The sequence below is a fragment of the Nocardioides allogilvus genome, from assembly GCF_003047285.1.
Taxonomy (GTDB): domain Bacteria; phylum Actinomycetota; class Actinomycetes; order Propionibacteriales; family Nocardioidaceae; genus Nocardioides; species Nocardioides allogilvus.
Window position 1 is genome coordinate 56,260 of the sequence record NZ_PZYX01000012.1, and the last position, 55,810, is coordinate 112,069.

Here is a 55,810-nt window from a genome sequence, read left to right on the forward strand (position 1 = left end):
GCCCGGTGAGTTCGGCGGCGACGTCTCCCACCTCAACCTGCACAAGACCTTCTGCATCCCGCACGGCGGCGGCGGCCCCGGTGTCGGGCCGGTCGCGGTGCGGGCCCACCTGGCGCCGTACCTCCCCTCGCACCCGATGCACCCCGAGCCCGAGAAGCGCGAAGGCATCGGCCCGATCAGCGCCGCGCCCTACGGCTCGGCCGGCATCCTGCCGATCTCGTGGGCCTACATCCGGCTCATGGGCGGCCCCGGCCTGACCCGGGCGACCGCGGTCGCGGTGCTGTCGGCCAACTACATCGCCCACCGGCTGCAGCAGCACTTCCCGGTGCTCTACCGCGGCCACGGCGGGCTGGTCGCGCACGAGTGCATCCTCGACGTGCGCGGGCTGACCAAGGACTCCGGCGTGAGCGTCGACGACGTGGCCAAGCGGCTCGTCGACTACGGCTTCCACGCCCCGACGATGTCCTTCCCGGTCGCCGGCACGCTGATGGTCGAGCCGACCGAGTCCGAGGACCTCGGTGAGATCGACCGCTTCTGCGACGCGATGATCGCGATCAAGGGCGAGATCGACCGCGTGCAGGCGGGGGAGTGGACCCCGGAGGACTCCCCGCTACGGCACGCTCCGCACACCGCTCGGGCTCTCGTGGGCGAGTGGGACCGCTCCTACTCGCGCGAGGTCGGTGTCTTCCCGACCGGCATCGATCCTGACAAGTACTGGCCACCGGTCGCCCGCATCGACCAGGCGTACGGCGACCGCAACCTGGTCTGCGCCTGCCCGCCGCCCGAGGCCTTCGCGGAGTGAGCGCGCCCGTCACCGACCTCACCGCCCACCGCCTGCGCTGGCGCCTCGCCACGGCCCAGGCGGACGGGCAGGTGCCGTCGATCGTCGCCGGCATCGTGCGCGACGGCGCCCTGGTGTGGTCCGACGGCGTCGGCGACGTCCCGGGGTCTATCACCGACACGCAGTACAAGGTCGGCTCGATCACCAAGACCCTCACCGCCGTGCTCGTGCTCCAGCTGGTCGAGGAGGGGCTGCTGTCGCTGGACGCACCGGCAGCCTCGGTGCTCGGCGACGTGGGCTATGCCGACCGCACCATCCGGCAGCTGCTGGCCCACTCCGGCGGGTTGCAGGCCGAGCCGGCCGGGGACTGGTGGGAGCGCTCGCAAGGCGGATCGTTCGACGACCTCGCCGCCGCCAACGACGGGACGGCTGCGGCGTTCGTCCCCGACCGGCAGTTCCACTACTCCAACCTCGGCTACGGCCTGCTGGGCGAGGTCGTGGCCCGGCTGCGCGAGCAGACGTGGTGGGAGGCGGTGCGGGAGCGCATCCTCGATCCGCTCGCGATGAAGCGCACCTCCTACCAGGCCTCCGGCGTGCACGCCGAGGGCTGGTCGGTGCACCCCTATGCCCAGACCCTGATCCCCGAGCCGCTGCCCGACACCGCCGCCATGGCGCCGGCCGGCCAGGTGTGGAGCACCATCACTGACCTCGCGACCTACTGCCGGTTCCTGCTCGAGGGGCACGACGACGTGCTCGGTGCGGCGGCCCTGGCGCGGGCGTTCACGCCGCAGGCGGGGGAGGAGCACGCCGGCCTGGCCTACGCCCACGGCCTCGGCTTCCAGATCTTCCGCGGCGGGTCGGGCACGCTCGTGGGCCACAGCGGGTCGATGCCGGGGTTCCACGCGATCTGCCTCGTCGACCGCGATCGCCGTACGGGCGTCGTGGCCCTGGTCAACGGGACCGCGGGCGTGCCGGTCGCGGGCTTCGGCGCCGCCCTGCTCGAGGAGCTCGAGGCGTGGGAGCCGGCGCTGCCGCGGCCCTGGGTCCCCAACGAGACGGTGCCGGCCGAGCTCGCAGACGCCCTCGGTGTCTGGCACTGGGGCGCCACACCCTTCGTGTTCGCCTGCGAGGGCGGTGACCTCGTCGCTCGGCGCGGCCAGGTGGAGAAGTGGCGGTTCGTCGCGCAGGAGGGCCGGATCGTCGGCAGCCGCGGCTACCACGCGGGCGAGGAGCTGAGGGTCGTACGCCGCAGCGACGGCGTGGTCTCCCACCTCGACGTCGGCACGTTCATCCTCACCCGTGAGCCCTACGAGGCCGGCGCCCCGATCCCCGGCGGTCGGCCTTCCTGACCGCCGGGGACCGGGGTCGTCGCTACTGCAGGACGACCTTGGGCTCACCGCTGGCGGTCAGCCCCGAGGCGCCCTGCACGCAGGTGCCGCTGCGGACGGCGCCGCCGTTCCAGGCAGCCCGGACGCAGCCGCGCAGGGCGAGCTGGCCCCAGTAGTTCGGGTGGAACGACTCCTGGATGTAGTAGGGGCTGTTGGCGCAGCACGTGGTGCCGACGCGGGTGGTGTTGACCCACTCGGTCTGGTCGACGGCGCCCGGGCTCCGCCAGGTGTCGAGCCCCTTCTCCTCCAGCAGGCCGACGCCGGTCTCGCACAGCCGGTTGCCGTTGAACAGGGTCGCGACGTTGAGGGTGCGGGTGTTGGTCAGCCCGCTCTGCACGCGCGCCTGGTCGATGGTGCTGTTGATGGTCGACAAGTAGACGTCGTTGGCCCAGTCGGCGTCCTTGTTCCAGATCCCGCAGCCGCCGAGGTCGTAGCGGGTGTAGCCGGTCTCGGCGTAGCGGATGCCGGCTCCGCGGGGGAGCGGGGACATGTAGTTGCGGACCAGCAGGGTCCAGCTGGAGTCGCCGTACCCCGCGTTGCGCATGGCCGCGCGGACGTTGGCGAACGCCTGGGCGATCTCGTTGCGGCGCGTGGTGACGCTCGAGGAGGACACACGCGCCTGCACAGCTGCGTCGTCGTAGCAGTAGTTCTTCCACCAGGACGGCGACGTGGCCCAGTTGCTCATGCACGCAACGATCGTGTCGCCGAAACCGAAGTCGTTGCCGCCGATGGAGACCTCGACCATCGTCACGTTGTGCGTCTTCGCGAAGTTCTGGAGGTCGAGGGCCTGGCCGCGCACGCTGCCGTTGTCGAAGAAGTCGATGCCGGGTTTCAGGTAGCCGTCGTCCGAGGTGTACGTCGTCGTCTTCGCGCCCGAGCAGGCGAGGTTCTTGCTGAGCACCCCGCCGATGTGGATGTCGGCGGAGCGGCTGCGGTGGCAGCGCTGGTAGGTCTCACCGGTGCCGGCCTCGTTGTCGAAGTAGGCCGTGGAGCCCAGCGCATCGTGCTTGTAGGAGCCCTGGTTGGTGTTGCCGGCCCAGCGGCCCGCCTCGCCGGAGATGTAGGACTCTCCGACGGAGACGACGTAGGGCGTCCCGACGCCCGGGCCGTCGGCGTGCGCCGGGGCCGGAACGACAGCGAGCGCGGAGAGTGAGACGGCGAGTGAGCCGAGCACCGCCAGGGCGCGCCTGGAGATTCGAGAAGTGGACAAGACGTGATCCTGTTCGTGAAGTGGCCCCCCGAGCGTGTGACAACGTAGTGGCGTATGTCACACCTTGGGAAGTACCAACACGAGCAAGATCGCGCGGCGGGTCTACAGGGCCTGCGAGACGCTCGACATGTTGAAGTCGGGGATGCGCAGGGCGGGGGTGGCCGTGCGGGAGAAGTAGTCGTCGCCCCACTCCCGGCTGAAGCTCGGCACCGTCGCGCTGGCGTGCGAGAAGCGGTTGAGCAGGTCGATCGGGCTCTCGTTCCAGCGGAAGTTGTTGACCGCGCCGACGATCTCGCCGCCCTCGACGAGGTAGACCCCGTCGCGGGTCAGGCCAGTCAGCAGCATGCTCTGCGGGTCGACCTCGCGGATGTACCACAGGCACGTCACGAGCAGGCCCCGATCCATCCCGGCCACCAGGTCCTGCTCGGTGCCCCCGCCGCCGTCGACCTCGAGAGCGAGGTTGTCGATCATCGGGGTGACCGGCTGACCGGTCATGGCGGCGGAGTGCCGGGTCTGGAGCAGGGCGGCCAGCGTGCCGTCGGCGATCCAGTCGGTGCGCGCCAGCGCCAGCCCGTTGTCGAAGACCGACTCGGTGTTGTCGGAGGCCCCGGCGACGTTGAAGGGAGCACTCTCGAGCCCGACCAGAGCGGGGTCGGAGAAGAGGTGCACGCCCTGCTTGACGATCCGCTCCCCGATGCGGGTGCCACCGCCCTGACGGCTGTAGACGGACTCGCCCTCGTGCGCGACGCGTGCCCCGGCACCCCAGTAGGCGTCGATCATCAGGTCGGCCACCGACGACGGGGGCAGGATGGTGTCGTAGCGACCGGCCGGCAGCTCGATCTGCCGCTCCGCCCAACCGAGACGTCGCTTCACCTGCTCGGCCATCGCCGCGGCGTCCACGTCACGGAAGTCGCGGGTGGCCCCGCCGACCCAGGCGCTGCGACTCAGGCCGAGGTCCTTGGCCGTGCATGCGTAGTGACCGGTGGGCTGCACGTGCCGCAGCCTCAGCCCGCGTGAGGAGCCGAGATAGGTGGTCACCATCTCGTGGTTGACGAAGCCGTAGAGCAGGCGGTCCTCCGCGCTCGCAGCGCGGAACGCCTCACCGAGGGCCGGCGCGAACGCGTCGTAGACGGCGATCCCGGTGCGCTCGGGAGCCTCGTCCCAGTCGGGGCTCGTGCGATCGGCGACGAGCTCCGCAGCGTCCTCGGCCGCGGTGGCCGAACGGGCCGCGGCGTCGGCCGCCTCGACCAGCGTCGTCACCTGCTCGAGCGTGCTCGCGCTGCCGGAGACCGAGCCGGTGGCGGTGCCGCCGGCGGTCGCCACGAACGAGATGACCGTCACCTCGACCGCGACCATCACTCCGTTGGTCGTCAGGGTGTTGTTGGCCCAGCGCAGGTTGGCGCTGCTGCTGTCGGAGGCGATCGCGATGCAGTCGTCGGCCGTCGACGTGGCGAGGGCGTGCTCGACCAGCTGCTGCGGAGTGGTGGCGCTCATCAGTGGCCTGCCTCGTCGGTCGTGTTGAGGATGCGGACGCCGCGGAACAACGCGGTGGGGGCGCCGTGGCTGACGGCAGCGACCTGGCCCGGCTGGGCCTTGCCGCAGTTGAAGGCACCGCCGAGCACCCAGGTCTCGGGACCGCCCACGGCCTCCATCGAGCTCCAGAAATCGGTCGTGGTCGCCTGGTAGGCGACGTCGCGGAGCTGTCCGTCGAGCCGGCCGTCGGTGATCTTGAAGAAGCGCTGCCCGGTGAACTGGAAGTTGAACCGCTGCATGTCGATCGACCACGACTTGTCGCCGACGATGTAGATCCCGCGCTCGACGCGGCTGATCAGCTCCTCGGTGCTGGGCCCGTCGGGGGCTGCCTGCAGCGACACGTTGGCCATCCGCTGGATCGGGATGTGGCCCGGCGAGTCGGCGTACGCACAACCGTTGGAGCGCCCCTCGTGGAGCTCCGGCTTCATGTGCCCCATGGAGCGGTCGAGCTGGTAGCCGACGAGCACGCCGTCCTTGACGATGTCCCACTCACGGGTCTGCACGCCCTCGTCGTCGTAGCCGACCGTCGAGAGCCCGTGCGGCTGGGTCCGGTCGCCGGTGACGTTCATGATCGGCGAGCCGTACTGCAGGGTGCCGAGCTTGTCGTAGGTGGCGAAGGACGTGCCGGCGTAGTTGGCCTCGTAGCCCAGCGCCCGGTCGAGCTCGGTGGCGTGCCCGATCGACTCGTGGATGGTCAGCCACAGGTTGGAGGGGTGGATGACGAGGTCGTAGCTGCCGGCCTCGACGCTGGGAGCCGCCAGCTTCTCGGCGAGCAGGTCTGGCACCTCGGCCAGCTCGGCGTCCCAGTCGTAGCGCCCGTCGGTGAGGTATTCCCAGCCGCGCGCGACCGGGGGAGCGATCGAGGTCATCGAGTCGAACACCCCGGACGCCTCGTCGGATCCCATCGCCTCGAAGCCGGGCTGCAACCGCACCCGCTGCTGGGTGGTGCGGGTGCCGGCGAGGTCGGCGTAGTACTTGTTCTCCTGGACCTGCTGCAGGTCGGCGGTCGCGTGCGAGACGCTCGGGTGCTTGCGCAGTCGGGTCGTCCACTCCGTCAGGACGGCCGCCTTCTCCGCGGTCGGCACGTCGAGCGGGTTGAGGTCGTAGGCCGAGACCCAGGTGACGTCGTCGTGCACGGGCTCCGGCGCGAGCTGGACCGGCGTCGTCGTCATGGCGGCCGCCACGTCGGCGACGGCGATGGCGGTCTCCGCGACCCGTCGGGCCTCCGCCTCGGTGAGCACGACCCCGGAGGCGAAGCCCCACGCGCCGCGATGGATGACGCGTACGGCGAAGCCGACGTCCTCCGTGTCGCTGGCTGTCTGCAGCACCCCGTCGCGGGCACCGAGGTACTGGTAGCGGACCCGCTCGAAGCGGAAGTCGGCATGGGAGGCGCCGAGCTCTGCGGCTCGGGCCAGGGCGACCTCACCGAGACTCCGGTGGGGCAGCGCGGCGAAGGTCGGATCGATCATGGGTGGAACCTAACCATGGCGTTAGGGTGACGCGCATGACGACACCGGCGTGGCTGGGGATCGGCGCTCAGCGGTCCGGGACGACGTGGTTCACCGACCTGCTGACGCAGCACCCACAGGTCGGACTGGGCCTGAACGGCAAGAAGGAACAACACCTCCTGCACAAGGTCGGCGACGGCGTCGAGCCCGCATCGGCGTACCTCGACCTGTTCCCCGACGACGGGATCCGACGGGGCGACTGGACGCCGCAGTACCTGCGCCACGCGTCCGCGCCGGCGACCGCGGCCCGCCTGCTCGGGCCGGAGGTGCCGGTGCTGGTGCTGCTGCGTGACCCCGTCGAGCGGTTCCTCTCCGCAATGCGGCTGGCCGCGACGCGGGCGAAGTCGCCGTGGCCCTACCCGGTGCCGATGACGGTGCAGACCTTCAGCGGCTTCTATGCCGACCAGCTGGAGATGTGGGCCCACCACGTCGGCCGCGAGCGGATGCAGGTGATGGTCTTCGAGTCGGTCCGCACCGATCCGCAGGCCGCGGTGGACGCGGTCTGGTCGCGGCTCGGCGTTGCCTCCGTGCCGCTGCGAGACGTCGACCGGCCGTCCGGTTCCAGCAGCAAGGCGTCCTGGACACCGCCGGAGGGGCTCGTCGCCTCCCTCGAGGTGCTCTACCGGCCGCAGGTGCGCCGGCTGGTCGACGACTGGGACCTCGACGTGTCGACCTGGTCGACGCAGCCCTGAGGTCGCTCAGCTGATCGAGACGCTGACCCGGGAGCCGTCACGTCCCTTGGTCACGCGCAGCTGGCTCGGGATCCGGGTCTGCATCTCGGCGACGTGGCTCACGACCCCGACGACTCGGCCGCCGTCACGCAGGCCGTCGAGGGTGTCCATCACGTCGTCGAGGGTGTCGGCGTCGAGGGAGCCGAAACCCTCGTCGACGAACAGGGTGTCGAGGTCGGCCCCGCCCGCTTCCTGGGTGATGACGTCGGCGAGGCCGAGGGCCAGCGCCAGCGACACGACGAACGTCTCGCCGCCCGACAACGTGGCCGGATCGCGGGCTTCCCCGGACCAGTCGTCACGCACGAGCAGGCTGAGCCCACCCCGGGACTCGCCTGCGCCGCGCTTGCCGGTGTGCTCGAGGGAGTATCGCTGGTCGCTCATCCGCGCCAGTCGCTCGTTGGCGGCTGCGACGACCTGGGTGAGCCGGTGGGCCAGGACATAGGCCGAGAGCCTCATCTGCAGGGCGTTGTCGGGGGACTTGCCCTCGACGAAGTGGGCCAGTCGGGCGGTGAGCGCCAGCTCGTTACGCACCGGAGCCCAGGCGGCCAGCGAGACGCTGACCTCGTCGGCGAGGGTCGTCAGGCGTTCGTGGCGACGCACCGCCTCGTCGTGGCGGGCGTGCGCCGCGCGTGCGCTGGACTCGGCGTCGGCGTGGTCGCGGGTCAGCACGTCGACGTCGGGGCGGGGGAGGGCGGCTGCCTCGCGGTGGTCCGCATCCTCGGTGACGGCGCGGGCTGCGCGCAGGTCTTCGTCGATCCGGGCGATCTCCTCGACCAGCGCCGCGCGTGCGCGGTCGTCCGCCCGGGCCGCACGCGCGTCGTCGACCGAGGCGAACCCGGCACCTGCCGCGGCGTCGACCAGCGCCCGCTCGGCACGGGCGAGGTCCCGCTCGGCCAGGGCGAGCTGTTCGTGGGCGGCGCAGGCCTGCTGCAACGCGTCCAGCTGACGGGCGCGCAGTGTGCGCAGCGCGGTGACCGTCTCGCAGCCGGTGTTGGAGAGCACCTCGTCGATGCGCGCGCGCAGGCGGTCGTGCTCGGCGCGGTGCAGCGCGAGCTGCGACTCGAGGTCGTTCTGGCGCTGTCTCGCCAGGTCGCGGGCAGTGCGCAGCGCGTCGCCGGCTGCTCGTCGCCGCGTCACGTCCTCGAGCAGGGCGGCGCTCGTCGCGGCGAGCGAGGCAGTCTCGGCGTGGGCACGCTCCGCGTCGGTGAGGGCGCGGGCAGTCTCCTCGGCCGACTGGCCGTCCGCCAGGGTCTGCAAGCGCGTGTGCAGCGCCTCGGCCTGGCGCAACCGGTCATCGAGGACGACCAGCAGGCCCTCCGCGTCGTCGACGTCCTTGCGCGCAGCGCGCTCGGAAGCGGCATCGGGGCTGCCGGGCGCAGCGACCGCGGGCCGTGGGTGCTCGTGGGAGCCGCAGACGGGACAGTCGGCACCGACGACGAGGGCACCGGCGATCTCGGCGGCCATGCCGTTGAGGCGGGCCTCGCGGATGTCCAGCCAGGTCTCCTTGAGCCGAGCCGCGTGTCCGCGGGCCTCCTCGCGCTCGCGTCGTGCGGCCGTCACCGCGGGTGTGACCGTCACCAGCTCGGCAGCCGCGTCGGCGCGCTCGCGCACCGTGCGCAGGGCGGCCGCCAGCGTGGGCAGGCGGTCCTGCGCCGCTCGCGCCAGGGCGAGCGCTTCCTCCGCCTCGCGGAGCAGGACCGGCGCTGCCTCGAGCTCGGTGGACAACCGGGCGACGTCGGCCACGGCGCCGGTGAGCGCGTCGGTCAGGTCGTCACCGAGGCGGGTGACCTCACGCAGCCGCTCGGCGTCGGGTTGGGCGGCCTCGGCGTCGTCGAGCGCGCGCCGCGCAGCGGTCAGCGCCTCGGGCAGCCGGGCGGCATCCACATCGCCCTGGCCGGCGTCCGCGATCCGGAGCCACGCGGTGGTCAGGGTCGAGGCCTCGCGCCGCCGGCTCCCGACCAGCGCGTCGTCGTCGCGTGCGGCGGTCTCCAGCTCGGCCAGGGGCTCGGCCCGCTCGGCGCGCCGAAGTCGTTCGCGCAGGTCCGTCAGGGAGTCATGGTCGTGGTCGGCCAGCCGATCGGCCGCCTGCGCATGCGCTGCCTGCCGGTCGGCGAGGCGGCGGCCGGCCTCGAGGCCCGCCAGCGAGGTGTGCACCAGCCGGTCGGCGTCGATACGCGCCGCCTCCGAGACATGGACGTCTGCCGTCGCTGCCGCGAGGTGCTCGCGGACCCATCGGGTGACGGCGCCCTCGGACGCTTCCAGCGAGAGGTCGGACATGTCCCACGCCGTCGGCAGCGGCTGGCGCGCCGTCTCGCTCACGCGGCCGGCCAGGTGGGCGACCGTGCGGCCGTGGCCAGCGGAGCTCCGCTGCAGGTCCAGTCGCCGGTCGCGCAGCCACTGCTCGATCCGGTCGAAGCGTCCGGTGCGGAACACCTGCCGCAGGAGTGCGTGCCGCTCGTCGGACCGGGCCCGCAGGAAAGCCTGGAAGCGCCCCTGCGGCAACATCGCCACCTGGCAGAACTGCGTCAGCGTGAGCCCGACGAGCCCGGTCACGAGGTGGCCGGTCTCGTCCAGGCGGGTGGAGAGCGGTTGCCAGCCGTCGGGGCGGTGCTCGCTGAGCACGACCGAGGCCTGCTCGGTGGTCATGCCGGTGCCACGCTTCTTGGGGCGCTCCCACTTCGGCGAGCGTTCGATCCGGAAGCGGCGACCGGACAGCGTCACCTCCAGCCGGACCCGGGGTGCGACGCCGTCGCCCGCCTGGTCGCACCGGAGCCGAGCGGCGGTGCTGCGATCACCGGGGACGTCGCCGTACAACGCGAAGCAGACGGCGTCGAGCACGCTCGACTTGCCCGCGCCCGTGGGACCGCTGAGCAGGAACAGCCCGGAGTCGGACAACGAGTCGAAGTCGACCTCGACGGTGTCGGCGAACGGTCCGAAGGCGGTGATCGACAGGGAGTGCAGGCGCATCAGCCGTCACCCACGAGGACGTCGAGATCGGTGTCGTCGCAGCATGCGTCGCACGCGTCGAGCAGGAGCGCCGACTCGGCGGGGGTCGCGGGCACGCCGCGCAGCTCGGCCACGAAGTCGAGCGCGATGTCATGGTCGCGTCGGCCCGCGACGCTGGCGACGGGAAGAGCGGCCGGAGCCACACCGGTCGGCGCGAACGACAGCACCAAGGTGTGCTCGAAGCGACGACGCAACCGCTCCATGGCCTGCGCGGGCCGGAGCTGGTCGGTCAGCATCACCTGCACCCAGTCGTGCTCGTGGGAGTGCAGGTCGGGGTCGGCGAGCAGCGTCTCGAGGTCACCGCTGAGACGGGCGAGGCGTCGTGGCACCGGCGCCTCGATGAAGTGGGCAGCGCTCACGCCCTGCGGGCCGAGGTCGACCAGCCAGCTGCCCTTGACCTGGTCGGCCTCGCCGAAGGAGTAGGCAAGCGGGGAGCCGCTGTAGCGGATGTGGTGCTCGAGGGTGTGGCGGCCGTGGAGGTGGCCGAGCGCGACGTAGTCGATGTCGTCGAAGACGCCCGTCAGCACCCGGCTCACGCCGCCGACGCTGATGTCTCGCTCGGACTCCGACGGCTGTGCACCGGCGACGAAGGCGTGCGCGAGCACGACGGAGCGGGCTCCCGGACGCGTGTCGAGGTCGGCGCGGACGCGGCGCATCGCCTCGCGCAGCACGATCTCGTGCGAACGCCCCGGCAGGCCCCACGGCTCGATCAACGCGGTCGGGTCGAGGTAGGGAAGGCCGTGGAAGGCGACCGGGCCGTGCTCGTCGCCGAGCAGGACGGGGGTGCCGACGGACGCGGCGTCGGTGCGGATGAACACGCCGGCCGCGTCGATCAGGCGGCTGCCGAAGCCGAGCCGCTGGGCGGAGTCGTGGTTGCCGCTGGTGACGACCACGGCGGCCCGAGATGCGGCCAGCCGGGCGAAGGTCTCGTCGGCGAGGCGCACGGCGTCGACGGCCGGCAGCGCCCGGTCATAGATGTCGCCCGCGACGACGACGACATCGACGCGCTCGGTCTCGATGACGTCGAGGAGGTGGTCCATGAACACGCCCTGGTGGCCGAGGAGCCCCTCACGGTGGAAGGACCTCCCCAGGTGCCAGTCGGAGGTGTGCAGGATGCGCATGGGACGAACCTAGATTCGAGCACCGACATCGCCCGGGAGCCCACGCCGCAGGCGGCTCCTCAGGCGTATTGCACACACCTGCGGGGGCTGGTGAAGCCGAACAGCGCCAAGCCCGACTCGGTGGCCAGCCGGACCGAGAGGCTCGTCGGTGCGCCCACCGCGACCAGGCTGCCGATGCCGCTCGTCACGGCCTTCTGGACCAGCTCGAACCCGGCCCGGCCGCTGACCACGAGACAGGCCGCGCTGTGGGGTTCGCCGGCGAGCACCTGCGCGCCGATCACCTTGTCGACAGCGTTGTGCCGCCCGACGTCCTCGCGGACCACCAGCAGCCGCCCGTCCGCGTCGGCCAGGGCCGCGGCGTGCACACCGCCCGTCCGGTCGAAGAGCTTCTGCCGCTCGCGCATCGCGGCAGGCAGCCCGCGGATGACGTGGGGAGCGGGGATGGCGCCCGGCCACGCCGGGGCGGAGCGGACGTCCAGCACCGCGGCCACGCTGTCCTTGCCGCAGACACCGCACGCGGACGAGCCTGCCGACTGGGCGGTGTGCCGGTGTGCGATGTCGGTGGGTCCTGTCACGGTGATCGTCACGACGTTGAACTCCTGCTCCCGATCCAGCTCGGTGTCGGTGCAGTAGGCCACCCGCGCGATCTCGGAAGGAGCAGCCAGTGACTCGTTCACCGCGAAGCCCGCCGCCAGCTCGAAGTCGTGACCCGGCGTCCGCATCGTGACCCAGACCCGCTCGGCCGGAGCGCCCCCAGCGGCGAGCCGGATCTCCAGCGGCTCCTCGCTGGCGAGCCGGTCCTCGTGGGCGCGCGGTCCCGCATCAGTGTGCTGGGTGACGCGCGTCCGCACCGAAGGCCCGGGTCGGCGCGCAAGCGTGCTCATGCCTCAGAGCGTACGGCGATGCGCCGGCGGACCTCGTCGGCCATGATCACCAGCTGCCTGCGCAGGGAGGAATCCAGGCTCTCCGAGCGCGCCAGCTCCTCGGCCCGTGCCACGGTCTCCCCGGTGAGCGAGGTGAGCGGGAAGAACCAGCAGGCGGCCGAAGCCAGCAGCCAGCCGCTGCGCACGGACGCAGTGTGCGGCAGCTCGTCGAAGAACCGGTCGACGTACGACTCCGTGAGGACCTCCTGGCCAGGTCGCCACATGCCCTGGCCGCAGGCCTGGAGCTCGTAGCTCGGCGCGTCCACGGCCCCGACGAACCGGTCCCAGGCCCACTGCTTGGACTCCGGTGTCGGCAGGCTCGCCACGGCGCGCGCGTGCTCGACCTTCGAGACCGCAGTGGTCTCCTCGGCCAGGTGCTGGTCGAGGGACGACCGGTCGACGGCCCCCAGGCACGCGAGGCGGAGCAGCAGGTGCCAGCGCAGGGAGAGGTCCGTCGAGATCCCGGCCGGCAGGTCGCCGGCGAGCCAGAGCTCGAGGTCCTCCGTGGACGACGAGGTCTCGACTGCTGCTCGGAAGGCTGCGTGCTGGACGGTGCTGCCGGGTCCGGCCGTCTCCAGCCGGGTGCAGTAGGCCGCGTGCAGCGCGTCGACCGCGGCGACCGGATCGGCGCTCAGCGGCGCGACCTTGGTGATCAGCCACTCGGTCAGGAGCAGCTTGCTGGAGTCGATGGCGCGCGCGTTAAGCGAGAGCGGCTCGTCGTTGGTCTCGCCGGGGATCGACGCGACGGCGACGGCCAGGACGTCCTCGGGGGAGATGACTGCGGTCTCGAACGAGCTGCGGACGTTGTTCCACACCGAGGCTCGCAACGCGTCGTCGGTCAGCAGCGGCATCACGGCTGCCAGCCGCTCCATGCTCGCGGGATCGACCTGGGCCACCAGCCACGACGTCTCGCCGGCGTCGAGGACCACGACCTCCTCGGGGGCGACCTCGACGGCCGAGGCTGCGTCGTCGAGCACCACGCCTTCGCGCCGCCAGCTGCCGTCCGCGGCGATGGCGGCGATGTCGAAGGCGTGCCGTCGGGGGAGTGCGGCCTCAGTGGACGAGGTCGGGGGAGTGCGCCGGAGCATCCCGCTGTGGCGGTCGAGCGTGACGCGGTCGACCCCGCTGGTCCGCAGCCAGCCCTGCGTCACGTCGCCGAGGTCGCCGGCCCCCGCGCGTTCCCAGCTGTTGAACAGGTCGTGCATGGTCGCGTTGGCGAACCGGTGGCGCGCGAAGTGGTCGTTGACGCCGGCGAGGAAGACGTCGTCGCCGAGGCGCGCGTTGAGCTGCTTCAGGATGCTCGAGCCCTTGGTGTAGGAGATGCCGTCGAAGTCCTGGAGGGCGGTGACGGCGTCGGACGCCCCGGTGCCGGCGACCGGGTGGGTGGTCGGGCCGGAGTCGGCGAGCAGCCCCCACTGCCGGCGCTGGTAGGCGTTGCGGACCCAGGCGTCGTCGAACTCGGTGACGTCGGCGGTCACCCGGTTGCCCATGTACTCGGCGAACGACTCGTTGAGCCACAGGTCGTCCCACCACGTCGGGGTCGTCAGGTTGCCGAACCACTGGTGCGCGAGCTCGTGGGCGATCGTGGTGGCGCGCAGGCACTGCGCGCCGCGGGTGACCTTGGAGGTGAAGAGGTAGGGATCGCGCAGGGTGACGCAGCCGGGGTTCTCCATGGCGCCGGCGTTGAAGTCGGGCACGAACGCCTGGTGGTAGTCACCGAAGGGATAGCGGTCGTCGAAGAGCCGGTGGAACTCGTCGAAGCACTGCCGGGTCACCGTCAGGATCTCCTCGGCGTCGCGCTCGAGCGCGCCCGCGATGCTCCGGCGGGCAGTCAGCCCGAGCCGGATCCCGTCGTGCTCCGTGGTGATCGCGTGCCAGGGTCCGGCGACCAGGGTGACGAAGTAGGTCGACAGCGGCTGGCTCTGCTCGAGCTCCCAGACGCCGGGCTCGACCTGCGTGCCCGGGGCGTTGCCGATCACCGTCCACTCGACCGGCGCGCGCACGTGGAAGGTGTAGGGCGCCTTGAGGTCGGGCTGGTCGAAGCAGGCGAAGATGCTCGGGGCGGCGTCCAGGAAGGACATGCCGTAGACGTAGTGGCGTCCGTCGGCGGGGTCGACGCTGCGGTGCAGGCCCTCGCCGTCGCTGCGAAAGCCCATCACGGCATCGACGACGAGCTCGTTGGCTCCTGCCTGCGGGTGGAGCGTGAGGCGTCCGCGGTCCCAGCTCTCCGGATCCAGCCGGACACCGTTGAGGCGGACCTCTGTGAGCCGCACCGGCTTCACGTCGACGAACGTCGCGGCACCGGTCGACTCGAAGACGATGGTGGTGCGCGACCCGAAGGTCGCGTCGTCGACGTCCAGGTCGAGCGCGACGTCGTAGGACACCACCGTCACGGACGCACACCGCTCGATCGCTTCGCGGTGCTGGAGGCTCAGGTGGGGGGATCGGGACACGCGTGCACCCTAGCCACGAGAAGTCTTGCCGGGTGTGGGAGATCACCCCGGAAATGGTCCGGCGCGGCACGGCGACTCCCATAGAGCGTAAGAGTCGCAGGGACGCCCTGCACATTACATCTCGCACCCGGCCCGCGCGGCCGAGAAGGACCAGGAACACCATGAGCACGCAGCTGCACGTCGCCTTCGGAATCGTCGAAGGACGTGTCCACTCCGTCGAGGACCAGGCCCTGCTGCGCTCGGTCCAGCTCGCTCGTCGCGAGCAGCGCCGAGCCGATCGCTCCGCGCGCCGCAACGCTCGCTGAGCCTGCACGGGCGCCTATGCTCGGCGCCATGAGTGATGACACCCTCCGCAGCGTCGCGCTGACCAAGATCGGTGACGCCCGCTTCAAGGCAACGAACGCCCGTGGTGGCGAGACCTTCATGGGCACCGGGGGAGAGGACCCCGACTTCACGCCGGTCGAGATGCTGCTCGCCGCGATCGCCGGGTGCAGCGCCATCGACGTCGACCTCATCACCGCCAAGCGGGCCGTCAGCACGAGCTTCGACATCACCGCCGAGGGCCACAAGGTCCGCGACGAGTCCGGCAACCACATGACCGGCCTGCGACTCTCCTTCGACATCACCTTCCCCGACGGGCCCGAGGGCGACGCCGCGCGCGAGTTCCTCCCGAAGGCGATCGAGATGTCCCGCGACCGGCTGTGCACCGTCAGCCGCACGGTCCAGCTGGGTGCCGACGTCACCTACGACCAGACCTGACGGTGCTGGGTCGTACGCCGACCCGTGGCTGGACCACGGAGCGGATGCCGCGCCAGGACGGGCGGACCTTCGTCGTCACCGGCGCCTCCGGCGGGCTCGGCCTCGCGACCGCCACGGCGCTGGCCGGCGCCGGTGCGAGGGTCGTGGTCGCCGTACGCAACGTGGACAAGGGGCGCGCGGTCATCGAGGGCGTGCCGGGTGACTTCGTCGTACGTCGCCTCGACGTCGCCGACCTGTCGTCGGTGAGCGCCTTCGCCGACGAGACGGAGCGGGTCGACGTCCTGGTCAACAACGCGGGGGTGATGTCACTGCCGCGGTCGCGGACCGTCGACGGCTTCGAGACGCAGCTCGCGACCAACCACCTCGGTCACTTCGCCCTGACCAACCTGCTCCTGCCCAGGCTGACGGACCGGGTCGTCACCATCGGGTCGGACGCCCATCGCAGCGGCGTGCTCGACGTGGCGGACCTCTTCTTCGACCGGCGCCCCTACCGGCCCTATGCCGCCTACGCGGCGTCGAAGCTGGCCAACGTCAGCTTTCTGGGCGAGCTGCAACGCCGTCTCACCGCGGCCGGCTCGACCCTGCGCTCCGTGGGCGCGCACCCCGGCTACACGTCGACCGGCATCCAGGTCAGCACCGGCAGCCCCGCCTTCAACCGCATCGGCGCCCTGGGGAACCGAGTGGTCGGCATGCCGGTCGCGCGCGGCGTCCAGCCGGCCCTGTTCGCGGCGACCATGGACGTCCCGGGCAACTCCTACTTCGGGCCGCACGGCCCGATGGAGCTGTGGGGCTCGCCGGTGCCCGTCGGACGCTCCGAAATGGCCAGCGACCCCGACCTCGCCAAGGAGCTGTGGGCGAGGTCGGAGTCGCTGACGGGGATCAGCTGGCCGCTGTAGCGATCAGCCGATGGTGACACCGGTGATGTCGATCGGGCCGGCGTTCGGGACGCCGCCGCCGGCCGGGTGCGAGCCGTCGTCGCCCTTCTTGGCAGCCTTGGTGAGCAGCTTGAGGCCGGCCGGGTCGACGGAGCCGAAGACGTTGTAGTCGGGCGTCAGGCCGGGGGAGTCGTTGAACACGAAGAAGAACTGCGAGCCGTTGGTGTCGGGGCCGGCGTTGGCCATGGCGAGCGTGCCCGCCTCATAGGTCTCCTCGCCGGTCAGCTCGTCGGCGTAGCTGTAGCCGGGACCGCCCGAGCCGCTGCCGGACGGGTCACCGCACTGCAGGATGCCGAAGGAGGGGGCCGTCGCCATGCGCGGGCACGGCGAGTCGTCGAAGAATCCCTGCTCGGCGAGCGAGACGAACGAGTTGACCGTGCAGGGGGTGGCGTCGGCGTCGAGCGTCGCCGGGATGTCGCCGAGCGTGGTCTGGAAGACGACCTTCACCTCGCCGGACACGGTGGGCTCGCTCGGCGGGAGCTCGACCTCCTTGATGGCGGGGGAGCCGCCCTCGACGTACTCACAGGAACCGGCGGCGGACTCGGTCTCGGCCGGCGTCTCACTCGTGGTCTCGCTGGTGGTCTCCTCGGTGGACGGGTCGGTCGCGCTCTCGCCCCCTTCGTTGCCGCACGCTGCGAGGGAAAGACAGGCCAGGGTCGCCGAGATGGCTACGAGTCGCTTCAACATGCCGACGATCGTAGGGGAGAAGGTGTGGGGACCTAGGATCACGTTCGTGAATCAACGCGTGCCGACCCAGGGCGACCGACTGCCGCTGCTCATCACGATCGGCGTCTTCGTCGTGATGCTGGCGTGCCTGCCGCTGGTCTGGATGCTCGACGCGGACATCGACGAGGACCGTCCGATGTACCAGGACATGCTGCGCATGCAGAACCTCCAGGCCTTGAACGTCGTCAACGAGGGCCGGCCCGAGGACGTGACCGCCACGGACGACGAGGTCGTGAAGGTCGGCGGCAGCGAGTTCACCGCGTCGCCGGGAGTGACGGTCGTCGTCCGCGCGGTCGACGAGAACTCGTTCTGCGTCAGTGCCAGCAACGACCTGGGCGAGAAGGCCGAGCGCTGCAGCGAGTGACCGGCACGGTCACGACGTCGTCGAGATCGTGACCGGCACCCGGGTCAATCCGGCTGTGGAGGAACAGGCCATGGCTTGGTTGATGGATTCCTCACTGGGTGCCACGGCAGCGAGCCCCGTCGTGGTGGCGCCCGTCGCGTCGCGGAGCCGGATCACGGCGAGAACGCCGACACGCGTCTCGGAGAGCGTGAACCTCACGGTCTGCCCGGCGATGCGCAGCCGACTCACGCCGCGGGTGGTGCCCGCCGCGCACGACTGCTCCCCGGAGGCGCGTCCTCGATAGGTCGCGGACTCGTCATTGAGCGTGACCGTCTCGCCGTTGCTCTTGGTGAGTACGCCGCTGCACTCACCGGAAGCGCGTGCGATCGCCGTCGTGGTCGCCATGGCGGCGCCCAGGCCCGGCTCGAACCTCAGCACGCCGGTCAGGGAGCAGGATCCGTCGAAGGATGCCGGCCCCGGCGCGCCGGCCGCCGCTGCTGGGACCATCGCGAGCGAGCCCACGAGGCTCAGGACTGCCGCGAACTTCTCCACCTGGCACCTCCGGAGGTTACTGCCACAGTGGCAGTAGTAGGCTTCCAAGAGTGCCGCCCACACCCTCGCGCGTCAACAACCCGACCACTCACACACGACGACGGCGTCGCCCCGAGGAGGCAGAGGCCGAGATCCTCGACGCGACGCGCGACCTGCTGACGCGACTGCCGGGGGAGCAGGTGACGGTGAGTGCCGTGATGGCAGCCACGACGCTGAGCAGGAAGTCCTTCTACGTCTACTTCGCCGATCGCAACGAGCTGTTGCGACGACTGCTCGACCCGCTGGCAGCGCGGCGGGACTCCATCATCGAGCCGGTCTACGCGGCTGACAGCCTGGTGCTGGCCGGCCAGGAGGCGCTGCACGGACTGGCTCGCTTCTATCTCGAGCACGGCCGTTTGTTGCGCGCACTGGCTCATGCGGCGGCGCATGACGACGACACGCGACGAGCGTGGCGCGGGTTCATGGAACCGGTGGTCGACGCGCACGTCCGGTTGGTCGAGCTGGAGATCGCTGCCGGTCGGATCTCGGGCATCGACCCCGAACCGACAGTGCGAGCGTTGCTCGCGATGAACCTGCAGTACTTCTTCGACGAGCTGGTCGACAACCCGGCTCCCGACGTCGACGCCGTGGCGAGCACGCTGACGACGGTGTGGGGACGCGTTCTCTACGGGACGGCCAGGTAGGCCGTCTTCGCGTCGGGAGAGAAGCCGCAGCTGCGGTAGAAGGCATGGGTCCCGGGCGCCTTCGAGCCGGTGAGCAGCATGGCCTTGTAGCAGCCTGCGTCCCAGGCGGCCTGGAGCGTCGCCGCCATGATCTGCTTCCCGAGCCCGGACCCACGGTGGCTCTCGTCGACGACGACGTTCTCGATGACGGCGTACGGCGACGCGCCCCGCGTCATGTTCGCGATGACGTTGAGATAGGTGGTCGCGACCACCGCGCCATCCACCTCGAGCAGCAACAGGGACAGCCCTGGCGTCCTCAGGATCGCGTCGAAGGCGGTCCGGTCGGAACCATCGTCCAGGACCGGGTCCGCCGGGTGCAGCTGATGGTAGAGCCGCGCAATGGCCTGGAAGTCTTCTGCAACTGCCTCACGGATCACCGGCGAACCGTACAGCTTTCGAACAGTGGCGATTCGTCTCCAGGTGGACGGGTGGGGAGGGTGAACACCGGTCCCGACCCACACATATTGACATAATGTCAGTTATCGGCGCTTTGCCTGGGGAACCAGATCGGGGTCAGATCAGGCGCACATCCCGATTTCGTTCCCCACCCGACGTGCAGGTCTACTGCGTCGGGTTCTCGCAGTAGAACGCGTCGCGTCCGCCGCCGGAGTGGTACTCGTAGCGACGGCCACCGGCTGACAGGACGATCCGCTGGCCGTCGACCAGCGCCTGGGTGTACATCTTCCCGGACTGGGCGCACCCGAGGCTGCCGTCGCGCCAGGTGACCTCCTCGAGCTCGACGAGCGTTATGTCGCCCTCGTCCACTCCCAGCGTGCCTGCCAGGTCAGAGACCGCCTGCTGCGCGACTGGTGATGGCGATGGTGTCGGTTCGCCGGGTGATGTGCTCACGGTGTCCTCCGTGCTCGGGTCCTGGGGTTCGGACGTCGACGCGCACCCGCTCAGGACGAGCGCCACAGCGGACGCCACCACGCAGTGTCGAACGATTCCCATGACGGCTCCTTGCCCGATGATGCCCGCACGATGGCGGGACGCAGATGGCCGTCGCTGACGCACTGTCCCTCAGTTCCAACTTATAGCGCAGTGGGGGGCTTGCGGCAAGGCCCCCGGCATGGTCCAGACTCGCCCGTCCAGGCCGGTTCTGCGCACCTCGCGGGACGCCCACACGCATCGGAGCAGATGTTCAGTGACGACTGGCACCACCAGTGCTTTCGACCTTCCCGACCAACGATCCGCCAAGTCAGACCCCGCGCTGATCACCGACGACGAGCACCACTTCCGGGCCATCGGCGAGAGCCTCGAGAGCTCGATCGCTGACTTGTCCGCGCGGCTCAACGAGCAGCTCAGGGCTCCGGGCGGCACCGGCCAGGCCGCGATGGACCGCGACGAGGAGATCCACCGACTCAGCGGCCGCCTGCGCACCCTGCGCCGCTACACCCTCGACCTGTGCCTCGGCCGCGTCGTGAGTACGGCGGGCGAGACCCTCTACATCGGGCGCCTCGGCCTGACCGACCGTGACGGCCGGCGCCTCCTCGTCGACTGGCGCTCCCCCGCGGCCGAGCCGTTCTTCGGCGCGACCCACGCCAACCCGATGGGGCTGGCGAGCCGCCGACGCTACCGCTGGACCCGCGGTCGCATCAGCGACTACTGGGACGAGGTGTTCACCTCCGAGGGCCTCGAGGGCCACGCCGCCCTGGACGACCAGTCCGCCTTCATCGCCACCCTGGGCAGCAGCCGATCGCCGCAGATGCGCGACGTGCTCGGCACCATCCAGGCCGACCAGGACGCCATCATCCGCTCGGGCTCGCGCGGAACCCATGTCGTCGACGGCGGTCCGGGCACGGGCAAGACCGTGGTGGCGCTGCACCGCACGGCCTACCTCCTCTACTCCGACCCCCGGCTGGGCGATCGCCGCGGCGGCGTGCTCTTCGTGGGTCCGCACGCGCCGTACCTCGCGTATGTCGCCGACGTCCTGCCCAGCCTCGGCGAGGAGGGAGTCAAGACGTGCACGTTGCTCGACCTGCAGCCCGAGGGTGTGGCCCTCCAGGTCGAGGCGGACCCCGAGGTGGCCCGCCTGAAGTCGTCCGTCGACATGGTCCGGGCGATCGAGCCGGCCGTCAGGCTGTACGAGGAGCCCCCCACCGAGGGCATGGAGGTCGAGACCCACTGGGCCGACGTCTGGCTCAGCGCCACGGACTGGGCGGAGGCCTTCGCCGCACCGGCTCCGGGCACTCCCCACAACGAGGCACGCGACCAGATCTGGGAGGAGCTGCTCACGATCCTCATCGACAAGCACGAGGCCGATGACGAGGTCTCTCCCGAGCTCGTGCGCCGATCGCTGGCCCAGAACACCGACCTGGTCACTGCCTTCAACAAGGCCTGGCCGGTCATCGAGGCGGCCGACCTGGTCGGAGACCTGTGGGAGGTTCCGGCCTACCTGCGGATGTGCGCTCCCTGGCTGAGCCCCGACGAGGTGCGCACCCTGCGACGCGCCGACGCCCGCGCCTGGACCGTTTCCGACCTGCCCCTGCTCGACGCTGCGCGGCAGCGTCTCGGCGACCCGGAGGCATCCCGTCGCCGTCGTCGCCACGAGGCGGCCGTCGCGGCCGAGCGCGCACGCATGGACAGGGTGATCGACGAGATCCTCCAGCAGGAGGACGACGACGGGATGATGGCCCAGCTCAACCAGGGCGGCCTCCGCGACGCCCTGGTCGACGAGGGTGCGCTCCCGGAGACGACCTCAGATCCCCTGGCCGGGCCGTTCGCGCACATCGTGGTCGACGAGGCCCAGGAGCTGACCGACGCGGAGTGGCAGATGCTGCTGCAGCGCTGCCCGTCGCGCAGCTTCACCATCGTCGGCGACCGCGCGCAGGCGCGCCACGGCTTCACCGAGTCGTGGGAGGAGCGCCTCGAGCGAGTCGGTCTCGACCAGGTGCACCTGGCGTCGCTGAGCATCAACTACCGCACGCCCGAGGAAGTCATGACCGCGGCCGAGCCGGTCATCCGCGCCGTACTCCCCGACGCCAACGTGCCGACCTCCATCCGCCGCAGCGGGATCCCCGTCCAGCATGGCTCGACGGCCGAGTTGCAGCAGGTCCTCGACTCATGGCTGGCCGAGCACGCCGAAGGCATCGCGTGCGTCATCGGCGACCCCGCCTTCGAGGGCACCGCGCGCGTCCGCTCCCTCTCCCCCGAGCACGTCAAGGGCCTCGAGTTCGACCTCGTCGTGCTGATCGACCCCGAGACCTTCGGCACGGGCATCGAGGGCGCCGTGGACCGGTACGTCGCCATGACCCGGGCGACGGAGAGGCTGGTCATCCTCACGACTGAGTGAGGTGCACCTCGAGGACGTCATGGGAGGTGGTTGTTAGAACGACCACGTCCCATGACGTCCGATCGGGGCTACTGACCGACGTACGCCGCCAGGTGCTCGCCGGTGAGCGTCGTCGCCTTCGAGGACACCAGCTCGGCCGGCGTGCCCTCGAAGACGATCGTCCCGCCGTCGTGGCCGGCACCGGGGCCGATGTCGATCAGCCAGTCGGCGTGCGCCATCACGGCCTGGTGGTGCTCGATCACGATCACCGACTTGCCGGACTCGACGAGCCGGTCGAGCAGCCCGAGCAGGTTGGCGACGTCGGCGAGGTGCAGGCCGGTGGTCGGCTCGTCGAGGATGTAGATGTCGCCCTTGTCGGCCATCTGGGTGGCCAGCTTGAGTCGCTGGCGCTCTCCGCCGGAGAGGGTGGTCAGCGGCTGGCCCAGGCTGAGGTAGCCGAGTCCGACGTCCTCGAGCCGGTCCAGGATCTTGTAGGCGGCCGGGGTCTTGGCCTCCCCCTCGCCGAAGAACGCCTCGGCCTCGGTCACCGACATCGCCAGCACCTCGGCGATGTTCTTGCCGCCGAACGTGTATTCCAGCACCGCCGCCTGGAAGCGCTTGCCCTCGCACTCCTCGCACGGCGACTCGACCGTGGCCATCACGCCCAGCTCGGTGAAGATCACGCCGGCGCCGTTGCAGGTCGGGCACGCGCCCTCGGAGTTCGAGCTGAACAGGGCCGGCTTGACGCCGTTGGCCTTGGCGAAGGCCTTGCGGATCGGTTCGAGCAGTCCGGTGTACGTCGCCGGGTTGCTGCGCCGCGACCCCTTGATCGCTCCCTGGTCGATCGTGATCACGCCGTCGCGGCCCGCCAGCGAGCCGTGGATCAGGGAGCTCTTGCCGGAGCCCGCGACCCCGGTGATGACGCAGAGCACGCCGAGCGGCACGTCGACGTCGACGTCCTTCAGGTTGTGCGTCGAGGCGTCCTTGATCGAGAGCTGGCCGGACGGGGTCCGGACCGCCTCCTTGAGCGCGGCGCGGTCGTCGAGGTGGCGACCGGTGGTGGTGTCGCTCCCCCGCAGCCCTGCGACGGTGCCCTCGAAGCAGATCTCACCACCCGCCGTACCGGCTGCCGGGCCGAGGTCGACGACGTGGTCGGCGATCGCGATCGTCTCCGGCTTGTGCTCGACCACGAGCACCGTGTTGCCCTTGTCGCGCAGCTGCAGCAGGAGCTGGTTCATCCGCTCGATGTCGTGCGGGTGCAGGCCGATCGTGGGCTCGTCGAAGACGTAGGTGACGTCGGTGAGGGACGAGCCGAGGTGGCGGATCATCTTGGTCCGCTGGGCCTCTCCCCCGGACAACGTGCCCGCCGGGCGGTCGAGGGAGAGATAGCCGAGGCCGATGTCGGCGAAGGAGTCGAGGAGGTGCTGCAGGCCCTTGAGCAGCGGGGCGACCGACGGCTCGTCGAGCTCGCGCACCCAGTCGGCCAGGTCGTTGATCTGCATCTGGCAGAGCTCGGCGATGTTCTTGCCGGCCACCTTCGACGACAGCGCCTCCTTCGTGAGCCGGGTGCCGTCGCAGTCGGGGCAGGTCTGGAAGGTGACCGCCCGCTCGACGAAGCGACGCACGTGCGGCTGCATCGCCTCGGGGTCCTTGGACAGCATCGACTTCTGGATCTTGGGGATGATCCCGTCGAAGGTGAGGTTGATGCCCTCGACCTTGATCTTGGTCGGCTCCGAGTAGAGCATCGTCTCGAGCTGCTTCTTGGTGAACTTCGCGATCGGCTTGTCCATGGGCAGCCCGACGCCCTCGAACAGCCGGCCGTACCACCCGTCCATCGAGTAGCCCGGGATCGTCAGGGCGCCCTCGCTGAGCGACTTCGTCTCGTCGTAGAGCGCGGTCAGGTCGATGTCGTTGACCGTGCCCATGCCCTCGCAGCGCGGGCACATGCCGCCGAGGTAGACGGCGTCCTTGACCACCTTCTTCTCGGTGTGGCCGGCCTTCTCCGTGCTCATCACACCACCGGCGCGACGGGTGGGGACGTTGAAGGAGTAGGCCGTGGGAGGTCCGATGTGCGGGGACCCGAGCCGGCTGAAGAGGATGCGCAGCATCGCATTGGCATCGGTCGCGGTGCCGACCGTGGAGCGCGGGTTGGCCCCCATCCGCTCCTGGTCGACGATGATCGCTGTCGTCAGCCCCTCGAGGTAGTCGACCTCCGGGCGCGCCAGCGACGGCATGAAGCCCTGCAGGAAGGCGCTGTAGGTCTCGTTGATCATCCGCTGCGACTCGGCAGCGATCGTCGCGAAGACCAGCGAGCTCTTGCCCGACCCCGAGACTCCCGTGAAGACCGTCAGCCTGCGCTTGGGGATCTCCACGCTGACGTTCTTCAGGTTGTTCTCCCGCGCCCCCTGCACCCGGATCAGGTCGTGGCTGTCGGCGACGTGCGTGCTCATCGTGCTCCCTCGTTCGGTCGGACCGGCGTCCGCGATCCTCTCGCGTCCTGCACTCCCGGGGCCAACGATCACCGGCTGTGTCGCGTTCCTAGACTGCGCGGGTGGTGGAACGGGCAGAAGCTGGAGCGCAGGCTGCGTTCCGTCGCGGCCTGAGGATCGGCGTCCCCTTCGGCGTGGTCGGCTTCCTGCTCAGTCTCTCCTTCGCGGTGCTGGCGCGGCAGGCAGGCTTCAGCGTCGCCCAGGCCGTGGTCACGTCCGCGATCGTCTTCGCCGGGTCTGCCCAGTTCGCCATGTTGTCGGTCGTCATCGCGGGTGGCGGCATCCCCGCTGCCCTCACCGCGGCCAGCCTGATGAACTCACGCTTCCTCGCCATGGGCGTCGCCCTCGCGCCGTCGCTGCCGGGAGGGCCGCTCAAGCGCGCCGTCCAGGGCCAGACGGTCGTGGACTCGTCGTGGGCGATCGCCAACCGGGGCGACGGCACCTTCGACCGGTGGCTGCTCTTCGGCACCACGGTTCCGCAGTACGTCGCCTGGGTGCTCGGCTCGGTGGCCGGCGCCTTCTTCGGGGACGCGTTCGGCGACACCCACCGGCTGGGGCTCGACGCGATCTATCCGACGTTCTTCCTGGCCCTGCTCATCGCCGAGGTCAGGGACCCATCAGCACGCTGGGCGGCCCTGGGCGGTGGCGCGCTCGCCCTGGCGCTCGTGCCGATCAGTCCCCCGGGCGTCCCGATCCTCGCGGCGAGCGCGGTCGCGCTGCTCGGCCTCGTGCGGAGGTCGCGATGACGTTGTCGCCCACCCAGGTCTGGGTGCTGATCCTCGGCTGGCCACCGGCCGCACGTGGTCGGTGGGCGCCCACACCGTCGGGGTGGCCGTGGCCGGGGTGCTGCTGTGGCGCCGCCACTCGCTGGTGCTCGCAGTCGTGGTCGCCGTGGCGGTCACGGCCGGGCTCCGCGCGCTCTGAGCTCAGCGCCAGCCGAGCTCGGGCGCCACCAGGGTCAGCACGTTGTCGATGAGCTGGGCGTTGTAGTCGACTCCGAGCTGGTTGGGCACCGTCAGCAGCAACGTGTCGGCAGCGGCGACGGCCTCGTCCTCGGCGAGCTGCTTGACGAGGACGTCCGGCTCAGCGGCGTACGTCTTGCCGAACCGTGCCTTGCCGCCCTCGAGCATGCCGACCTGGTCGGTGCTGCGCCGCTCGGTGCCGAAGTAGGCGTGGTCGAGCTCGGAGACGAGCGGCATGATGCTGCGGCTGACCGAGACGCGCGGCGTGCGTGTGTGTCCGGCGGCCTGCCACGCGTCGCGGAAGCGCTGGATCTGCTCGGCCTGCAGCTGGTGGAACGGCACGCCGGTGTCCTCGGTGAGCAGCGTCGAGCTCATCAGGTTCATGCCCTGCTCGGCGGTCCACTCAGCGGTGGCGCGGGTCGCGGCGCCCCACCAGATGCGGTCGCGCAGTCCCTCGGAGTGCGGCTCGACGCGCAGCAGCCCGGGCGGGTTGGGGAACATCGGTCGAGGGTTGGGCTCGGCGAACCCCTCCCCCTCGAGCATCCTGAGGAACACCGCCGTGTGCTCGCGCGCCATCGTCGCGTGGTCGCCGTCCAACGGATCGAAGCCGAAGTGGCGGTAGCCTTCGATGACCTGCTCCGGTGATCCGCGGCTGATGCCGAGCTGGAGCCGGCCGTCGGCGATCAGGTCGGACGCGCCGGCGTCCTCGGCCATGTAGAGCGGGTTCTCGTAGCGCATGTCGATCACGCCGGTGCCGATCTCGATCCTGCTCGTGCGCGCGCCGACAGCAGCCAGCAGCGGGAACGGCGACGCGAGCTGTCGCGCGAAGTGGTGCACGCGGTAGTAGGCACCGTCCGCGCCGAGCTCCTCGGCCGCCACGGCCAGGTCGATCGCCTGGTGCAGCGCGTCGGCCGCGGTGCGGGTCTGCGAGTGCGGCGATGGGGTCCAGTGGCCGAAGGAGAGGAAGCCGATGTTCTTCATGCAGGATTCAACAACCTTCCACCGTCGCTATTCCGGGCGGCGGGAGGGCGGACCGGCTGCTTGGATGTCCGCATGAGCGACACACACCAGCTGGAGACCGCCGAGGAGTTCCACGCCCGGGTGGCCGCCGCCACCGACGACGAGGGACGCCTGCCGGTGGCCATCGAGGCGATGCCGGGCTGGGACATCTTCCCCTTCGAGCTCGAGGGGCTGCTGATCAAGCCGCTCGAGCCGCTGCTCGACGCCGAGCCGCCACGTGAGGGCGAGGACCCTGCTGACTGCTCCTGCCAGTCGCCGATGCCGGCCGAGCGCGCAGCCCGGGTCGCGTGGAGCAACGAGCGCTGGGCGCTGGTCGCGCTCGACATGAAGCTGCCGGTCTCCTTCATCCTGCGTCCCGTCGAGCACTTCGACATCGCCGACCTGCCCGACGACCTGGCAGCCGAGCTGGGGGTGCTGATGGTGCGCATCGCCGCTGCCGTGGAAGAGCTGCCGAGCGTCGGGCGCTGCCACATCGGTCGCTACGGCGACGGCGGGGCACACGCGCACCCGTTCTTCTTCGGCCGACCGGCCCGGATGCCGCAGCTGCGCGGCTCCTGCCTGCTCGACTGGGAGGAGAACCTCCCGCCCGTCCCGCCCGAGGTGCTGCGGGCCAACGCGGCGTACGTCGCCGGGCGCCTCGTCGAGCGGGTGGGCGGCTCCGGCCCCGCGTGGGGCTGAGGCCGGAGCCGACCGGTCAGACGCAGCAGGTCGCCTCTGCGGCAGGAGCGTCCACGACCGGCGCGTCGTCGAGCACCGTGTAGATCTCCCAGCGCTCGGCGTCCGGGGTGTCCTGCACCCAGAACTTGTCCTGGCGGGCGTAGCAGCAGGTGGTGTCCTTCTCCTCGATCACCGCATGGCCGAGAGCGGCGAGCCGCTCCTGCTCCGCCTCGACGGTGGCCGTGTCGGCCACCTCCACACCGAGGTGGTTGACCGATCCCCCGCTGCCGGGGTTCTCGATCAGCACGAGCTTCAGCGGCGGCGTGGTGATCGCGAAGTTGGCGTAGCCCGGCCGGGTCTTGGCCGGCTCGGTGCCGAACAGGTGGCTGTAGAACGCGATGGAGGCGTCGAGGTCGTTGACGTTGAGGGCGAGTTGCAGACGAGACATGTGGAGCTCCTTAAATATTGATGGTTGTCGATGTCTGAGAGTGACAAGGATATCGACATCTGTCAATATTGATCCATGTCGAAGTCTGAACTGACGCTCACGGCCGCCGAGTCGGTGGCGTGCTGCTCCCCCGTGCTCAAGCAGCCGATGGATGCCCAGGTGGCAGAGCGCATCGCGCCGATGCTCAAGGCGATCGCCGATCCGGTCCGGTTGCGGCTCCTCAGCCTGGTGGCCGCGCACGAGGGCGGCGAGGCGTGCGTCTGCGACCTCAACGACGCCTTCGACCTCAGCCAGCCCACCATCAGCCACCACCTCAAGGTCCTGCACGAGGCCGGCCTGCTCGACCGGAGCAAGCGCGGGGTGTGGGTCTACTACCGCGTGCACACCGAGGCACTCACCGACCTGGGCACCCTGCTGGGCGGGGTGGCCCGGTGACCCTCCTGCGCAGCGGTCTGTCCGAGCTGGTCGGGACGGCCTTCCTCGTCGCGGCCGTGGTCGGGTCCGGCATCATGGCGACCCGGCTGACCGACGACGTCGGGCTGCAGCTCCTGATCAACTCCACCGCCACCGGCGCAGTGCTCGTGGCGCTGATCTTGTCCCTGCAGCCGGTCTCGGCCGCCTTCAACCCGGTGGTGACGCTGGTGGAGCTCGGCCTGGGGCTGATCGCCCCACTGGCCGCCGCTTGTCACGTCGCCGCCCAGGTCGTCGGCGGGATCCTCGGCGCCGTACTCGCCAACCTGATGTTCGACCTGGACGCGGTCTCCGTCGCGGGCACCCAGCGCGACGGGAGCCACCTCCTCATCGCCGAGGTGGTCGCGACCCTCGGCCTCGTCGTCATCGTCTTCGGCAGCGTCCGCTCCGGTCGCACCGAGAGCATCGCCTTCGCCGTCGGTGGCTACATCGCCGCGGCCTACTGGTTCACCAGCTCGACCAGCTTCGCCAACCCTGCGGTCACAGTGGCCCGCATGTTCTCCGACACGTTCGCCGGGATCGCCCCGGGCTCCGTCGCGCCATTCCTGCTCATGCAGGTCATCGGCGGGGCCCTCGCCCTCGGACTCGTGCGCGTCCTCTATCCCACCCCTGAGGAGTCCCAGTGAAGCCCACCGTCCTGTTCGTGTGCGTCCACAACGCCGGCCGTTCGCAGATGGCCGCCGGCTGGTTGCAGCACCTCGCCGGCGATCGCGTCGAGGTGCTGAGCGCCGGGTCCGCGCCGGCCGAGACGATCAACCCCACCGCGGTCGAGGCGATGGCCGAGGTCGGCATCGACATCACCGCGGCCAGCCCGAAGATCCTGACCGACGGTGCCGTCCAGGCTTCCGACGTGGTGATCACCATGGGCTGCGGTGACGCCTGCCCGTTCTACGCCGGCAAGCGCTACGAGGACTGGAAGCTCGAGGACCCGGCCGGTCAGGGCATCGAGGCCGTCCGTCCGATCCGCGACGAGATCCGCGCGCGCGTCGAGGCGCTGGTCGCGGAGATCGTGCCCGCCTAGGACACCGGTCGTCCGCGCCGCCTAGTCATCCTGGGTGGTTGTGATGGCCCGATGGCACCTGTTCCCGCGCGTTCGGCTGCGAGCGCCGCCCGGTCGTGTCACCGTCGAGACATGTGGGACACCGTCACCAGCACCACCGAGCACCTCTCGCACGATCGCCCGTGCGTCGAGTGCGGGCACGGCCAGCACACCTACCTCCCGTGCTCCGACTCCTGCGAGTGCGCGCGCGGCCGGGCCCTGCAGGGCAGCTCTCGCTGACCCAACGGGCTCACGGCTGGAGCAGCACCTTGATCGCGCGGCGCTCGTCCATCGCGCGGTAGCCCTCGGGCGACTCGTCCAGCGGCAGCGTCAGGTCGAAGACCAGGCCCGGGTTGATCGCCCCCGAGAGCGTCCGCTCCAGCAGTTCGGGGAGGTACTTGCGCACCGGCGCCATCCCGCCGGCCAGCCCGATGTTCTGCTGGAACATCTTGCGCACCGGCAGCTCCACGTCGTGGGGTACGCCGACGAAGCCGACCGTCGCCCCGGGGCGGGCCACGGCGAAGGCCGTCTTGATCGCCTGGTCGGTCCCGACGCACTCGAGGACGGCGTCGGCGCCGATGCCGTCGGTGATCTCCGCGATCCGGGCGGCGCCCTCCTTGCCGCGCTCGGCCACGATGTGGGTGGCGCCGAACTGGCGGGCGATGTCCTGGCGGGACTCGTGGCGCGACATGGCGATCACGCGCTCGGCGCCCATCTGCGCGGCAGCCAGCACGCCGCACAGGCCGACGGCGCCGTCACCGACGACGACCGCCGTGCTGCCGGGCTTCACACCCGCCGACACGGCTGCGTGCCATCCGGTGGCCATCACGTCGGAGAGGGCGAGCAGCGACGGGACCAGGCCGGCGTCGGGCATCGCGTCGGTCTTGACCATGGAGCCGTTGGCCTGGGTGACCAGGGCGTACTCGGCCTGGCCGCTCATCGTGAAGCCGAGGTTGACGCACCCGGCCTGCATGCCGTTGCGGCAGTGGGCGCAGGTGTTGTCGCAGTGGTCGAACGGCACGATGACGAAGTCGCCGGGCTTGAAGTCGGTGACCTCGGCACCCACCTCCTCGACGATGCCGACGCACTCGTGGCCGATCGTGTCGCCGGGCGTGATGTCGTTGAAGCCGCGGTAGGGCCACAGGTCCGAGCCGCAGATGCAGCCCGCGGTCACCTTGATGATGGCGTCGGTCGGCTTGGTGATCGTCGGGTCGGGGACCTCTTCGACGCGGATGTCACCGGGGGCGTGGATGGTCGTTGCGCGCATGACGCCGATCCTCGCACGACGGTGGAGGGCTCCCGGGTGTGACGCGGCTCGCCGCGTTGGCACTGCTTGTCGTATCTCATATCTGAGATACCGTGATCTCCATGGAGACGGACTACAAGGGTCGCATCGGGAACCTCATCCGTGACGCGCGCAAGCACCGGGGCCTCACCCAGCACCAGCTGGCCGAGCTGCTCGCCACCAGCCAGAGCGCCATCAACCGGATCGAGAAGGGTCACCAGAACCTCTCGCTCGAGATGCTGGCGCGTATCGGCGCCGCTCTCGACTCCGAGATCGTCGCCCTGGGTGCCGGGCCGACCCACTTGCGGGTCACCGGTCCCACGACGCTGTCGGGGTCGATCGAGGTCAAGACCTCCAAGAACGCCGGTGTCGCCCTGCTCTGTGCCTCGCTGCTGAACCGCGGTCGCACCACGCTGCGCAAGGTCGCGCGCATCGAGGAGGTCAACCGGCTGCTCGAGGTGCTGACCTCCCTCGGGGTCCAGACCCGCTGGCTCAACGACCAGAACGACCTCGAGATCATCCCGCCCGCCGAGCTCGACCTGACGAAGATCGACGAGGACGCGGCTCGCCGAACCCGCTCGGTCATCATGTTCCTCGGCCCGTTGCTGCACCGCAGCGACAGCTTCGACCTCCCCTACGCCGGCGGCTGCAACCTCGGCACCCGCACCGTCGAGCCGCACATGTCGGCCCTGCGTCCCTTCGGCCTCGAGGTCAAGGCCACCGACGGGATGTACCACGCCCAGGTCAACCGGGCCGTCGAGCCCGGCCGCCCGATCGTGCTCACCGAGCGCGGCGACACGGTCACCGAGAACGCCCTGATGGCCGCCGCCCTGCACCCGGGCACCACAGTCATCCGCAACGCCTCCTCCAACTACATGGTCCAGGACCTCTGTTTCTACCTCCAGAAGCTCGGCGTCGTCATCGACGGCGTCGGCAGCACCACGCTGCGCGTCACCGGCTGCGAGCGCATCGACGTCGACGTCGACTACTCCCCCTCCGAGGACCCGATCGAGGCGATGTCGCTGCTGGCGGCCGCGATCGTCACCAAGTCGTCGATCACCATCACCCGGGTCCCGATCGAGTTCCTCGAGATCGAGCTGGCGACGCTGGAGGAGATGGGCTTCCGCTACACCCGCACCGAGGAATACGTCGCCGCCAACGGCGCCACGCGCCTGGTCGACCTCACCACGAGCGCCAGCGACCTGACGGCTCCGCTGGACAAGATCCACCCGATGCCCTTCCCGGGCCTCAACATCGACAACCTCCCGTTCTTCGCCGCGATCGCCGCGGTCGCCGAGGGCCAGACCCTGTTGCACGACTGGGTCTACGAGAACCGCGCGATCTACCTCACCGAGCTCAACAAGCTCGGGGCCCAGGTCAAGCTGCTCGACCCCCACCGCGTCCTGGTCGAGGGCCCGACGCACTGGTCCGGCGCGGAGATCGTCTGCCCGCCCGCGCTGCGCCCGGCCGTGGTGATCCTGCTGGCGATGCTGGCCTGCAAGGGCACCTCGGTGCTGCGTTCCACCTACGTCATCCACCGCGGCTACGAGGACCTCGCCGAGAGGCTCAACCTCCTCGGGGCCAACATCGAAACGTTCCGTGACATCTGAGTCGAGCAGCTTGCTCGAGGCGTACGACGCCCAGCTCCGCCGCGAGGCGGAGCTGCTCACCGCCACGGACGTCTCCACCGACGGACCGCTGGTGCGCGGGCGCTTCGACCGTGGCGGGTTCGTCAGCTACCGCGACCTCGACGGTCTTGCCGGGGCCGACCTCGACGCGCTGATCCGGCGCACCATCGCCCACTTCCGCGACGAGACCGACGTCGAGGACTTCGAGTGGAAGACCCGCGGCCACGACGCGCCCGCCGACCTGGCCGACCACCTCCTGGCGGCGGGCCTCCGCGCCGAGCCCGAGGAGACGGTGATGATCGGTGAGGCGGCCGCGCTCCCCGTACCCGTCGAGATCCCGGCCGAGGTGTCGCTGCGACGACTCGACCCCGACGCCGCGACGTTCACCGACGACGCGCACCGCATGGCCGCCATGCAGGCGGCCGCGTTCGGCGACGGCCCCTCGGGCGACGCACTGATCGCTCGCCTCGTGCACCCCGACGGCCTGTCGGAGGCTTGGGTCGCCGAGGCGGACGGCGAGGTCGTGTGCGCCGGCCGGCTCGAGGTGGTCCCGGGGACCGAGTTCGCCGGCCTGTGGGGCGGCGCCACGATCGCGCCGTGGCGCGGCCGTGGCATCTACCGCGCGCTGGTCGCGGCCCGGGCGTCGTCGGCGATCGACCGCGGCGTGCGATACCTCCAATCCGACTGCACCGAGATGTCGCGACCGATCCTGGAGCGGTCCGGCCTCGTGCGCGTCACCACCACAACACCCTTCGTCTGGCAACGCGACACCGTTCGCCCCTGAGCACCGCCATACTGCTCGCGTGAGACGTCGCTACCTCGACCACGCCAGCGTCCTGGCCTTCGCACATCGTGGTGGCGCCTACCACCCCGAGATCGAGGGCCTCGAGAACACGATGGCCGCGTTCACCCATGCGGTCGCCCTCGGCTACACCTACCTCGAGACCGATGTCCACGTGACCGGCGACGGGGTGCTGCTCGCCTTCCACGACGACGTCCTCGACCGGGTGACCGACCGCACGGGCAGCATCGCCGAGACGTCGTACGCCGATGTGCAGGCCGCCCTCATCGGTGGCCGCGAGCGCGTCCCGACGTTGATCGAGCTCTTCGAGGCCTTTCCCGACGCCCGCTTCAACATCGACATCAAGTCGGCCGGGGCCGTCTCGGCGCTCGCGGAGTTCATCGCGGCCAACGAGGCGTGGGACCGGGTGCTGGTCGGCTCGTTCTCCAGGACTCGCCTCGGTACCTTCCGCCGTTTGACCCGGGGTCGGGTGGCCACCTCCGCGCACCCGCTGGAGGTCGCGGCCTACGTCCTGTCCCCCACCTCCGCCCTCGCCCGGCTGCTGACGCCGGGCCGACCGGACGCGCTGCAGATCCCGCACCGGCGCGGTCGGCTCGTCGTGGCATCGCGACGCGTCATCCGCCGCGCGCACGCGAACGGCGTCCAGGTGCACGTGTGGACGGTGGATGAACGCGACGAAATGATCGAGCTGCTGGAGCGTGGTGTCGATGGCCTGATCACCGATCGCACCGACATACTCATCGACGTGCTGCGATCCCGCGGCCAATGGGAGGACAAGTCATGAGCAACACGGTTCCCGGTGGGATCGCTGACCTCAGGCCGCTCGAGCAGGAGAAGGAGCAGAAGGCCTGGTACTGGTCCGACTGGGCGAACAGTGCCTACACGACCACGATCGGCACCGTCTTCTTCGGCCCCTACTTCATCAACCTCGCCGAGAACGCCGTGGGCGAGGGCGGTCGCTTCGACGTCGGCCCCTTCTCGATGCCTCCCGGCTCGCTGTTCTTCTGGCTGATCACCGCCTCGACGATCCTGTCGGCGTTGCTGCTGCCGCCCCTCGGCGCCTACGCCGACCGCACGGCCAACAAGAAGGGACTGCTCGCGTTCTTCGCGTGGACCGGCGCCTTCTTCGCAGCCCTGATCTTCTTCGCCACGGGCGACAACTGGCAGCTCGCGGCCGTCGGCATCGTGATCGGCAACCTGTGCTTCGGTGCGGCGGGAGTCATCAACGACTCCATCCTCCCGCTCATCTCCGACGAGGCCAACCGCGACCGCGTCTCGTCACGCGGGTGGGCGTTCGGCTACCTCGGCGGCGGGCTGCTGCTGGTCGTCAACCTCGCCGTCTTCCTCGGGCACGAGAAGATCGGTCTCGAGGAGGGCATGGCCGCGCGGCTGTGCATGCTGTCGGCTGCCGTCTGGTGGGCCGCGTTCACCCTCATCCCCTTCCGCCGGCTCAACAACCACCCGCCGGCCGACGTCGAGCCCGTCCAGGGCAACGCGGTCAGGCGCAGCTTCGGCCAGCTGGGCGCGACCTTGCGCGAGATGAAGAACTACCCGATGGCGCTGACCTTCCTGCTGGCCTACCTCTTCTTCAACGACGGCATCCAGACGGTCATCGCGTCCGCCTCGGTGTACGGCGCCGAGGAGCTCGGGCACGACCAGACGATCCTCATCGCCACCATCTTGATGGTGCAGTTCGTCGCGTTCTTCGGAGCCCTGCTCTTCGGCCGCCTCGCCGCCCGCCAGGGTGCGAAGAAGACGATCCTGATGGGCCTGGTGATCTGGATGGTCATCGTCACCGTCGCCCTCTTCCTGCCGGCCGGCAACGTGCCGTTGTTCCTGGTCCTGGGCGCGGCCATCGGCGTCGTCCTCGGCGGCACCCAGGCCCTCGCGCGCTCCTACTTCTCGCTGCTGATCCCGCGCGGCAAGGAAGCCGAGTACTTCAGCTTCTACCACGCGATGGACCGCGGGACGTCGTGGTTCGGGACGGCCACCTTCGCGATCGTGCTCGCGATCACCGACTCCTACCGACCGGCGATCTTCGCGCTGATCGCCTTCTTCGTGATCGGTGGGCTGCTGCTGACCCGGGTCGACACCGAGCGCGGCATCCGCGAGGCCGGCAACGACATGCCCGCCGTCGTCTGACCGCACCCGTGCCCCGTCGTCGGTGACCTGTCTCCCCCGACGGGTGAGGCAGGTCTCCGGATTCCCCGGAACCTTGCGCACCCCGCTAACGTTGATTGAATCGAGACGTAAACGTCGGCACAACCGGCGTCAGGACAAGCCAGTCCGCCCGTCTCATGACCGTCCCCATCACCGGGCGGACAAACTTTTCAGCACACTTGGAGGTGGCTCAATGGCGGAGCGCACACTACGCGGCGCGAGGCTCGGCGGCCAGAGCTTTGAAGACGAGCGCGGCATCGAGTTCGCCGCTCGTCAGCAGGTGGGTTACCGCTGCGACCACGGGCACGAGTTCGAGATCACGATGTCGGTCGAGGCCGACATCCCCGCGAACTGGGAGTGCCCGCGTTGCGGCGCCAAGGCCCTCAGCACCGCCGGCATCCTGCCCGAGGAGAAGGTCGAGAAGCCGGCGCGCACCCACTGGGACATGCTGCTCGAGCGCCGTTCCACCCAGGAGCTCGAGGACATCCTCAAGGAGCGCCTCGACCTGCTCCGTGGCGGTCAGATCGGCCCGGCGCACCTTCACCGCGCCAACGCCAAGAAGCGCAAGGTCTCCTGACCTGCTCGACTAGGTCGTGGCTCCTTATTCGCGTAGCCAGATCGTGATGGCGCGGAGCACGACGCTGCCCCGGTAGACGTAGGCGAGCTTGTCGTAGCGGGTGGCGATGCCGCGCCAGTGCTTGTGGTCGTTGAACGACCGCTCAACCACGTTGCGCCGTTTGTAGGTGAGCGGGTCGAAGGAGGGTGGTCGTCCCCCGGCGGAGCCACGGCGTTGACGGTGTCCGATCTCGTCGGCTCGTTGCGGGATCACGGCCCGCACGCGCTTGCTGCGCAGCAGCGTCCGGTTGGCGCGTGAGGAGTAGGCCTTGTCGCCGAGCAGGTCGTCGGGTCGGGTGCGTGGGCGCCCGCGCTCTGGCCGCGCGACAGCCAGATCCGCGAGCAGCCACTTCAGCATCGGGGAGTCACCGGCCTGCCCGCCCGTCACGGCAACAACCAGTGGCCGCTTCTTGCCGTCCACCAGCTGGTGGACCTTGGTCGACAAGCCGCCCCGCGAACGTCCGATCGCGTGGTCCAGCGGTTCGGACCCGGGCGCGGCGGCCCGATTCATGTAACTCGACTCAACCCCCTGTGTGGCCCTCGAGGTGCACGCCGGCGGGCCGTTCGGAACGAGTCATGTTTGTGGCGTGCTGGTGGGCACGGTTGATCGTGGAGTCGACCGAGACCGTCCAGTCGAGATCGCCTGCGGCGTCGGCGTCGGCCACCAGCCGGGCATGGATCTTGTCCCAGGTCCCGTCCGCACTGAAACGTCGGTGCCGCTTCGAGACGGTCTGGTGCGGCCCGAACGCGGCAGGGAGGTCACGCCAGGCGAGCCCGGTCCGGAGCCGGTAGATGATCCCCTCCACCACCTGACGGTGATCGCGAAACGGGCGACCCCGCTGCCCTTGAGAGGACGGCATCAATGGCTCGATCCGGCGCCACTGGGCGTCTGAGAGCACAGCAAGACGAGACATAGGTCAACAATCACGGACCATCGCGCTCGGATTAAGGAGCCACGCCCTAGTCGACCACTTCGCCCTCCACCACGGACCCGCCAGGGTTCGGGTGGGGGCGTTGTTGATTTCCGGGCATCGCGCCCGGGCCGGTTCGAGGCATGTACGCCGTCGCGCCGGCGCCGACCAGGCGCCGGGACACCACCCCGGTGAGCGCCCGGCGCGCGAGTGGACGCGTGAAGGGGAGGATCAGCGCCATCCCGAGGAGATCGGTGACGAAGCCCGGAGTCAGCATGAGGGTGCCGCCGATCAGGATCAGCGCACCGTCGGCGAGCTCCCTGGCCGGCATCTGACCGCTGCCGAGCGCAGTGCGCAGGGCCGCGAAGGCGCGGCCGCCCTCGCGGCGGATCAACCAGGCACCGATGATGCTGGCGGCGACCAGCAGCAGAATCGTCCACCACGGGCCGATGACCTGCCCGACCTGGATGAGCACGAAGATCTCCAGCAGCGGCACCACCACGAAGGCCACCACGAGCAGCCAGGCGGGGATCTTGCGTCGCGTCATGGGGTGCTCCCGCGCGGGCCCTTCCGGGTCGTGCGCCGCCCGTCGCGCCGGCGCAGCGCGCGCCGCGCCTGCTCACGACGCTCGTGCAGGCCCCAGAGCGTGATCTTCTTCAGCGACTCGCTGGCGACCTGGCCGCTCATCTTGGAGTCGCCACGGACGCGCTCGATGAACTCGATCGGCACCTCGGACACCTTCAGGCCGGCCATGACGGTGCGGTAGGCCATGTCGGTCTGGAAGACATAGCCGGTCGAGGTCACCGTCGCGAGGTCGATCTTCTCCAGCGTGGGGCGGCGGAACAGGCGGAAGCCGGCCGTGGCGTCCTTGACGCCCATGCCCAGCAGCAGCCGCACGTAGAGGTTGCCGCCGCGTGAGAGCAGCTCGCGCCGCCGCGGCCAGTTGACGATGGACCCGCCCGGGACGTAGCGCGAGCCGATCACGAGGTCGGCGTCGACCAGCGCGCCGAGCAGGCGGTGCAGCTGCTCGGGCTGGTGCGAGCCGTCGGCATCCATCTCGCCGATGACGTCGTAGCCCTGCTCGAGCGCGACGGCGAAGCCGTGCAGGTAGGCAGCGCCGAGCCCGCCCTTCGCCGTACGGTGCAGGACCTGCACCTGGCTGTCCTCGGCGGCCAGCCGGTCGGCGATGTCGCCGGTGCCGTCGGGCGAGTTGTCGTCGACCACGAGGACGTCGATGCTCGGCTCCGCGGCCCGCAGGCGGGCGACGATGAGCTCAAGGTTGGTGGCTTCGTTGAAGGTGGGGATCACCATCACAACTCGACCAAGCTCGGCTGTGCTCACTGGTCTCCCCTCACGTGTCGAGAATACGGCCCGGCGCGGAATTCGGCCGTTCCTTGCGACGATACGTGACCAGAATGAATGCCAGAGAAACAACTGTGATGGCGACGATGACACGTCCGGGCCATGCACCCACCGCGACGGCCGGCGTCAGCTCGGCAGCGAGCGTGACGTCCCCGACGACCACGGCGCGGGTGCGCGGATCGGCGGCCTCGAGCACCTCCCCGTCGGGCGCGATGATGCCCGAGACCCCGTTGATCGCGGCGACCACGACGTAGCGCCCGGTCTCGATCGCGCGCAGCCTGCTGATCTCGAACTGCTGGTCGATCTGGGCGGTGTTGATGAACATCGCGTTGCTGGTCTGCACGGTGATCAGCTGGCCCCCGTTCGCGACCTGGCCGTGGATGGCGTCGTCGTAGGCGACGTCGAAGCAGATGGCGTCCGCGATCCTGGTCCCGGCGATCCGGAGCGGCTCGAGGCTGGTGCCGCGGGCCATGTCGCGCGGGATCAGTGCGAGCTGGCCGTAGGTGTCGGGGATCAGTGAGCCCCGGTAGGGGATGTACTCGCCGTACGGCACGGGATGGCGCTTGGTGTAGCGGTCTCCCCCACCGATCTCGGGCTGCCACACGATGCCCTGGTTGAGGACCTCCTTCTCGCGGGGTGAGTCGACCATCCCGCCGACCAGGATCGGCACCCCGATCGCGTCGGAGGCGGTCGTGATCTCGGCGCGCGCCTCGACGTCGCTGAACGGGTCGACGGCCGTGGAGTTCTCCGACCAGACGACGAGGTCGACCCGCTCCCCCGCACCGGCCAGCTCGACCGTCAGGTCGGAGAAGGCGCGCGTGATGTCGCGGTGGTGGGCAAGCACGTCGGTGCCGTCGCCCGGCACGTCCGCCTGCACGGCGGCCACCCGCAGGCTGCGCCCCCGCTCGATGTCGTACGTCGCCAGCAGCGGCACGCAGGTCACCGCGACCAGCGCCGCGGCGGCGAGCAGGGCGGCCGCCGGCTTGCGCAACCGAGTGGTCACCAGCCAGGCCAGCGCACTGCCGGTGAGCGCGATCAGCAGGCTGACCCCGGTCATCCCGAGCCAGGGCAGCCCCGCCGCCCACACGGTGTCGGCGGTGCCGAAGGACAACCGGCCCCAGGTGAGGCCGCCGAACGGCCATGCGCCGCGCCACGACTCGACGCTCACCCACGCGCACGCGCACCACACGGGCCACCAGCGCAGGCGGGTGAGGGCAGCGAACGCGACACCCAAGGGGGCGAAGTAGACGGACTGCACGACCGACAGGGCGGCCCACGCGTCCGGACCCACGACCCGCAGCCACCACAGCAGGCCGCCGAAGAAGGCGAGCCCGAAGAGCCACCCCGGCAGCCAGGCCCAGCGCAGCCTGGTGCCGCGCACGCTGAGGACGAGGATCGCGATGCCGATCGGCAGTGCGGGAGCGAAGCTGACCGGGGCGAAGCCCAGGGAGAGCACGACGCCGCCGAGCAGGGCGACGACGCAGCGGAGCAGCACGCGCACACGCTAGCCGTCGGGCGGTCATCGCCCGTCATGGCCGCGCTCCTTGCAGGGGAACGGGAGGCGCGCACACCCTTCGGACCAACCCACTGCCAGCTGGCTGCGGACAGCAGGAAGTTGTCTACGGAGCCTGCGCCCCTCCCGTCTCCACCCTCATGGTGCGAGACCGACCTCCGTGAACCAGTTCGGCTCGGATGCTGGCTGCACACCCCCCGATCCGGCCACTCGGACGCCGGTCCGCCAGCCATGATCTGCACGGGCGGACCACGGCACCTTCGCTGTCCGGGCGACGCGTGTCAACAGGCCGCTGACCTGCGGCAACGCGCATCTTCGCAGGTCAGCGCGGCGCCGTACACCACAAGAATTGGGCAAAAAAGATGCGGGGATCGGCGTGTCGGAGCGTGACACGCCGCGACCTTCACTCCCGCGCTGGGGAAGGCGGCACGACCACCGTGCCGGTGGCGGTGGTCGCCACGAGGGGCGGGGTGAGGGAGGCGGCCGCGCCGGGCGCCTCGGGTGTGGCCGCGCCCCTGGCGACGACGCTCACCATGAAGTCCATGACCCGGCTGCGGGTGCCGGCCCTGACCAGGGTCGCGGTGATCTCGAGGACGTCACCGGCGTGCACCGGCGCCTTGAACTGCACGTCGGAGTAGGACGCGAACAGGCCCTCGTCACCGTCGAGCAGGATGCACAGCTCGGTCGCCACGTCACCGAAGAGACCGAGGGAGTAGGCACCGTCGACGAGGTTGCCGGCGTAGTGGGCGTGGCTGTAGGGGACGTAGCGGCGGTGGGTGACGGTGGTGCCGATGCGCGAATCAGTCATGACGCTTCCCTGGTGGTGAGGCGGTGGACGAGGAAGGAGGCGACCTCGCCGGGAGTCGTGCCGCGGCTGAAGACCCGGTCGACCCCGAGCTCGTCGGCCATCGTCTCATCGAAGCGGGGGCCACCGACGACGAGCAGCGGGCGCTTGTCCGCGGGATAGGACTCGCGGAAGGCGGCCGACATCTCGCGGGTGTTGAGGAGGTGGGCGTCGCGCTGGGTGACGACCTGCGAGACGAGGACCGCGTCGGCCTTCTCGGTGCGAGCGGCCTCGACGAGCTCGGGGACGGACACCTGGGCACCGAGATTGACGACCTTCACCTCGCGGTAGTACTCCAGTCCCTTCTCCCCCGCGAACCCCTTGATGTTGAGGATCGCGTCGATGCCGACGGTGTGGGCGTCGGTGCCGATGCAGCCGCCGACGACCACCATCCGGCGCCGCAGGGTGCGCTTGATCTCCGCGTTGGCCTCCTTCGGCGTGAGCAGCGGGTAGTCGCGCTCGACGACCTCGACCACGCTGGGGTCGACGAGGTGGTTGACCCGGCCGTAGACCACGAAGAAGGTGAAGTCGGGCCCCATCGCCTTGGAGTGCACGACCATCGCGGGGTCCATGCCCATCTTGTTGGCGAGCTGCGCCGCGGCTCCCTCGGCGATCTTCGAGTGCGCCATCGGCAGCGTGAAGGACAGCTGGACCATGCCGTCGCCGGTCGTGTCGCCGTACGGACGAATGAGGCTCATGCGCGTACTCGCTTCGCTCCGTGCGCGCATGAGGCACAGACCGCGCTGCGTTGAATGGTTCGCTCGCTGCGCTCGTTCACAGGCGTCCCTCCAGGATCTCGGTGGCGGGGTTGTAGTAGTCGCGTGCCTTCTTCGCGACGCCCTCGAGCCCGCGGCCCTTGTCGGCGGGGCGCTTCATCAGGCCGAACGTGCCGTCGGCGATGGCGTCGAGCAGGCCGTTGGGGTGGCCCTCGATGTCCTGGAGCAGCGTGATGGAGTCGCCCAGGACCTCCTGGGCCCGGTTGACGATGAAGCCGCCCGGCTTCGGGGAGAAGTCCTCGTGCAGGTTGCCGGCGGCGTTCATGACGTAGCGGACGTTCTGCAGCGCCAGGTCACGATCGGAGAGCCAGGGCGTCACCACCGCCTCGGTCATCATCCCGACGAGCAGGATGCCCTGGTCGGTCAGCGCGCCGACGAGGTTGAAGAACCCGTCGAGGAGGTAGCCCTTGAACACGTCGCCGGTCATGTGCCGCGTCGGCGGCATCCACTTGAGCGGCGCCTTCGGGAAGAGGTCGCGCGCGAGCATCGCGTGGGCGAGCTCGAGGCGGAACGAGTCGGGCACCTCGGGATCGATCTCGAAGGCGTGCCCAAGTCCGAGCTGCCAGTCCTCGAGGCCGGCCTCCTTGGCGAAGTACTCGTTGAGGAGCTGGCTGGTCGTGACCGTGTGTGCCGCCTCGACCGCATCGGCGGTGGTGAGGTAGTTGTCCTCGCCCGTGTTGATGATGATGCCGGCGCGGGCGTGGACCTGGCGGCTGAAGCGCTGGTCGACGAAGGTGCGGATCGGGTTGATGTCGCGGAAGAGGATCCCGTACATCGAGTCGTTGAGCATCATGTCGAGCCGCTCGAGGCCTGCCAGCGCGGCGATCTCGGGCATGCACAGGCCGGAGGCGTAGTTGGTCAGCCTGACGTAGCGCCCGAGCTCGCGGCTCGTCTCGTCGAGGGCTGCGCGCATCAGGCGGAAGTTCTCCTGCGTGGCGTAGGTCCCGGCGAAGCCCTCGCGTGTCGCGCCCTCCGGCACGAAGTCGAGCAGGCTCTGCCCCGTGCTGCGGATGACGGCGATGACGTCGGCGCCCTCGCGCGCGGCGTTCTGGGCCTGCGGGATGTCCTCGTAGATGTCGCCGGTGGCGACGATGAGGTAGATCCACGGCTTGCGAGGCGCGTCGCCGACCTTGGCGATCATCCGCTCGCGCTCGACGCGGCGACGGTCGATCTGCTTGATGCCCTGACCGACGGCCTTGTGCGAGGCCTTGGCCGCGCGGATCGCGTCCTTCCCCTCCGGGAGGCGGAAGGTGATGGAGCCGGCGGATGCCTTCTGGGCCAGCGTCTCGAGGTCGTCCGCCTCGCCGCGCAGCAGGGCGTCCCACACCGGGAGAGCCAGGCCGTGCTCGAGCCCGACGTCCGCGCGCACCACGTCGGCGAGGCGGTTGACCCACGGCGTGCCCTCGGAGTCGGCGCCAGCGAGTCCGGCAAGCCGCAGGGTGGCGCGCTCGACGCTCACGGTCGTGTGTCGCTGGGCCGTCCTCACGATCGGCTTGCCGACCCGTCGCGCGAGCGTGCGCGCCTCACGGATCTGGGCGGTGTCGAGGCCGAGCTTTCCGGTGGTCTTCACAGTCGCCCCTCGAAGAGGCCACGCACGCCGGCGTTGCCCCGCAGGAGCTCCATGGCGTACGCCGCGTGGCCGGGCACGTAGCCGTTGCCGACGATCATCTTGACGTCCGCAGCGAGCCCCTCGGCGCCCAGCGCTGCGGCGGAGAAGGAGGTGGCCATCGAGAAGAAGATGACCGTGCCGCCCTCGGCGGTGGCCAGGATCGCTCCGCCCTCGCAGCCGGGCACGTCGACGCAGACGACGGTGACCTCGGCCGGTCCCCCGGCCTTCGCGACCGCGTCGCGCAGGGCGACCGGGTCGCGGGCGTCGGCGATCACGACCTCGTCGGCGAGTCCGGCACCCCGCAGTCGCTCCGCCTCTTCGTGTTGCGGCACGACCCCGATGACCCGGCCGGCTCCGGCCTCACGAGCGGCGGCCAGGCTCAGGGAGCCGGACTTGCCGCCTCCCCCGATCACCACGACGGTGGGCTCGGCGTAGTCGGCCACCACGCGCGCGGTCAGGGCCGGGGCACCACAGACGTCCATGACCGACAGGCTCAGGGCGGCAGGCAGGTCGTCTGGAATGACTGCGGCGATGGACCGGCCGAACAGGACGGCGTAGCCGTCACACGGGACCTGCTCGCTGCGACCGTCCCACTGCTTCAGCTCGTCCTCGATCACCAGTGGCGTGAGCGTCAGGCTGACCAGGGCGGCGATGCGGTCACCGACCGCGAGGCCGAGGGTCGACTCCGGGCCGACCTCCTCGACGGTGCCGACGAGCATGCCGCCGGACCCGGTGACGGGATTGTGCATCTTGCCGCGGGTGCCGACGATGTCGAGCACCTCCGCGCGCACGAGGTCGCCGTCGCCACCGTGCTTTCCCTCGAGCTGGCGGAAGGACGCAGCATCGAGGTTCAGCTTCTCGACGCGAACTCGGACCTCGTCGGGCCACAGCTCGGCGCTGGTGTCGAGCCGCTGGGCCGCCTGCGGCAGCACGACCGCGTCGTCCAGGACCCGGTGCAGGCCGGTGGGATCACTCGTCGACTCGCGTGACATCCGCTCGTCCTCCGTCATATGGGTGTCGATACAGGAGATATTGCGGCGCGTCATTGGACTTGCCGGACAATCTCCTCGTATCGTGGCAGATGAGGCGCGGCTCACACAACTGACGCGCCGCGCGCACCAGACCCAGCCAGCCCGACCGGCCACCCTCGCCCTTGGAGCACCCATGAGCCTCGACATCTCACCCGCCCCCACCGATCGGCGCAGTGAGTCCGGACAGCCCTACCCCTATCAGCGGGTCGAGCTCGTGGAGCCCGACTGGACCCGGTTCCCGGGCTGGCGCGACGTCACGGCCGAGGACTGGGAATCGGTCCAGTGGCAGCGCGCCCACTGCGTCAAGAACGTCAAGCAGCTGCGCGAGCTGCTCGGTGACCTCGTCGACGAGCGGTTCTACGCCGACCTCGAGCGCGACCAGGCCGAGCGAGCGACCATGTCGATGCTCATCCCCCCGCAGATGATGAACACGATGATGCCGTCCGCGGTGCCGTCCGGTCCCGGTTCGTTGACGGAGGCGCTGTACGCCGACCCGATCCGCAACTACATGATCCCGGTGTTCAGCGATCGCCGTACGGACTGGTCGTCACACCCGCACGCCACCCGCGACTCGCTGCACGAGCACGACATGTGGGCGACCGAGGGGCTGACCCACCGCTACCCGACCAAGGTGCTGGCCGAGCTGCTCCCGACCTGCCCGCAGTACTGCGGGCACTGCACGCGCATGGACCTCGTCGGGAACTCGACGCCGGTGATCGAGAAGCTGAAGTTCGCCGGCAAGCCCAACGACCGCATCGGCGACATGATCGACTACCTGCGCCGGACGCCGTCGGTGCGCGACGTCGTCGTCTCCGGTGGCGACGTGGCCAACATGCCGTGGCCGCGGCTCGAGGCGTTCTTGACCTCGGTGCTCGAGGTCGACAACATCCGCGACATCCGGCTCGCCACCAAGGCCCTGATCGGGCTCCCCCAGCACTGGCTGCAGCCCGAGGTCGTCGACGGCGTCGGCCGCGTCGCCGCCATCGCCCGTTCGCGTGGGGTCTCCCTTGCGATCCACACCCACGCCAACCACGCGAGCTCGATCACCCCGATCGTCGCCAGGGCGACGCGCGCGATGCTCGACGCGGGCGTGCGCGACGTACGCAACCAAGGGGTGCTGCTCAACGGCGTCAACGCCGACGGCGACACCCTCCTCGACCTGTGCTTCCGGCTGCTCGACGGGGCGCAGATCATGCCCTACTACTTCTACATGTGCGACATGATCCCGTTCTCGGAGCACTGGCGGGTCTCGGTCGCCGATGCGCAGAAGCTGCAGCACCACATCATGGGCTACCTCCCCGGCTTCGCGACCCCGCGGATCGTCTGCGACGTGCCGTTCGTCGGGAAGCGCTGGGTGCACCAGCTCGCCGACTACGACACCGAGCGTGGCATCTCCTACTGGACGAAGAACTACAAGACGTCCATCGAGGCGGCCGACCCCGACGCCTTGTCGCGCACCTACGAGTACTACGACCCGATCCACACCCTCCCCGCCGCCGGCCAGCAGTGGTGGGCCGAGCACGGCGGGCTCGAGTCCACCGCGCTCAAGGCTGCCGAGATGGCGGAGGCGAGTCGCCGTACCGCCGCCCTCCAGGCCTGGTAGCCGGCGAGGAAGTTCCCTGACCACTGCAGGAGTCCCCGCTTCGGCGGGGACTCCTGCACGTAGTGGCCGTTGCAACGGCCCACCGGCGTCAAACTCTCCCTACCTGTTCGACGCTCCGGACCACAACGTCTCCACAGGTATGCGTCCGGGTGCGATATCCACAGCGGGTCGTGCATCGACGCATGAGTGTCGGTCCCTGAAGGAACGGTCGTCGCCATGACGGCCAACGAAGCCTTTCCTGTGAGACTCGAGGACATCTGGCTCCGCCGAGAGCTCATTGACCGCGAGTGGTCTGACCGCGACATCGCGAGGTGCGTGAAGGCGGGACTCATCAGCAGGGTCAGGTACGGCGCATACGTCGACTCGGCACTGTGGAGCGCGGCGAGCGATCTACACAGGTATCGCGTCCGCTCGCGTGCCGTGCTGAGGACTGCCCATGAGTCGTCAGTGCTTACGCACCAATCCGCGCTTGCCGAGTGGGACGTGCCGATGTGGCGCATCGACCTGACCGAGGTTGCGCTGACCCGGACCGATGAAAAGGCCGGTCGCCGCGAGAGCTTGATCGTGCACCACTCCGGGCGGTTGCCTCTCGAACACATCACGCTGCGCCACGGGGTCCCCGTGACCACGGCAGCCAGGACCGCAGTCGAGATCCTGTCCGTCGTTGACCTCGAACTCGGTCTGGTCATCCTCAATGGCCTGCTCAACCTGAGACGGACAACGCTGGAGGAGGTCGCAAGACTGGCGCGACAGACGGAGCACTGGCCCGAGACGCTGAACACGCGGGTAGCCCTGAGTCTCGCGGACTCGCGCCTCCAGAGCGTTGCCGAGACTCGATTCGTCTACCTCTGCTACCGCCAGGGGTTGCCTCGGCCAGAGCCACAAGTGGAGGTGCTGGACGAATCAGGATTCCTGATCGGCGTGGTCGACTTCCTGTGGCGCACGCACGGCGTCTTCCTCGAGTTCGATGGCCGCATCAAGTACGAGATCTACCGACGCCCCGGGGAGACTCTCGCCGACTACCTCATGCGTGAGAAGCGACGCGAGGAGCGAATCTGCCAAGCCACGGGCTGGGTGTGCATCCGCATCGGCTGGGCCGACCTCGAGAACCCGACTGCCACTGCTCGCCGCATCCTCAAGCTGCTGGCGAGCCGCGGTGCACCTGCGGCGTGACCAGCGTTGCTCGCTCATCAGGTTGGGGAACTCTTGCGCCTCTGGGGCGTTGCAACGGCCAACCTGTGACGGAGTCCCCGCTTAGGCGGGGACTCCGCGACAGGAGCGACGCCCTCAGCCGAGGGGGCGGTTCTCGTACGGCGTGGAGAGCACGATCGTCGTGCGGGTGGAGACGTTCGCGGCGGAGCGGATGCGGGCGAGGAGGTCCTCGAGGTGCCGGGGGGTGGGGACGCGGATCTTGAGGATGTAGGACTCCTCACCGGCCACGGACCAGCAGGACTCGATCTCGGGGATGTCGACGAGCCGCTCGGGGTAGTCGTCGGGCTGCGAGGGGTCGATCGGCGTGATCGAGATGAACGCGGTCAGCGGCCGTCCGAGCTGCTCGTGGTCGACCTGCGCGCCGTAGCCGCGGATCAGGCCGCGCGACTCCAGGCGCTTGACCCGCTGGTGCACGGCGGAGGTCGAGAGACCGGTGGCCTTGCCCAGGTCGGTGAACGACATCCGCCCGTCCGTGGCGAGCAGGGACAGGATCAGGCGGTCGGTGGTCTCCACGGCAGGGGTTGTCACGCGCTCAGAGTAGCGACGGATCGTGCAAGGATCCCGGTGTGACCGCACAGCGACTGATGCTTCTTGACACGGCCTCCCTGTACTTCCGCGCATTCTTCGGTGTTCCGGACTCCGTGCGCGCGCCCGACGGCACTCCCGTGAACGCCGTGAGGGGGCTCCTCGACTTCATCAGCAGGCTCGTGGAGGAGTACCAGCCGACCGATCTCGTGTGTTGCTGGGACAACGACTGGCGCCCGCAGTGGCGCGTCGAGCTGATCCCGACCTACAAGGCCCACCGCGTCGAGGCGCCGCGTCCTGACGGCATCCCGGACATCGAGGAGGTGCCCGACCCGCTCGAGGTCCAGATCCCGGTGATCGTCGAGGTCCTCGGTGCGTTCGGCATCTCCATCGTCGGCGCCGACCACTACGAGGCCGACGACGTCATCGGCACCCTCGCCACCAACGCGAAGATGCCCGTCGACATCGTCACCGGCGACCGCGACCTCTTCCAGCTCGTCGACGACGCAGCCGAGGTGCGCGTCCTCTACGTCGCCCGCGGTGTCGCCAAGCACGAGCGCATGACCGAGCACGTCGTGGTCGAGAAGTACTCCGTCCTCCCCCAGCAGTACGCCGACTTCGCCACCCTGCGCGGCGACGCCTCCGACGGCCTGCCCGGTGTCGCGGGCGTCGGCGACAAGACGGCCGCAAGCCTGCTCCTGTCGTACGGCGACCTGTCGGGCATCCGAGCGGCGGCGGCCGATCCCGGCTCGGCGCTGGGGCCCGGCCCGCGAGGCAAGATCCTGGCGGCGGCCGACTACCTCGAGGTCGCCCCGACGGTCGTGGCCGTGGCCCGCGACATCGACCTCGGCACCCCGGAGTGCGCCCTGCCGCGCTCGCCGAAGGACCCCGAGGCGCTGGCGGCCCTCGCCGAGCGCTGGGGGCTGAACAGCCCGGTCGAGCGCCTCACCAAGGTGCTCGCCGGACTCACTCCGTGACGGAGGAGTAGGCCACGACACCGCGCTTGAGCGCCTTGACCGTCTCGCGCGCGGTCTTGCGCAGCGGGGAGTCGCCGGCCGCGTCGGCGACCTGGCCGGCGAGGTCGAGCAGCTGCTTCATCCAGCGGACGAAGTCACCGGCCGCCAGGTCGGTCCCACCGAGCACGTCGTCGAGGTCGTCGCCCTCCGCCCAGCGGAAGGCGGCCCAGGCGAACCCGAGATCGGGCTCGCGCAGGAACTCGAGCTTGTTGTCGCGTTCCAGCGCGTCGAGCTGGCCCCAGACCCGCACGGTGTCGACGAGGGCGGCCTGCACCGCACCGCCGGGGACCTTCGGCGCGGAGGCATCGTCGGCACGACGGGCCTCGTAGACCAGCGAGGAGAGGACAGCGGCCAGCTCGGAGGCATCGAGGTGGTCCCAGAGCCCTTCACGCAGCGACTCGGCCGCGACCAGGTCCATGTCGGTGTAGATGCGCCGGAGGTGGCTCCCGCGCTCGGTCACGGTGTCGCCCTCGAGATAGCCCAGCGCCGTCAGCACGTTGCACACCCGGTCGAAGGTGCGCGCGACCGTGTTGGTGCGTGACTCGACCCGCCGCTTGAGCGTCTCGGCATCGCGCGCCAGCTTGAAGGACCGCTCGGCCCAGCGCGCGTGGTCCTCGCGCTCGGGGCACTGGTGGCACGGGTGCTGCTTGAGCTTCGTGCGCAGCTCGGCGATCTCCCGGTCGATCGGCGAGTCGGTGAAGTCATCCTTGCGGGTCGTACGGCGCGGGGGTGGCGGCGTCAGATTGTGGGTCTTGGTCCGCAGGGCCGAGGCGAGGTCGCGCCGCATGGCCGGGTTGCGGCCGTTGAACGACTTCGGCAGCCGCATCCGGGTGATGGCCTCGACGGGCGTCTGGAAGTCCATCGGCGCGAGGCGGCGGGCCTGCCGGTCTGCGGTCAGGACGTAGGGCCGCGGTTCGTGGCCGCCGATGCCGGGATCGATGACGACCGCGAAGCCAGCGAACTTCCCGTTGGGCACCATGATCACGTCGCCCGGCTTGAGCCGCGTCAGCGACTCCATCGCCTCCTCGCGGCGACCCGAGCGCCGCTCCCGGGAGGCGCCCTTCTCGACCTCGGAGATGCGACGGCGCAGCGCGGCGTACTCCATGAAGTCACCGACGTGGCAGGTGGCGGCCTCGTCGTAACCCGCGATCGCCTCCTGGGCCTTCTGCAGCTGGCGCGCCATCCCGACGACGGCCCGGTCGGCCTGGAACTGGGCGAAGGACTGCTCCAGCAGCTCGCGCGAGCGCTCGCGGCCGAACTGGTGGACCAGGTTGACCGCCATGTTGTAGGACGGGCGGAACGAGCTGCGCAGCGGATAGGTGCGGGTGGAGGCGAGGCCGGCGACCTCGCCGGGGTTCATCCCGGGCTGCCACAGCACCACGCCGTGGCCCTCGACGTCGAGCCCGCGGCGACCGGCACGACCGGTGAGCTGGGTGTACTCCCCCGGCGTGATGTCGGCGTGCGTCTCGCCGTTCCACTTCGACAGCTTCTCGATCACCACGGTGCGAGCCGGCATGTTGATGCCGAGCGCGAGCGTCTCGGTCGCGAACACCGCCTTCACCAGGCCACGCAGGAAGAGCTCCTCCACGCAGGACTTGAAGGTCGGCAGCATGCCCGCGTGGTGGGCGGCGACGCCACGCGTCAGGCCGTCGAGGAACTCGTGGTAGCCGAGCACCTCCAGGTCGTCGTCGGGCAGGTGGCGGCAGCGCTCCTCGACGTAGGCGAAGATCTCGGCGCGTTCCTCGGGGCTCGTCAGCCGGACGTTGGCCGAGAGGCACTGCGTGACGGCGGCGTCGCAGCCGACCCGGCTGAAGATGAAGACGATGGCGGGCAGCAGTCCCTCGCTGTCGAGGCGCTCGAGCACCTCGACCCGGCTCGGGATCCACACGCGCCGGCCGTTGCCGACCTGGCGGGGGTTCTTGGAGGCCCCCGGCTTGCCCTTCCGGGCCGACTTGCGATCGCGCATCAGCCGCGAGCTCGCCCAGTCGTCGCGCGCGATCCGCACGAGCTCGTCGTTGACGGGCGCGCCCTCCTTCACGAAGCCGGCGCTGGCGTCGACGTCGGAGGAGGCGAACAGGTCGAAGAGCCGCTTGCCGACCATCACGTGCTGGAACAGCGGCACCGGTCGGCGTTCCTCGACGATGGTGGTCGTCTCGCCGCGCACGGTCGCCAGCCACTCGCCGAACTCCTCGGCGTTGGACACGGTCGCGGACAGCGACACCAGCGTGACCGACTCGGGCAGGTGGATGATCACCTCTTCCCAGACCGCGCCGCGCATCCGGTCCGCGAGGTAGTGCACCTCGTCCATCACCACGAAGCCGAGCCCGATCAACGTGCGCGAGCCGGCATAGAGCATGTTGCGCAGCACCTCGGTGGTCATCACCACGATCGGCGCCTCGCCGTTGACGACGTTGTCGCCGGTCAGCAGGCCCACCTTCTCCGGCCCGTAGCGCGCGACGAGGTCGTTGTACTTCTGGTTGCTCAGCGCCTTGATCGGCGTCGTGTAGAAGCACTTGCGCCCGGTCTCGAGCGCGAGGTGGACGGCGAACTCGCCGACGATCGTCTTGCCGGAGCCGGTCGGGGCGGCGACCAGCACGCCGCGCCCCTCCTCGATCTCCTTGCACCCCCGCACCTGGAAGTCGTCCAGCGGGAAGTCGTAGAGACCGGCGAACGCGGCCGTCACCGGGTGCGTGGTCATGCGCGCGTACGTCGACGCGTGCTCGTCCTCGAACACGGGCTCGTCCTCGTGGCCGCTCATGCGAACACCGACAGGGCAGCAGGCTCGCAGTTGATCGTCAGCGGCAGGGCGCCGAAGCGCTCGCCGTCGGCGTACGTCGTCACACCTGGTGCGGCGAGGGTGACACTGCGGACGCGGTGGCGCTCGTATTCCGGCGCCTGCGTGTGGGTGCCGGAGAAGAGCTTGGGATAGGTGCGGATCAGCCTGGGCTTGGTCATCGTCTTGATGATGACCACATCGAGCAAGCCGTCGTCCAGCAGGGCCCCCTCGGCGATCCGCAGGCCGCCGCCGTAGGAGGTTCCGTTGCCGACGGCGACGAGCATCGCGTCGCGCTGGATCTGCGCGCCGTCGAGCTCGAGCGTGAACGGGAGGGCGCGGAAGGTGCGCAGCTCGACGAGCGTGGCGAGGTTGTAGCGCATCTGACCCCGTGGCCAGCTCATCTCGTTGGCCCGCTCGTTGACGATCGCGTCGAAGCCGGCGGCCAGGACGGTGATGAAGTAGCGCGAGCCGGTGCGGGCCAGGTCGATGGTCCGCGTGCGGGAACCGATCACACGGTCCGCCGCGGCGACCGGGTCCTGGCGCGGCAGGTCGAAGTAGCGGGCGACGTCGTTCCCGGTGCCCGCAGGGATGATCCCGAGGGGCACGCCGGTGCCGGCGAGGACCTGGGAGGCGAGGTGGGCGAGGCCGTCCCCTCCGCAGACCACGAGCGCCTCGACGCCGTCGGCGACGCTGGCGCGGGCCAGGTCGAGGGCCTCGTCGGCGTCGCGTCCCTCGAGGTTGCGCACGATGAGGCCGGCGTCGCGCAGCCGTGACAGTGCCGCCTCGCGGTAGCGCGCGCCCTTCCCCTTGCCCGAGGTGGGATTGGTGAGAAGAGCGATCTCGCGGGCCATGTCGACGACCCTATCCAGCCTCAGCGACGGTTCTGCTTCTCCGCGCCGATCCGCAGCAGCGCGCCCATGTTGTCGGGCGACCCGCCCACGGCGCGCGCCAGCCGGGACAGGGTGTCCAGCACCAGCTCGGCGTCGAACCGCGTGCCTGGTACGGCGAGCACCAGCCGGTCGCCGTACGTCCCGAGGAGGACCTGGCCGTGGCGCCACGACTGGTGGGCCCGGAGCCGCGAGTCGTCGTCGGTGACCGGCGCGGGATAGGCCTCGTCGACCGCCAGCAGGTCGCAGGCCAGGACGTCGTCGCCGCACACCAGGCGGCCGGCGACGAGGTGTCCGGACCGCAGGCCGCGATCGGCGTGCCAGACCACCTGGCCGACCCCCAGCCACTCGGGCAGGTCGAACGGATCGACGTCGACGATCGGCTTCCTGGTCGGCGCGGGCTCCATGGCCGTCACTGTGTCAGATGGTGGAGAGCTCGTCGGGCGAGAGGCCCGCGTTGGGGCTGCGCGCGGCCTTGCGGCGGTCGTTCCAGCGGGCGATGACCTCGGAGATGAGGTAGAGGAAGAGCATCGGCACGGCCATGAAGGTCATCGTGAAGGGGTCTGCGGAGGGCGTCGCCACGGCGGCGAAGACGAAGATGCCCACCACGATCCAGGGCCGGTGGGCGCCCAGCTGCTTGCCGCTCACGACACCGGCGAGGTTGAGCATCACCACGAAGACCGGGATCTCGAACGCCAGGCCGAAGACGAGCAGGGTGCGGGTGAAGAACTGGAGGTACTCGTTGAACTCGACCAGGTTGGTCACTCCCGGCGGGTTGAGGCCGATCAGCACCTCGAGTCCCTTGGGTAGCGTGACATAGCCCAGCACCACGCCGATCAGGAACAACGGCCCGGCGATCGCCACGAAGATCCGCGACCACTTCCGCTCAGTCGCGTGCAGGCCGGGCAGGATGAAGGCCCAGACCTGGTAGAGCCAGAACGGAGCCGTGACCACCAGCGAGCTGAACCCGCACAGCTTCAGGTAGAGCATCAGCCCACCGGCGGCGCCCCCCGTCGTCGCTTCCGTGGTTCCTTCGGGCAGCCGCTCCGCCGCCTGGTAGTAGGGAGCGCTGATGAGGTCATACAGGGGCATCCTGAAGTAGAGCGCCACCGCCAGGCCGACGATCAGGAGGGTCCCGGCGCGCAGCACGCGGGCGCGCGCTTCGCGGAGGTGGTCCCCGAGCGCCATCCGGCCGTCAGGGCCGACAGCGTGGGCAGGCTTGGCAGAATAGAGACGGACGAACCGCCCGACGAAACTCACAGACGTGCGTCGACGATGCCCGGCTCAGCCGGTGTGCTTGTCGGAGCGGATCTCGGGCTCGACCTCGGACTGCATCGTGGGCTCGGCCTGGGTGGCCGAGGTGGGAGGCAGCTCGGAGGGAGCAGCAGGCGTCGCCGGCTTGTCGTCGTCGTCGTCGCGCAGGCCCTTGGTCTCGGTCTTGAAGATGCGCAAGGCCTGACCGGTGCCACGGGCGAGCTCCGGAAGCTTGGCAGCACCGAACACGAGCACCACGATCGCGAGGATGACAAGCCACTCTGCGCCCTGCGGCATGCCGATCAGCGGGTTGATCATGAGTTGCTCCAAAAGTCGGGGATGGCTGCTGCTCTCATCCTACGCCGCCGTCCTGATAGAGCCTCAGCGCTGCCCGGGCGTCGGCAGTGAACGATTCGGCGAACTCTCGGGGTGCGATGACCGACGCGTGCGGTGCGACCCGGAACAGCAGCTGCTGCAGCCAGGACTCGCTGGCCACGTCGAGGACGACGTCGAGCGTGCCGTCGGGGCCCGGCGAGGTCTCGTTGACCGGGTAGTACTCCGGCACCCACTGCGCAGCGGGCTGCAGTCGCAGCGTCACCGCGACGGTCTCGCCGTCTCCGCGGAACCAGCCACCGGACAGGTCGCGCGGCTCGGCTGCCCGCTCCGAGACGGCCTCGGACAGCTCGGTCGCCGACACGATCCGGTCGAGGCGGAACGCACGGTCGCCGTTGGCGGTGTGGCACCACGCGTCGAGATAGGTCGCGTCGCCGACCCGCGTGATGGCGCGCGGCTCGACGACCCGCGACGACTGGTCGTCGCGGCTGGGGACGTAGTAGGAGATCTCCAGCTGGAGCCCGTGCTCGATCGCGCCCTGCAGCACGGGCAGGAGCTCCGCGCCGGGCGACGTGTCGGCAGCGACGTGGATCTGCTGGGCGGCGGACGCTGCTCCGGCCGCCTCGAGCTTGGCCAGCGTGCGCTCGACGACCTCGCGGGTCTCCGACGACGCGCTCTGCTCCACGGCCCGCAGCGCCACCACGAGCGCCGCTGCCTCCGACGGCCCGAAGCGCACGGGCCGGGCGAGGTAGTCGGCGTTGTCGACGCGGATGATCCCCTCGCCCTCGAGGGCGTCGAGGTCGACGTTGATCAGGTCGTCGGGGAAGCCTCCCGGCAGCCCGCACATGAAGAGCACCCGCAGGTCCTTGTCGAGCTGCGCGGCGTCGACCCCGAGGGCCTCGGCGGCCTCCGAGATGCGGACCTCGCCGTGCTGGTGCAGGAACGGCACGAGCGCGAGCAGTCGCCCGACCTGCTCGCGGGCTGCGTGCACGGTGGGCTTGGGCCCACCTCCTGCGCTCGTCACGACGCCACCCCGCGCAGCCGCGAGACGACGTCGCTGCGCAGGTCGGCGGGCGTCTCCAGGACGGCGTTGGGGCCCAGCGCGAGGACCGAGCCGACGAGGTCGCGGGCCTGCCCGCTGACGGTGACCCGGTCCCAGCCGGAGGCGTCGTCGGGTCCTGCGACGTCCTCCTCGATCGAGCTGGACTGGCGACGCAGGGCCACGCCCGTCCGCTGGCGCACGAGCACGGTCGCCTCGATGTCGGGCGTGCGGTGGACCAGGTTGTGCGCCACGGCCTGCACGTCCGTCCCGGCCGGGACGTCGTACGCCGCCGACTTGCCGGTCAAGGTCACCTTCCCCTGAACCCGCGAGAGCCGGAAGACCCGCTCAGCCTGCCGGTCGAGGTCGAAGCCCACGACGTACCAACGCCCCGAGGACCGCACCACGCCCCACGGCTGGAGGCGGCGGGAGGCCGCCTCCTCACCGGGTCGGCGGTAGTCGAAGGTGATGACCCGGCGCTTCTGGGTCGCCTCCCAGCAGGCGTCGAACGCCGGCTCCTCGGCACGCAGGCTGGGCGGCACGAGATCGAGGCGGCTCGTGTCGATCTCGACGCCCTGGGCTGCGAGCTTGCGCATCGCCTCGGTGGTGGCCCGGGCCAGGGTGGCCTGCTCCCAGGCACGGGCCGCGATGCCCAGCACCGCGGCCTCGTCTGCCCCGAACCGGATCTCCGGCAGCGAGGAGGTGTCGGGCGAGATGCGGTAGCCGAGCTCGTCGTCGAAGTAGTTGTCGAGCGAGCCGACCTCGATCACGACGCCGAGCTCGCGCAGGTCGTCCTTGTCCCGCTCGAAGGCCTTCTCGAAGGCTTCGTGGCCACGGGGGTTGTCGGCGTACTCACCGTAGTGGGCACGTCGGATGTCCTGCTTCGAGACGAACCGGGTCTGGGCGAGCAGCATGATGTAGAGGTTGAGCAACCGCTCCGACTTCTCCGCCATGCCGCTCCCCCGTCCCTCGGTCAGCTCAGGTCAGGCTGCAGCGAGGATGTCGATGACGAAGAACAACGTGTCCGTGCCCTTGATGCCGGCGTCCTTGTTGCCTTCCTCGCCGTAGCCGTCGGCCGGCGGGATGGACAGGATGACGCGGGAGCCGACGGTCTTGCCGACGAGCGCCTTGTCCCAGCCGGCCACGACCTGGCCGACGCCGATCGGGAAGGACGCGGGGTCCGAGGAGAAGGACTCGTCGAAGGGCTGCTTCGCGTCGTAGACCTGGCCGAGGTAGTCGACGGCGATCGTCTGGCCGCTCTTCACGACCGGGCCGTCACCCTTGACCAGCGTGGTGTCGAGGAGGTTCTTGCTCGGCTTGTTGGCGTCCGCGAAGTCGAACCCGGTGACCACGCCGTCGGACTCGACGATCGACGGCGCCCACTTGGCGGGCTCGCGCTCCTCGCCGGAGGGCGCGTCGCCGACTCGGCCGAGCAGGTCGACCACGAAGACGAGACCGTCCTTGTTGCCGATGCCGAGCTGGGAGTTGCCGGCCTCGCCGAAGGCCTCCTCGGCCAGGCTCGCCACTGCGACACGGGAGCCGACCTTGTGGCCCTCGAGCGCCTTCTTGAACGGCTCGGAG

At 70.2% G+C, this 55,810-nt stretch carries 55 protein-coding genes (2 of these 55 running past the window's edge); 23 read left to right on the plus strand and 32 right to left on the minus strand.

The window, feature by feature from the left end:
• Together gcvP and C9J87_RS16035 are read left to right on the plus strand one after the other, a co-directional pair.
• Nucleotides 1-802, plus strand: the end of a protein-coding gene (gcvP, locus tag C9J87_RS16030) for an aminomethyl-transferring glycine dehydrogenase (protein WP_010832932.1). 2,039 nt of this gene lie to the left of the window's left edge; only the last 802 of its 2,841 coding nucleotides appear in the window; the start codon falls outside the window, past its left edge; its stop codon occupies nucleotides 800-802.
• A complete protein-coding gene (locus C9J87_RS16035) occupies nucleotides 799-2,130 on the plus strand; it encodes a serine hydrolase domain-containing protein (protein ID WP_010832931.1) in 1,332 nt (443 codons plus the stop codon). The genes gcvP and C9J87_RS16035 overlap by 4 nt, the downstream gene beginning before the upstream one ends.
• Nucleotides 2,131-2,152: 22 nt before the next feature.
• Here the strand turns inward: C9J87_RS16035 and C9J87_RS16040 are convergent, their stop codons facing one another.
• The 3 genes from C9J87_RS16040 to C9J87_RS16050 form a co-directional block, all read right to left on the minus strand.
• Nucleotides 2,153-3,379: an SGNH/GDSL hydrolase family protein gene (locus tag C9J87_RS16040; protein ID WP_232820084.1), complete on the minus strand. Its 1,227-nt coding sequence runs from the start codon at nucleotides 3,377-3,379 to the stop codon at nucleotides 2,153-2,155.
• A gap of 102 nt (nucleotides 3,380-3,481) precedes the next feature.
• The gene (locus tag C9J87_RS16045; protein ID WP_107706030.1) at nucleotides 3,482-4,873 is read right to left on the minus strand and encodes a metallopeptidase TldD-related protein; all 1,392 of its coding nucleotides are present in this window, start codon (nucleotides 4,871-4,873) and stop codon (nucleotides 3,482-3,484) included.
• The gene (locus C9J87_RS16050; RefSeq protein ID WP_107706031.1) at nucleotides 4,873-6,381 is read right to left on the minus strand and encodes a TldD/PmbA family protein; all 1,509 of its coding nucleotides are present in this window, start codon (nucleotides 6,379-6,381) and stop codon (nucleotides 4,873-4,875) included. The genes C9J87_RS16045 and C9J87_RS16050 overlap by 1 nt, the downstream gene beginning before the upstream one ends.
• A gap of 35 nt (nucleotides 6,382-6,416) precedes the next feature.
• Between C9J87_RS16050 and C9J87_RS16055 the strand changes: the two genes are divergently transcribed.
• The gene (locus C9J87_RS16055; RefSeq protein ID WP_107706032.1) at nucleotides 6,417-7,112 is read left to right on the plus strand and encodes a sulfotransferase domain-containing protein; all 696 of its coding nucleotides are present in this window, start codon (nucleotides 6,417-6,419) and stop codon (nucleotides 7,110-7,112) included.
• 6 nt (nucleotides 7,113-7,118) lie between these two features.
• Here the strand turns inward: C9J87_RS16055 and C9J87_RS16060 are convergent, their stop codons facing one another.
• From C9J87_RS16060 to pepN, 4 genes are read right to left on the minus strand one after another with little or no spacing between them, the layout of a single operon-like run.
• Complete coding sequence (locus C9J87_RS16060; protein ID WP_107706033.1) at nucleotides 7,119-10,118, minus strand: AAA family ATPase; 3,000 nt, start codon at nucleotides 10,116-10,118, stop codon at nucleotides 7,119-7,121.
• Nucleotides 10,118-11,278: an exonuclease SbcCD subunit D gene (locus C9J87_RS16065; protein WP_107706034.1), complete on the minus strand. Its 1,161-nt coding sequence runs from the start codon at nucleotides 11,276-11,278 to the stop codon at nucleotides 10,118-10,120. Before C9J87_RS16065 ends, C9J87_RS16060 begins: the two co-directional genes overlap by 1 nt.
• Before the next feature lie 59 nt (nucleotides 11,279-11,337).
• On the minus strand, nucleotides 11,338-12,162 hold the full coding sequence (locus C9J87_RS16070) for a formate dehydrogenase accessory sulfurtransferase FdhD (RefSeq protein ID WP_010832924.1): 825 nt from the start codon (nucleotides 12,160-12,162) through the stop codon (nucleotides 11,338-11,340).
• Nucleotides 12,159-14,654 carry an aminopeptidase N gene (gene pepN / locus C9J87_RS16075; RefSeq protein ID WP_107706035.1) on the minus strand — a complete coding sequence of 832 codons (2,496 nt, stop codon included), beginning with the start codon at nucleotides 14,652-14,654 and terminating at the stop codon, nucleotides 12,159-12,161. The genes C9J87_RS16070 and pepN overlap by 4 nt, the downstream gene beginning before the upstream one ends.
• Before the next feature lie 161 nt (nucleotides 14,655-14,815).
• Between pepN and C9J87_RS19760 the strand changes: the two genes are divergently transcribed.
• The 3 genes from C9J87_RS19760 to C9J87_RS16085 are packed head-to-tail and all read left to right on the plus strand — an operon-like array spanning nucleotide 14,816 to nucleotide 16,309.
• Complete coding sequence (locus C9J87_RS19760) at nucleotides 14,816-14,959, plus strand: hypothetical protein (protein ID WP_156887203.1); 144 nt, start codon at nucleotides 14,816-14,818, stop codon at nucleotides 14,957-14,959.
• A 28-nt stretch (nucleotides 14,960-14,987) separates the two neighbouring features.
• Complete coding sequence (locus C9J87_RS16080) at nucleotides 14,988-15,413, plus strand: OsmC family protein (RefSeq protein ID WP_010832922.1); 426 nt, start codon at nucleotides 14,988-14,990, stop codon at nucleotides 15,411-15,413.
• Nucleotides 15,414-15,415: 2 nt separating this feature from the next.
• Nucleotides 15,416-16,309, plus strand: a complete 894-nt coding sequence (locus C9J87_RS16085; protein ID WP_232820085.1) for an oxidoreductase — start codon at nucleotides 15,416-15,418, stop codon at nucleotides 16,307-16,309.
• A 3-nt stretch (nucleotides 16,310-16,312) separates the two neighbouring features.
• Here C9J87_RS16085 and C9J87_RS16090 read toward each other — a convergent pair whose 3' ends face one another.
• Complete coding sequence (locus tag C9J87_RS16090) at nucleotides 16,313-17,035, minus strand: peptidylprolyl isomerase (protein ID WP_107706036.1); 723 nt, start codon at nucleotides 17,033-17,035, stop codon at nucleotides 16,313-16,315.
• A 46-nt stretch (nucleotides 17,036-17,081) separates the two neighbouring features.
• Here C9J87_RS16090 and C9J87_RS16095 point away from each other — a divergent pair, with 46 nt between their 5' ends.
• Complete coding sequence (locus tag C9J87_RS16095) at nucleotides 17,082-17,438, plus strand: hypothetical protein (RefSeq protein ID WP_157953231.1); 357 nt, start codon at nucleotides 17,082-17,084, stop codon at nucleotides 17,436-17,438.
• A 9-nt stretch (nucleotides 17,439-17,447) separates the two neighbouring features.
• Here the strand turns inward: C9J87_RS16095 and C9J87_RS16100 are convergent, their stop codons facing one another.
• Nucleotides 17,448-17,969 (minus strand): hypothetical protein, encoded by a 522-nt coding sequence (locus tag C9J87_RS16100; RefSeq protein WP_157953232.1) that lies wholly within the window; start codon nucleotides 17,967-17,969, stop codon nucleotides 17,448-17,450.
• A gap of 50 nt (nucleotides 17,970-18,019) precedes the next feature.
• Between C9J87_RS16100 and C9J87_RS16105 the strand changes: the two genes are divergently transcribed.
• Complete coding sequence (locus C9J87_RS16105) at nucleotides 18,020-18,652, plus strand: TetR/AcrR family transcriptional regulator (protein ID WP_157953233.1); 633 nt, start codon at nucleotides 18,020-18,022, stop codon at nucleotides 18,650-18,652.
• Here the strand turns inward: C9J87_RS16105 and C9J87_RS16110 are convergent.
• Nucleotides 18,634-19,068, minus strand: coding sequence for a GNAT family N-acetyltransferase (locus C9J87_RS16110; protein ID WP_107706040.1), 435 nt, complete (start codon nucleotides 19,066-19,068; stop codon nucleotides 18,634-18,636). The genes C9J87_RS16105 and C9J87_RS16110 overlap by 19 nt on opposite strands.
• Nucleotides 19,069-19,252: 184 nt before the next feature.
• The gene (locus C9J87_RS16115) at nucleotides 19,253-19,540 is read right to left on the minus strand and encodes a hypothetical protein (RefSeq protein ID WP_157953234.1); all 288 of its coding nucleotides are present in this window, start codon (nucleotides 19,538-19,540) and stop codon (nucleotides 19,253-19,255) included.
• 295 nt (nucleotides 19,541-19,835) lie between these two features.
• On the opposite strand from C9J87_RS16115, the gene helR reads away from it, so the two are divergent.
• Entirely contained in the window at nucleotides 19,836-21,983 is a 2,148-nt protein-coding gene (helR, locus tag C9J87_RS16120; protein WP_107706042.1) for an RNA polymerase recycling motor ATPase HelR, read from the plus strand.
• 68 nt (nucleotides 21,984-22,051) lie between these two features.
• Here the strand turns inward: helR and C9J87_RS16125 are convergent, their stop codons facing one another.
• Complete coding sequence (locus C9J87_RS16125; protein ID WP_107706043.1) at nucleotides 22,052-24,412, minus strand: ATP-binding cassette domain-containing protein; 2,361 nt, start codon at nucleotides 24,410-24,412, stop codon at nucleotides 22,052-22,054.
• 101 nt (nucleotides 24,413-24,513) lie between these two features.
• On the opposite strand from C9J87_RS16125, the gene C9J87_RS16130 reads away from it, so the two are divergent.
• On the plus strand, nucleotides 24,514-25,197 hold the full coding sequence (locus tag C9J87_RS16130) for an AzlC family ABC transporter permease (protein WP_232211605.1): 684 nt from the start codon (nucleotides 24,514-24,516) through the stop codon (nucleotides 25,195-25,197).
• 180 nt (nucleotides 25,198-25,377) lie between these two features.
• On the opposite strand, the gene C9J87_RS16140 is transcribed toward C9J87_RS16130, so the two are convergent.
• A complete protein-coding gene (locus C9J87_RS16140; RefSeq protein ID WP_010832910.1) occupies nucleotides 25,378-26,394 on the minus strand; it encodes an LLM class flavin-dependent oxidoreductase in 1,017 nt (338 codons plus the stop codon).
• Nucleotides 26,395-26,466: 72 nt separating this feature from the next.
• Here C9J87_RS16140 and C9J87_RS16145 point away from each other — a divergent pair, with 72 nt between their 5' ends.
• Complete coding sequence (locus C9J87_RS16145) at nucleotides 26,467-27,111, plus strand: hypothetical protein (RefSeq protein ID WP_107706044.1); 645 nt, start codon at nucleotides 26,467-26,469, stop codon at nucleotides 27,109-27,111.
• A 16-nt stretch (nucleotides 27,112-27,127) separates the two neighbouring features.
• On the opposite strand, the gene C9J87_RS16150 is transcribed toward C9J87_RS16145, so the two are convergent.
• On the minus strand, nucleotides 27,128-27,538 hold the full coding sequence (locus C9J87_RS16150) for an ArsI/CadI family heavy metal resistance metalloenzyme (RefSeq protein ID WP_010832908.1): 411 nt from the start codon (nucleotides 27,536-27,538) through the stop codon (nucleotides 27,128-27,130).
• Nucleotides 27,539-27,613: 75 nt separating this feature from the next.
• On the opposite strand from C9J87_RS16150, the gene C9J87_RS16155 reads away from it, so the two are divergent.
• The 4 genes from C9J87_RS16155 to C9J87_RS19765 all read left to right on the plus strand — a co-directional run bounded on the left by C9J87_RS16155 (nucleotide 27,614) and on the right by C9J87_RS19765 (nucleotide 29,288).
• Nucleotides 27,614-27,973: an ArsR/SmtB family transcription factor gene (locus C9J87_RS16155; RefSeq protein ID WP_010832907.1), complete on the plus strand. Its 360-nt coding sequence runs from the start codon at nucleotides 27,614-27,616 to the stop codon at nucleotides 27,971-27,973.
• Nucleotides 27,970-28,635 carry an aquaporin gene (locus tag C9J87_RS16160; protein WP_010832906.1) on the plus strand — a complete coding sequence of 222 codons (666 nt, stop codon included), beginning with the start codon at nucleotides 27,970-27,972 and terminating at the stop codon, nucleotides 28,633-28,635. Before C9J87_RS16155 ends, C9J87_RS16160 begins: the two co-directional genes overlap by 4 nt.
• Nucleotides 28,632-29,030 carry an arsenate reductase ArsC gene (locus C9J87_RS16165; RefSeq protein WP_269801755.1) on the plus strand — a complete coding sequence of 133 codons (399 nt, stop codon included), beginning with the start codon at nucleotides 28,632-28,634 and terminating at the stop codon, nucleotides 29,028-29,030. Before C9J87_RS16160 ends, C9J87_RS16165 begins: the two co-directional genes overlap by 4 nt.
• Nucleotides 29,031-29,141: 111 nt before the next feature.
• Nucleotides 29,142-29,288, plus strand: coding sequence for a hypothetical protein (locus tag C9J87_RS19765; protein WP_156887197.1), 147 nt, complete (start codon nucleotides 29,142-29,144; stop codon nucleotides 29,286-29,288).
• 10 nt (nucleotides 29,289-29,298) lie between these two features.
• Here C9J87_RS19765 and C9J87_RS16170 read toward each other — a convergent pair whose 3' ends face one another.
• Nucleotides 29,299-30,315, minus strand: coding sequence for a zinc-dependent alcohol dehydrogenase family protein (locus C9J87_RS16170; protein ID WP_107706045.1), 1,017 nt, complete (start codon nucleotides 30,313-30,315; stop codon nucleotides 29,299-29,301).
• Nucleotides 30,316-30,416: 101 nt separating this feature from the next.
• Between C9J87_RS16170 and C9J87_RS16175 the strand changes: the two genes are divergently transcribed.
• From C9J87_RS16175 to C9J87_RS16195, 5 genes are all read left to right on the plus strand, one after another.
• Nucleotides 30,417-31,943, plus strand: a complete 1,527-nt coding sequence (locus tag C9J87_RS16175; protein WP_107706072.1) for a helix-turn-helix domain-containing protein — start codon at nucleotides 30,417-30,419, stop codon at nucleotides 31,941-31,943.
• Nucleotides 31,933-32,745 (plus strand): GNAT family N-acetyltransferase, encoded by an 813-nt coding sequence (locus C9J87_RS16180; RefSeq protein WP_107706046.1) that lies wholly within the window; start codon nucleotides 31,933-31,935, stop codon nucleotides 32,743-32,745. The genes C9J87_RS16175 and C9J87_RS16180 overlap by 11 nt, the downstream gene beginning before the upstream one ends.
• Nucleotides 32,746-32,764: 19 nt before the next feature.
• Entirely contained in the window at nucleotides 32,765-33,547 is a 783-nt protein-coding gene (locus C9J87_RS16185; protein WP_107706047.1) for a glycerophosphodiester phosphodiesterase, read from the plus strand.
• A complete protein-coding gene (locus C9J87_RS16190; protein WP_107706048.1) occupies nucleotides 33,544-34,905 on the plus strand; it encodes an MFS transporter in 1,362 nt (453 codons plus the stop codon). The genes C9J87_RS16185 and C9J87_RS16190 overlap by 4 nt, the downstream gene beginning before the upstream one ends.
• A gap of 211 nt (nucleotides 34,906-35,116) precedes the next feature.
• Nucleotides 35,117-35,500, plus strand: a complete 384-nt coding sequence (locus C9J87_RS16195; RefSeq protein WP_010832899.1) for an RNA polymerase-binding protein RbpA — start codon at nucleotides 35,117-35,119, stop codon at nucleotides 35,498-35,500.
• Between the two features lie 24 nt (nucleotides 35,501-35,524).
• On the opposite strand, the gene C9J87_RS16200 is transcribed toward C9J87_RS16195, so the two are convergent.
• The 8 genes from C9J87_RS16200 to kdd form a co-directional block, all read right to left on the minus strand.
• Nucleotides 35,525-36,452 (minus strand): IS5 family transposase gene (locus C9J87_RS16200; RefSeq protein WP_408635563.1). Its coding sequence is split into 2 segments (ribosomal slippage): nucleotides 35,525-36,091 and nucleotides 36,093-36,452, totalling 927 coding nucleotides; the frame shifts between segments, so codons are not numbered across the junction.
• A gap of 46 nt (nucleotides 36,453-36,498) precedes the next feature.
• A complete protein-coding gene (locus C9J87_RS16205; protein ID WP_107706049.1) occupies nucleotides 36,499-36,996 on the minus strand; it encodes an FxsA family protein in 498 nt (165 codons plus the stop codon).
• Nucleotides 36,993-37,760, minus strand: a complete 768-nt coding sequence (locus C9J87_RS16210) for a polyprenol monophosphomannose synthase (RefSeq protein WP_107706050.1) — start codon at nucleotides 37,758-37,760, stop codon at nucleotides 36,993-36,995. Before C9J87_RS16210 ends, C9J87_RS16205 begins: the two co-directional genes overlap by 4 nt.
• A 40-nt stretch (nucleotides 37,761-37,800) precedes the next feature.
• A complete protein-coding gene (gene lnt / locus C9J87_RS16215) occupies nucleotides 37,801-39,306 on the minus strand; it encodes an apolipoprotein N-acyltransferase (RefSeq protein ID WP_157953235.1) in 1,506 nt (501 codons plus the stop codon).
• Between the two features lie 421 nt (nucleotides 39,307-39,727).
• Nucleotides 39,728-40,132: a 3-aminobutyryl-CoA ammonia lyase gene (gene kal, locus C9J87_RS16220; RefSeq protein ID WP_010832895.1), complete on the minus strand. Its 405-nt coding sequence runs from the start codon at nucleotides 40,130-40,132 to the stop codon at nucleotides 39,728-39,730.
• Entirely contained in the window at nucleotides 40,129-40,866 is a 738-nt protein-coding gene (gene kamE, locus C9J87_RS16225) for a lysine 5,6-aminomutase subunit beta (RefSeq protein ID WP_010832894.1), read from the minus strand. Before kamE ends, kal begins: the two co-directional genes overlap by 4 nt.
• A 76-nt stretch (nucleotides 40,867-40,942) precedes the next feature.
• Entirely contained in the window at nucleotides 40,943-42,514 is a 1,572-nt protein-coding gene (gene kamD / locus C9J87_RS16230) for a lysine 5,6-aminomutase subunit alpha (protein WP_107706051.1), read from the minus strand.
• Nucleotides 42,511-43,545 (minus strand): L-erythro-3,5-diaminohexanoate dehydrogenase, encoded by a 1,035-nt coding sequence (kdd, locus tag C9J87_RS16235; RefSeq protein WP_107706073.1) that lies wholly within the window; start codon nucleotides 43,543-43,545, stop codon nucleotides 42,511-42,513. The genes kamD and kdd overlap by 4 nt, the downstream gene beginning before the upstream one ends.
• Before the next feature lie 172 nt (nucleotides 43,546-43,717).
• Between kdd and C9J87_RS16240 the strand changes: the two genes are divergently transcribed.
• Together C9J87_RS16240 and C9J87_RS16245 are read left to right on the plus strand one after the other, a co-directional pair.
• Complete coding sequence (locus C9J87_RS16240; RefSeq protein WP_107706052.1) at nucleotides 43,718-45,187, plus strand: KamA family radical SAM protein; 1,470 nt, start codon at nucleotides 43,718-43,720, stop codon at nucleotides 45,185-45,187.
• A gap of 216 nt (nucleotides 45,188-45,403) precedes the next feature.
• Entirely contained in the window at nucleotides 45,404-46,360 is a 957-nt protein-coding gene (locus tag C9J87_RS16245; RefSeq protein WP_107706053.1) for a hypothetical protein, read from the plus strand.
• A gap of 114 nt (nucleotides 46,361-46,474) precedes the next feature.
• Here C9J87_RS16245 and C9J87_RS16250 read toward each other — a convergent pair whose 3' ends face one another.
• Entirely contained in the window at nucleotides 46,475-46,927 is a 453-nt protein-coding gene (locus C9J87_RS16250) for an Lrp/AsnC family transcriptional regulator (protein ID WP_269634811.1), read from the minus strand.
• 38 nt (nucleotides 46,928-46,965) lie between these two features.
• Between C9J87_RS16250 and C9J87_RS16255 the strand changes: the two genes are divergently transcribed.
• Nucleotides 46,966-47,901: a 5'-3' exonuclease gene (locus C9J87_RS16255; protein WP_408635564.1), complete on the plus strand. Its 936-nt coding sequence runs from the start codon at nucleotides 46,966-46,968 to the stop codon at nucleotides 47,899-47,901.
• Here the strand turns inward: C9J87_RS16255 and C9J87_RS16260 are convergent.
• The 8 genes in view from C9J87_RS16260 to C9J87_RS16295 are tightly spaced (at most 34 nt apart) and all read right to left on the minus strand, a layout consistent with a single transcriptional unit that may run on beyond the window.
• Entirely contained in the window at nucleotides 47,891-50,698 is a 2,808-nt protein-coding gene (locus C9J87_RS16260; RefSeq protein WP_408635565.1) for a DEAD/DEAH box helicase, read from the minus strand. The genes C9J87_RS16255 and C9J87_RS16260 overlap by 11 nt on opposite strands.
• Complete coding sequence (locus C9J87_RS16265; protein ID WP_107706056.1) at nucleotides 50,695-51,567, minus strand: diacylglycerol kinase; 873 nt, start codon at nucleotides 51,565-51,567, stop codon at nucleotides 50,695-50,697. The genes C9J87_RS16260 and C9J87_RS16265 overlap by 4 nt, the downstream gene beginning before the upstream one ends.
• Nucleotides 51,568-51,587: 20 nt before the next feature.
• The gene (locus tag C9J87_RS16270; RefSeq protein ID WP_107706057.1) at nucleotides 51,588-52,010 is read right to left on the minus strand and encodes a hypothetical protein; all 423 of its coding nucleotides are present in this window, start codon (nucleotides 52,008-52,010) and stop codon (nucleotides 51,588-51,590) included.
• Between the two features lie 13 nt (nucleotides 52,011-52,023).
• A complete protein-coding gene (gene tatC / locus C9J87_RS16275) occupies nucleotides 52,024-52,863 on the minus strand; it encodes a twin-arginine translocase subunit TatC (RefSeq protein ID WP_232820086.1) in 840 nt (279 codons plus the stop codon).
• 24 nt (nucleotides 52,864-52,887) lie between these two features.
• Nucleotides 52,888-53,175 (minus strand): twin-arginine translocase TatA/TatE family subunit, encoded by a 288-nt coding sequence (tatA, locus tag C9J87_RS16280; protein WP_107706059.1) that lies wholly within the window; start codon nucleotides 53,173-53,175, stop codon nucleotides 52,888-52,890.
• A 34-nt stretch (nucleotides 53,176-53,209) separates the two neighbouring features.
• A complete protein-coding gene (locus C9J87_RS16285) occupies nucleotides 53,210-54,214 on the minus strand; it encodes a helix-turn-helix transcriptional regulator (protein ID WP_232820087.1) in 1,005 nt (334 codons plus the stop codon).
• On the minus strand, nucleotides 54,211-55,182 hold the full coding sequence (locus tag C9J87_RS16290; RefSeq protein ID WP_107706061.1) for a helix-turn-helix transcriptional regulator: 972 nt from the start codon (nucleotides 55,180-55,182) through the stop codon (nucleotides 54,211-54,213). Before C9J87_RS16290 ends, C9J87_RS16285 begins: the two co-directional genes overlap by 4 nt.
• A gap of 30 nt (nucleotides 55,183-55,212) precedes the next feature.
• Nucleotides 55,213-55,810, minus strand: partial view of an FKBP-type peptidyl-prolyl cis-trans isomerase gene (locus tag C9J87_RS16295; protein WP_010832881.1) — the 3' portion only. It continues 338 nt past the right edge of the window; 598 of the gene's 936 nt are visible here — the last part of the coding sequence; the start codon falls outside the window, past its right edge; the stop codon is at nucleotides 55,213-55,215.

What these genes read in the sequence shown, in the direction of transcription:
- C9J87_RS16045 (WP_107706030.1), bottom strand. Translation starts at nt 4,873, where the DNA reads ATGAGCGCCACCACTCCGCAGCAGCTGGTCGAGCACGCCCTCGCCACG.
- C9J87_RS16050 (WP_107706031.1), bottom strand. Translation starts at nt 6,381, where the DNA reads ATGATCGATCCGACCTTCGCCGCGCTGCCCCACCGGAGTCTCGGTGAG.
- C9J87_RS16055 (WP_107706032.1), top strand. Translation starts at nt 6,417, where the DNA reads ATGACGACACCGGCGTGGCTGGGGATCGGCGCTCAGCGGTCCGGGACG.
- C9J87_RS16060 (WP_107706033.1), bottom strand. Translation starts at nt 10,118, where the DNA reads ATGCGCCTGCACTCCCTGTCGATCACCGCCTTCGGACCGTTCGCCGAC.
- C9J87_RS16065 (WP_107706034.1), bottom strand. Translation starts at nt 11,278, where the DNA reads ATGCGCATCCTGCACACCTCCGACTGGCACCTGGGGAGGTCCTTCCAC.
- C9J87_RS16070 (WP_010832924.1), bottom strand. Translation starts at nt 12,162, where the DNA reads ATGAGCACGCTTGCGCGCCGACCCGGGCCTTCGGTGCGGACGCGCGTC.
- C9J87_RS19760 (WP_156887203.1), top strand. Translation starts at nt 14,816, where the DNA reads ATGAGCACGCAGCTGCACGTCGCCTTCGGAATCGTCGAAGGACGTGTC.
- C9J87_RS16080 (WP_010832922.1), top strand. Translation starts at nt 14,988, where the DNA reads ATGAGTGATGACACCCTCCGCAGCGTCGCGCTGACCAAGATCGGTGAC.
- C9J87_RS16090 (WP_107706036.1), bottom strand. Translation starts at nt 17,035, where the DNA reads ATGTTGAAGCGACTCGTAGCCATCTCGGCGACCCTGGCCTGTCTTTCC.
- C9J87_RS16125 (WP_107706043.1), bottom strand. Translation starts at nt 24,412, where the DNA reads ATGAGCACGCACGTCGCCGACAGCCACGACCTGATCCGGGTGCAGGGG.
- C9J87_RS16140 (WP_010832910.1), bottom strand. Translation starts at nt 26,394, where the DNA reads ATGAAGAACATCGGCTTCCTCTCCTTCGGCCACTGGACCCCATCGCCG.
- C9J87_RS16145 (WP_107706044.1), top strand. Translation starts at nt 26,467, where the DNA reads ATGAGCGACACACACCAGCTGGAGACCGCCGAGGAGTTCCACGCCCGG.
- C9J87_RS16150 (WP_010832908.1), bottom strand. Translation starts at nt 27,538, where the DNA reads ATGTCTCGTCTGCAACTCGCCCTCAACGTCAACGACCTCGACGCCTCC.
- C9J87_RS16155 (WP_010832907.1), top strand. Translation starts at nt 27,614, where the DNA reads ATGTCGAAGTCTGAACTGACGCTCACGGCCGCCGAGTCGGTGGCGTGC.
- C9J87_RS19765 (WP_156887197.1), top strand. Translation starts at nt 29,142, where the DNA reads ATGTGGGACACCGTCACCAGCACCACCGAGCACCTCTCGCACGATCGC.
- C9J87_RS16170 (WP_107706045.1), bottom strand. Translation starts at nt 30,315, where the DNA reads ATGCGCGCAACGACCATCCACGCCCCCGGTGACATCCGCGTCGAAGAG.
- C9J87_RS16175 (WP_107706072.1), top strand. Translation starts at nt 30,417, where the DNA reads ATGGAGACGGACTACAAGGGTCGCATCGGGAACCTCATCCGTGACGCG.
- C9J87_RS16190 (WP_107706048.1), top strand. Translation starts at nt 33,544, where the DNA reads ATGAGCAACACGGTTCCCGGTGGGATCGCTGACCTCAGGCCGCTCGAG.
- C9J87_RS16195 (WP_010832899.1), top strand. Translation starts at nt 35,117, where the DNA reads ATGGCGGAGCGCACACTACGCGGCGCGAGGCTCGGCGGCCAGAGCTTT.
- C9J87_RS16205 (WP_107706049.1), bottom strand. Translation starts at nt 36,996, where the DNA reads ATGACGCGACGCAAGATCCCCGCCTGGCTGCTCGTGGTGGCCTTCGTG.
- C9J87_RS16210 (WP_107706050.1), bottom strand. Translation starts at nt 37,760, where the DNA reads ATGGTGATCCCCACCTTCAACGAAGCCACCAACCTTGAGCTCATCGTC.
- kal (WP_010832895.1), bottom strand. Translation starts at nt 40,132, where the DNA reads ATGACTGATTCGCGCATCGGCACCACCGTCACCCACCGCCGCTACGTC.
- kamE (WP_010832894.1), bottom strand. Translation starts at nt 40,866, where the DNA reads ATGAGCCTCATTCGTCCGTACGGCGACACGACCGGCGACGGCATGGTC.
- kdd (WP_107706073.1), bottom strand. Translation starts at nt 43,545, where the DNA reads ATGTCACGCGAGTCGACGAGTGATCCCACCGGCCTGCACCGGGTCCTG.
- C9J87_RS16240 (WP_107706052.1), top strand. Translation starts at nt 43,718, where the DNA reads ATGAGCCTCGACATCTCACCCGCCCCCACCGATCGGCGCAGTGAGTCC.
- C9J87_RS16245 (WP_107706053.1), top strand. Translation starts at nt 45,404, where the DNA reads ATGACGGCCAACGAAGCCTTTCCTGTGAGACTCGAGGACATCTGGCTC.
- C9J87_RS16260 (WP_408635565.1), bottom strand. Translation starts at nt 50,698, where the DNA reads ATGAGCGGCCACGAGGACGAGCCCGTGTTCGAGGACGAGCACGCGTCG.
- C9J87_RS16265 (WP_107706056.1), bottom strand. Translation starts at nt 51,567, where the DNA reads ATGGCCCGCGAGATCGCTCTTCTCACCAATCCCACCTCGGGCAAGGGG.
- C9J87_RS16270 (WP_107706057.1), bottom strand. Translation starts at nt 52,010, where the DNA reads ATGGAGCCCGCGCCGACCAGGAAGCCGATCGTCGACGTCGATCCGTTC.
- tatA (WP_107706059.1), bottom strand. Translation starts at nt 53,175, where the DNA reads ATGATCAACCCGCTGATCGGCATGCCGCAGGGCGCAGAGTGGCTTGTC.
- C9J87_RS16290 (WP_107706061.1), bottom strand. Translation starts at nt 55,182, where the DNA reads ATGGCGGAGAAGTCGGAGCGGTTGCTCAACCTCTACATCATGCTGCTC.